Source organism: Aeromonas schubertii (genome assembly GCF_000820105.1).
GTDB lineage: Bacteria > Pseudomonadota > Gammaproteobacteria > Enterobacterales > Aeromonadaceae > Aeromonas > Aeromonas schubertii.
Genome location: NZ_CDDB01000047.1, coordinates 1 through 53,368, shown reverse-complemented (window position 1 = coordinate 53,368; position 53,368 = coordinate 1). Strand labels below are relative to the sequence as shown.

63 protein-coding genes (1 of these 63 cut by a window edge) are annotated in these 53,368 nt (G+C 61.5%); 44 read left to right on the top strand and 19 right to left on the bottom strand.

What is annotated here, in order from left to right; all coding sequences use genetic code 11:
- The 3 genes in view from modC to BN1133_RS09230 are tightly spaced (at most 22 nt apart) and all read left to right on the top strand, a layout consistent with a single transcriptional unit that may run on beyond the window.
- Positions 1 to 321: the end of a molybdenum ABC transporter ATP-binding protein gene (modC, locus tag BN1133_RS09240; protein ID WP_153006701.1), read on the top strand. The gene continues 732 nt to the left of window position 1, outside the view; 321 of the gene's 1,053 nt are visible here — the last part of the coding sequence; its start codon lies off the left edge, out of view; its stop codon occupies positions 319 to 321.
- Positions 321 to 1,109: an alpha/beta fold hydrolase gene (locus tag BN1133_RS09235; RefSeq protein WP_050666249.1), complete on the top strand. Its 789-nt coding sequence runs from the start codon at positions 321 to 323 to the stop codon at positions 1,107 to 1,109. Before modC ends, BN1133_RS09235 begins: the two co-directional genes overlap by 1 nt.
- Before the next feature lie 22 nt (positions 1,110 to 1,131).
- Entirely contained in the window at positions 1,132 to 1,386 is a 255-nt protein-coding gene (locus tag BN1133_RS09230; protein ID WP_050666248.1) for a hypothetical protein, read from the top strand.
- Between the two features lie 52 nt (positions 1,387 to 1,438).
- Here BN1133_RS09230 and BN1133_RS09225 read toward each other — a convergent pair whose 3' ends face one another.
- Both BN1133_RS09225 and moeA read right to left on the bottom strand, forming a co-directional pair.
- Positions 1,439 to 2,194, bottom strand: coding sequence for a molybdopterin-synthase adenylyltransferase MoeB (locus BN1133_RS09225; protein ID WP_050666247.1), 756 nt, complete (start codon positions 2,192 to 2,194; stop codon positions 1,439 to 1,441).
- Positions 2,191 to 3,429, bottom strand: a complete 1,239-nt coding sequence (gene moeA / locus BN1133_RS09220; RefSeq protein ID WP_050666246.1) for a molybdopterin molybdotransferase MoeA — start codon at positions 3,427 to 3,429, stop codon at positions 2,191 to 2,193. Before moeA ends, BN1133_RS09225 begins: the two co-directional genes overlap by 4 nt.
- A gap of 164 nt (positions 3,430 to 3,593) precedes the next feature.
- Here moeA and folE point away from each other — a divergent pair, with 164 nt between their 5' ends.
- The 3 genes from folE to BN1133_RS09205 all read left to right on the top strand — a co-directional run bounded on the left by folE (position 3,594) and on the right by BN1133_RS09205 (position 8,393).
- Positions 3,594 to 4,256, top strand: a complete 663-nt coding sequence (gene folE / locus BN1133_RS09215) for a GTP cyclohydrolase I FolE (protein WP_050666245.1) — start codon at positions 3,594 to 3,596, stop codon at positions 4,254 to 4,256.
- 201 nt (positions 4,257 to 4,457) lie between these two features.
- Entirely contained in the window at positions 4,458 to 6,545 is a 2,088-nt protein-coding gene (locus tag BN1133_RS09210; RefSeq protein WP_231686255.1) for a methyl-accepting chemotaxis protein, read from the top strand.
- A gap of 195 nt (positions 6,546 to 6,740) precedes the next feature.
- Positions 6,741 to 8,393, top strand: a complete 1,653-nt coding sequence (locus BN1133_RS09205; protein ID WP_050666243.1) for a methyl-accepting chemotaxis protein — start codon at positions 6,741 to 6,743, stop codon at positions 8,391 to 8,393.
- A 55-nt stretch (positions 8,394 to 8,448) separates the two neighbouring features.
- Here BN1133_RS09205 and BN1133_RS09200 read toward each other — a convergent pair whose 3' ends face one another.
- On the bottom strand, positions 8,449 to 10,170 hold the full coding sequence (locus BN1133_RS09200) for a formate--tetrahydrofolate ligase (RefSeq protein ID WP_050666242.1): 1,722 nt from the start codon (positions 10,168 to 10,170) through the stop codon (positions 8,449 to 8,451).
- A gap of 81 nt (positions 10,171 to 10,251) precedes the next feature.
- Here BN1133_RS09200 and BN1133_RS09195 point away from each other — a divergent pair, with 81 nt between their 5' ends.
- The 4 genes from BN1133_RS09195 to BN1133_RS09180 all read left to right on the top strand — a co-directional run bounded on the left by BN1133_RS09195 (position 10,252) and on the right by BN1133_RS09180 (position 12,984).
- Positions 10,252 to 10,659 carry a hypothetical protein gene (locus BN1133_RS09195; protein ID WP_050666241.1) on the top strand — a complete coding sequence of 136 codons (408 nt, stop codon included), beginning with the start codon at positions 10,252 to 10,254 and terminating at the stop codon, positions 10,657 to 10,659.
- Between the two features lie 202 nt (positions 10,660 to 10,861).
- Positions 10,862 to 11,983 (top strand): adenosylhomocysteinase, encoded by a 1,122-nt coding sequence (locus tag BN1133_RS09190; protein WP_050666240.1) that lies wholly within the window; start codon positions 10,862 to 10,864, stop codon positions 11,981 to 11,983.
- The gene (locus tag BN1133_RS09185) at positions 11,980 to 12,258 is read left to right on the top strand and encodes an Rdx family protein (RefSeq protein ID WP_050666239.1); all 279 of its coding nucleotides are present in this window, start codon (positions 11,980 to 11,982) and stop codon (positions 12,256 to 12,258) included. Before BN1133_RS09190 ends, BN1133_RS09185 begins: the two co-directional genes overlap by 4 nt.
- 183 nt (positions 12,259 to 12,441) lie before the next feature.
- The gene (locus BN1133_RS09180) at positions 12,442 to 12,984 is read left to right on the top strand and encodes a DUF3332 domain-containing protein (protein WP_224161176.1); all 543 of its coding nucleotides are present in this window, start codon (positions 12,442 to 12,444) and stop codon (positions 12,982 to 12,984) included.
- A 139-nt stretch (positions 12,985 to 13,123) separates the two neighbouring features.
- Here BN1133_RS09180 and BN1133_RS09175 read toward each other — a convergent pair whose 3' ends face one another.
- The 3 genes from BN1133_RS09175 to malI all read right to left on the bottom strand — a co-directional run bounded on the left by BN1133_RS09175 (position 13,124) and on the right by malI (position 15,045).
- Entirely contained in the window at positions 13,124 to 13,591 is a 468-nt protein-coding gene (locus tag BN1133_RS09175; RefSeq protein ID WP_050666238.1) for an ASCH domain-containing protein, read from the bottom strand.
- 38 nt (positions 13,592 to 13,629) lie between these two features.
- A complete protein-coding gene (locus BN1133_RS09170) occupies positions 13,630 to 13,893 on the bottom strand; it encodes a hypothetical protein (protein WP_050666237.1) in 264 nt (87 codons plus the stop codon).
- Between the two features lie 126 nt (positions 13,894 to 14,019).
- Positions 14,020 to 15,045 (bottom strand): Mal regulon transcriptional regulator MalI, encoded by a 1,026-nt coding sequence (gene malI, locus BN1133_RS09165; RefSeq protein WP_050666282.1) that lies wholly within the window; start codon positions 15,043 to 15,045, stop codon positions 14,020 to 14,022.
- A 248-nt stretch (positions 15,046 to 15,293) separates the two neighbouring features.
- Between malI and malX the strand changes: the two genes are divergently transcribed.
- On the top strand, positions 15,294 to 16,880 hold the full coding sequence (malX, locus tag BN1133_RS09160; RefSeq protein WP_050666236.1) for a maltose/glucose-specific PTS transporter subunit IIBC: 1,587 nt from the start codon (positions 15,294 to 15,296) through the stop codon (positions 16,878 to 16,880).
- Positions 16,881 to 16,942: 62 nt separating this feature from the next.
- Positions 16,943 to 18,163, top strand: a complete 1,221-nt coding sequence (locus BN1133_RS09155) for a MalY/PatB family protein (protein ID WP_050666235.1) — start codon at positions 16,943 to 16,945, stop codon at positions 18,161 to 18,163.
- On the opposite strand, the gene BN1133_RS09150 is transcribed toward BN1133_RS09155, so the two are convergent.
- The 10 genes from BN1133_RS09150 to sctN all read right to left on the bottom strand — a co-directional run bounded on the left by BN1133_RS09150 (position 18,160) and on the right by sctN (position 27,599).
- The gene (locus BN1133_RS09150; RefSeq protein ID WP_050666234.1) at positions 18,160 to 18,918 is read right to left on the bottom strand and encodes a DUF3142 domain-containing protein; all 759 of its coding nucleotides are present in this window, start codon (positions 18,916 to 18,918) and stop codon (positions 18,160 to 18,162) included. The genes BN1133_RS09155 and BN1133_RS09150 overlap by 4 nt on opposite strands.
- Positions 18,888 to 20,996, bottom strand: coding sequence for a PA5441 family protein (locus tag BN1133_RS09145; protein WP_153006702.1), 2,109 nt, complete (start codon positions 20,994 to 20,996; stop codon positions 18,888 to 18,890). The genes BN1133_RS09150 and BN1133_RS09145 overlap by 31 nt, the downstream gene beginning before the upstream one ends.
- 143 nt (positions 20,997 to 21,139) lie before the next feature.
- Positions 21,140 to 22,198, bottom strand: coding sequence for a type III secretion system export apparatus subunit SctU (gene sctU / locus BN1133_RS09140; RefSeq protein ID WP_050666232.1), 1,059 nt, complete (start codon positions 22,196 to 22,198; stop codon positions 21,140 to 21,142).
- Positions 22,195 to 22,983 carry a type III secretion system export apparatus subunit SctT gene (sctT, locus tag BN1133_RS09135; RefSeq protein WP_050666231.1) on the bottom strand — a complete coding sequence of 263 codons (789 nt, stop codon included), beginning with the start codon at positions 22,981 to 22,983 and terminating at the stop codon, positions 22,195 to 22,197. The genes sctU and sctT overlap by 4 nt, the downstream gene beginning before the upstream one ends.
- Positions 22,983 to 23,249: a type III secretion system export apparatus subunit SctS gene (sctS, locus tag BN1133_RS09130; RefSeq protein ID WP_050666230.1), complete on the bottom strand. Its 267-nt coding sequence runs from the start codon at positions 23,247 to 23,249 to the stop codon at positions 22,983 to 22,985. The genes sctT and sctS overlap by 1 nt, the downstream gene beginning before the upstream one ends.
- A 1-nt stretch (position 23,250) precedes the next feature.
- Entirely contained in the window at positions 23,251 to 23,907 is a 657-nt protein-coding gene (sctR, locus tag BN1133_RS09125; protein ID WP_050666229.1) for a type III secretion system export apparatus subunit SctR, read from the bottom strand.
- On the bottom strand, positions 23,904 to 24,818 hold the full coding sequence (sctQ, locus tag BN1133_RS09120) for a type III secretion system cytoplasmic ring protein SctQ (RefSeq protein WP_050666228.1): 915 nt from the start codon (positions 24,816 to 24,818) through the stop codon (positions 23,904 to 23,906). Before sctQ ends, sctR begins: the two co-directional genes overlap by 4 nt.
- Positions 24,818 to 25,816, bottom strand: a complete 999-nt coding sequence (locus tag BN1133_RS09115) for a type III secretion system needle length determinant (RefSeq protein ID WP_050666227.1) — start codon at positions 25,814 to 25,816, stop codon at positions 24,818 to 24,820. Before BN1133_RS09115 ends, sctQ begins: the two co-directional genes overlap by 1 nt.
- Positions 25,813 to 26,280 carry a type III secretion protein gene (locus BN1133_RS09110; protein WP_050666226.1) on the bottom strand — a complete coding sequence of 156 codons (468 nt, stop codon included), beginning with the start codon at positions 26,278 to 26,280 and terminating at the stop codon, positions 25,813 to 25,815. Before BN1133_RS09110 ends, BN1133_RS09115 begins: the two co-directional genes overlap by 4 nt.
- Positions 26,277 to 27,599, bottom strand: coding sequence for a type III secretion system ATPase SctN (sctN, locus tag BN1133_RS09105; protein WP_050666225.1), 1,323 nt, complete (start codon positions 27,597 to 27,599; stop codon positions 26,277 to 26,279). The genes BN1133_RS09110 and sctN overlap by 4 nt, the downstream gene beginning before the upstream one ends.
- 187 nt (positions 27,600 to 27,786) lie before the next feature.
- Here sctN and sctW point away from each other — a divergent pair, with 187 nt between their 5' ends.
- From sctW to BN1133_RS08955, 30 genes are all read left to right on the top strand, one after another.
- Positions 27,787 to 28,665, top strand: coding sequence for a type III secretion system gatekeeper subunit SctW (sctW, locus tag BN1133_RS09100; protein WP_050666224.1), 879 nt, complete (start codon positions 27,787 to 27,789; stop codon positions 28,663 to 28,665).
- A gap of 4 nt (positions 28,666 to 28,669) precedes the next feature.
- The gene (locus BN1133_RS09095; RefSeq protein ID WP_269429891.1) at positions 28,670 to 28,915 is read left to right on the top strand and encodes a TyeA family type III secretion system gatekeeper subunit; all 246 of its coding nucleotides are present in this window, start codon (positions 28,670 to 28,672) and stop codon (positions 28,913 to 28,915) included.
- Positions 28,912 to 29,283 carry a type III secretion chaperone SycN gene (gene sycN, locus BN1133_RS09090; RefSeq protein WP_050666222.1) on the top strand — a complete coding sequence of 124 codons (372 nt, stop codon included), beginning with the start codon at positions 28,912 to 28,914 and terminating at the stop codon, positions 29,281 to 29,283. Before BN1133_RS09095 ends, sycN begins: the two co-directional genes overlap by 4 nt.
- On the top strand, positions 29,280 to 29,645 hold the full coding sequence (gene sctX, locus BN1133_RS09085) for a type III secretion apparatus assembly protein SctX (protein WP_050666221.1): 366 nt from the start codon (positions 29,280 to 29,282) through the stop codon (positions 29,643 to 29,645). Before sycN ends, sctX begins: the two co-directional genes overlap by 4 nt.
- 4 nt (positions 29,646 to 29,649) lie before the next feature.
- The gene (sctY, locus tag BN1133_RS09080) at positions 29,650 to 29,994 is read left to right on the top strand and encodes a type III secretion apparatus assembly chaperone SctY (protein WP_050666220.1); all 345 of its coding nucleotides are present in this window, start codon (positions 29,650 to 29,652) and stop codon (positions 29,992 to 29,994) included.
- Positions 29,975 to 32,092 carry a type III secretion system export apparatus subunit SctV gene (gene sctV, locus BN1133_RS09075; protein ID WP_050666219.1) on the top strand — a complete coding sequence of 706 codons (2,118 nt, stop codon included), beginning with the start codon at positions 29,975 to 29,977 and terminating at the stop codon, positions 32,090 to 32,092. The genes sctY and sctV overlap by 20 nt, the downstream gene beginning before the upstream one ends.
- Positions 32,089 to 32,526, top strand: coding sequence for an LcrR family type III secretion system chaperone (locus BN1133_RS09070; RefSeq protein ID WP_050666218.1), 438 nt, complete (start codon positions 32,089 to 32,091; stop codon positions 32,524 to 32,526). Before sctV ends, BN1133_RS09070 begins: the two co-directional genes overlap by 4 nt.
- Positions 32,527 to 32,566: 40 nt before the next feature.
- Positions 32,567 to 32,854 (top strand): LcrG family type III secretion system chaperone, encoded by a 288-nt coding sequence (locus tag BN1133_RS09065; RefSeq protein WP_050666217.1) that lies wholly within the window; start codon positions 32,567 to 32,569, stop codon positions 32,852 to 32,854.
- A gap of 9 nt (positions 32,855 to 32,863) precedes the next feature.
- A complete protein-coding gene (locus BN1133_RS09060) occupies positions 32,864 to 33,985 on the top strand; it encodes a virulence-associated V antigen (RefSeq protein ID WP_050666216.1) in 1,122 nt (373 codons plus the stop codon).
- A gap of 24 nt (positions 33,986 to 34,009) precedes the next feature.
- A complete protein-coding gene (locus BN1133_RS09055) occupies positions 34,010 to 34,510 on the top strand; it encodes a SycD/LcrH family type III secretion system chaperone (protein WP_269429890.1) in 501 nt (166 codons plus the stop codon).
- The gene (gene sctE, locus BN1133_RS09050) at positions 34,491 to 35,684 is read left to right on the top strand and encodes a type III secretion system translocon subunit SseC family protein (RefSeq protein WP_050666215.1); all 1,194 of its coding nucleotides are present in this window, start codon (positions 34,491 to 34,493) and stop codon (positions 35,682 to 35,684) included. The genes BN1133_RS09055 and sctE overlap by 20 nt, the downstream gene beginning before the upstream one ends.
- Positions 35,685 to 35,696: 12 nt before the next feature.
- Positions 35,697 to 36,593, top strand: coding sequence for a YopD family type III secretion system translocon subunit (locus BN1133_RS09045; protein WP_082177971.1), 897 nt, complete (start codon positions 35,697 to 35,699; stop codon positions 36,591 to 36,593).
- Positions 36,594 to 36,656: 63 nt separating this feature from the next.
- Entirely contained in the window at positions 36,657 to 37,226 is a 570-nt protein-coding gene (locus BN1133_RS09040; RefSeq protein WP_197273663.1) for a nucleoside 2-deoxyribosyltransferase, read from the top strand.
- A 136-nt stretch (positions 37,227 to 37,362) separates the two neighbouring features.
- Positions 37,363 to 38,520, top strand: a complete 1,158-nt coding sequence (locus tag BN1133_RS09035) for an iron-containing alcohol dehydrogenase (protein ID WP_082177970.1) — start codon at positions 37,363 to 37,365, stop codon at positions 38,518 to 38,520.
- A 138-nt stretch (positions 38,521 to 38,658) separates the two neighbouring features.
- Positions 38,659 to 39,099 carry a type III secretion system chaperone gene (locus BN1133_RS09030; RefSeq protein WP_050666213.1) on the top strand — a complete coding sequence of 147 codons (441 nt, stop codon included), beginning with the start codon at positions 38,659 to 38,661 and terminating at the stop codon, positions 39,097 to 39,099.
- 2 nt (positions 39,100 to 39,101) lie between these two features.
- On the top strand, positions 39,102 to 39,326 hold the full coding sequence (locus tag BN1133_RS09025) for a T3SS regulon translocated regulator ExsE family protein (RefSeq protein ID WP_050666212.1): 225 nt from the start codon (positions 39,102 to 39,104) through the stop codon (positions 39,324 to 39,326).
- A complete protein-coding gene (locus BN1133_RS09020) occupies positions 39,323 to 39,706 on the top strand; it encodes a YscW family type III secretion system pilotin (RefSeq protein ID WP_082177969.1) in 384 nt (127 codons plus the stop codon). Before BN1133_RS09025 ends, BN1133_RS09020 begins: the two co-directional genes overlap by 4 nt.
- Before the next feature lie 331 nt (positions 39,707 to 40,037).
- Positions 40,038 to 40,850 carry a helix-turn-helix transcriptional regulator gene (locus BN1133_RS09015; protein ID WP_050666211.1) on the top strand — a complete coding sequence of 271 codons (813 nt, stop codon included), beginning with the start codon at positions 40,038 to 40,040 and terminating at the stop codon, positions 40,848 to 40,850.
- Between the two features lie 118 nt (positions 40,851 to 40,968).
- On the top strand, positions 40,969 to 41,766 hold the full coding sequence (locus tag BN1133_RS09010) for a T3SS regulon anti-activator ExsD domain-containing protein (protein WP_050666210.1): 798 nt from the start codon (positions 40,969 to 40,971) through the stop codon (positions 41,764 to 41,766).
- A gap of 14 nt (positions 41,767 to 41,780) precedes the next feature.
- The gene (locus BN1133_RS09005; RefSeq protein WP_050666209.1) at positions 41,781 to 42,206 is read left to right on the top strand and encodes a YscB family type III secretion system chaperone; all 426 of its coding nucleotides are present in this window, start codon (positions 41,781 to 41,783) and stop codon (positions 42,204 to 42,206) included.
- Positions 42,194 to 44,032, top strand: coding sequence for a type III secretion system outer membrane ring subunit SctC (sctC, locus tag BN1133_RS09000; RefSeq protein WP_050666208.1), 1,839 nt, complete (start codon positions 42,194 to 42,196; stop codon positions 44,030 to 44,032). Before BN1133_RS09005 ends, sctC begins: the two co-directional genes overlap by 13 nt.
- A complete protein-coding gene (gene sctD, locus BN1133_RS08995; RefSeq protein WP_050666207.1) occupies positions 44,029 to 45,312 on the top strand; it encodes a type III secretion system inner membrane ring subunit SctD in 1,284 nt (427 codons plus the stop codon). Before sctC ends, sctD begins: the two co-directional genes overlap by 4 nt.
- Positions 45,278 to 45,475 (top strand): EscE/YscE/SsaE family type III secretion system needle protein co-chaperone, encoded by a 198-nt coding sequence (locus BN1133_RS08990; protein ID WP_050666206.1) that lies wholly within the window; start codon positions 45,278 to 45,280, stop codon positions 45,473 to 45,475. The genes sctD and BN1133_RS08990 overlap by 35 nt, the downstream gene beginning before the upstream one ends.
- Positions 45,475 to 45,741 (top strand): type III secretion system needle filament subunit SctF, encoded by a 267-nt coding sequence (gene sctF, locus BN1133_RS08985; RefSeq protein WP_050666205.1) that lies wholly within the window; start codon positions 45,475 to 45,477, stop codon positions 45,739 to 45,741. Before BN1133_RS08990 ends, sctF begins: the two co-directional genes overlap by 1 nt.
- A complete protein-coding gene (locus tag BN1133_RS08980) occupies positions 45,741 to 46,085 on the top strand; it encodes a YscG family type III secretion system chaperone (protein WP_050666204.1) in 345 nt (114 codons plus the stop codon). Before sctF ends, BN1133_RS08980 begins: the two co-directional genes overlap by 1 nt.
- Positions 46,082 to 46,552, top strand: coding sequence for a YopR family T3SS polymerization control protein (locus BN1133_RS08975; RefSeq protein WP_050666203.1), 471 nt, complete (start codon positions 46,082 to 46,084; stop codon positions 46,550 to 46,552). The genes BN1133_RS08980 and BN1133_RS08975 overlap by 4 nt, the downstream gene beginning before the upstream one ends.
- Positions 46,553 to 46,891 carry a type III secretion system inner rod subunit SctI gene (gene sctI, locus BN1133_RS08970; RefSeq protein WP_050666202.1) on the top strand — a complete coding sequence of 113 codons (339 nt, stop codon included), beginning with the start codon at positions 46,553 to 46,555 and terminating at the stop codon, positions 46,889 to 46,891.
- Between the two features lie 6 nt (positions 46,892 to 46,897).
- Positions 46,898 to 47,635: a type III secretion system inner membrane ring lipoprotein SctJ gene (gene sctJ / locus BN1133_RS08965; protein WP_050666201.1), complete on the top strand. Its 738-nt coding sequence runs from the start codon at positions 46,898 to 46,900 to the stop codon at positions 47,633 to 47,635.
- Positions 47,635 to 48,261: a Yop proteins translocation protein K gene (locus tag BN1133_RS08960; protein ID WP_050666200.1), complete on the top strand. Its 627-nt coding sequence runs from the start codon at positions 47,635 to 47,637 to the stop codon at positions 48,259 to 48,261. Before sctJ ends, BN1133_RS08960 begins: the two co-directional genes overlap by 1 nt.
- The gene (locus BN1133_RS08955; RefSeq protein ID WP_050666199.1) at positions 48,240 to 48,866 is read left to right on the top strand and encodes an HrpE/YscL family type III secretion apparatus protein; all 627 of its coding nucleotides are present in this window, start codon (positions 48,240 to 48,242) and stop codon (positions 48,864 to 48,866) included. Before BN1133_RS08960 ends, BN1133_RS08955 begins: the two co-directional genes overlap by 22 nt.
- A 49-nt stretch (positions 48,867 to 48,915) precedes the next feature.
- Here the strand turns inward: BN1133_RS08955 and BN1133_RS08950 are convergent, their stop codons facing one another.
- Positions 48,916 to 49,980, bottom strand: coding sequence for a DUF3103 family protein (locus BN1133_RS08950; RefSeq protein WP_050666198.1), 1,065 nt, complete (start codon positions 49,978 to 49,980; stop codon positions 48,916 to 48,918).
- Positions 49,981 to 50,109: 129 nt separating this feature from the next.
- Positions 50,110 to 51,276: a benzoate/H(+) symporter BenE family transporter gene (locus tag BN1133_RS08945; protein ID WP_050666197.1), complete on the bottom strand. Its 1,167-nt coding sequence runs from the start codon at positions 51,274 to 51,276 to the stop codon at positions 50,110 to 50,112.
- 82 nt (positions 51,277 to 51,358) lie between these two features.
- Between BN1133_RS08945 and BN1133_RS08940 the strand changes: the two genes are divergently transcribed.
- Positions 51,359 to 51,925: a helix-turn-helix domain-containing protein gene (locus tag BN1133_RS08940; protein ID WP_050666196.1), complete on the top strand. Its 567-nt coding sequence runs from the start codon at positions 51,359 to 51,361 to the stop codon at positions 51,923 to 51,925.
- On the opposite strand, the gene BN1133_RS08935 is transcribed toward BN1133_RS08940, so the two are convergent.
- Positions 51,922 to 53,118 (bottom strand): NnrS family protein, encoded by a 1,197-nt coding sequence (locus tag BN1133_RS08935; RefSeq protein ID WP_050666195.1) that lies wholly within the window; start codon positions 53,116 to 53,118, stop codon positions 51,922 to 51,924. The genes BN1133_RS08940 and BN1133_RS08935 overlap by 4 nt on opposite strands.
- 20 nt (positions 53,119 to 53,138) lie before the next feature.
- On the opposite strand from BN1133_RS08935, the gene BN1133_RS20455 reads away from it, so the two are divergent.
- Positions 53,139 to 53,368 (top strand): hypothetical protein (locus BN1133_RS20455; RefSeq protein WP_231686254.1); only part of this gene is annotated, 230 nt, incomplete at its 3' end.

Genomic DNA, 53,368 nt, shown 5'->3' with positions numbered 1-53,368 from the left:
CTGCATCTGGCCGGCCAATCCCTGTTTGTGACCATGCCCCTGCCCCCGGATATGCCGGGCCCGGTGCGTATCAAGGTGGCGGCCAGGGACGTGGTGGTGGCGACGCGCCCCATCGAGGGCTCCAGCCTCTCCAACTGTCTGACGACACGGCTTCGGGAGCAGCAGTCACCGCTGCCGGGTCAGAGCCTGTTGCAGCTGGCACTCGGGGAGCAGCGGCTGCTCGCGCGCATCACTCGCCGCTCCAGCGAGCGTTTGGGACTGATGCAGGGGCAGGAGGTCTTTGCTTATATCAAGGCAGTCAGTCTGCTGGGGGAGGCGTGATGCGCCGAAAACGTAAAGAGAGTCGGGTCAAGGGGCTCTATCAACGCAGTGCAGGGGAGGGGCCCTTGCTGCTCTTTCTGCATGGACTGGGCTCGTCGAGCCTCGATTGGCAGGCCCAGATCGAGTACTTTTCACCCCACTATCGCTGTGTGGCACTGGATCTGCGCGGCCACGGCCTGAGCACCCTGGAGGGGCCCCTCAATCCGGGGCAACTGTGCGCCGACGTGGTGAACTGGCTCGACGAGCAGCCGGGTCAGGTGGTGCTGATAGGGTTGTCGCTCGGGGCCATGATAGCCCTCGAGGTGGCCCTGGCCCGTCCCGGGCGAGTGGACGGCATGATGCTGATCAACGGCTTTGCCGAGTTTTCTCTCGATAATGAGGCCGACCGTGCCCGCTTCGAGCAACGGCTCAAGTGGTTGCGCTGGATCGGGATGTGGCCGCTCGCCTGGTGGCTGGGGCTCAGCCTGTTTCCCGCCCCCGAGCAGCGAGCGCTGCGCCACACCTTCCGCCAGCGCTTCGTGCGTAACCACAAGCGAGTCTATCGCACCCTGCTCGAGGCGCTGCCCGGCTGGAGTGTGCGAGCCCGCCTGAGCACGCTACACCAGCCGGTGGCACTGGTATCGAGCAGTGACGATTATCTTCCCCTGGCGCAGCGGGTGGCCCAGTTTGCCTCCCTGCCCGATGGGCGTATCTTCACCCCGACCGGCCACCATGCCTGGCCGGCAGAGGATCCGGCGGCCTGTAACCGGCTGCTGGAGCGTTTCTTAACCGACATTCATTACTATTGAGCGAGAGGGAGTCACAACGGCGATGAACGATCATCTGATCATCGGTCTTCTGGTCATCACCCTGGGGGCCTGTGCCCAGCAGAGCGTCACCCTGCATCAGCAGGCGGGGACGAGCCAGCTGACCATGAATTCTGCCTCTTCGCAGGAGCTTGCCGGGCGCTGTGGTGAGGGGGAGACGCTGCATCTGACGAGTCGTCAGGGGCCGGTGGAGGGGGTGCTGACCCTGGCCAGCCTGGGCAGTTATCGGCCCGATGCACAGGTGCACTGCGAGCCCTGAGGATTTCTCTTCCCCTGGTAGCGATGAGCCCGGCGTTGCCGGGCTCATCGTTTTAGTCTTCGGCGCAGCCGGGGCAATCGGGGCGCCTCGGCAGGCGCAGGGGGCGAAACTGGCCGGTCAGACCGTCGATAAGCAGCATGCGGTGAGTCAGCGGCTCGCCGCAGCCACTCAGGATCTTGATCGCCTCAAGCGCCTGCAGGCTGCCGACGATCCCGACCACGGGAGCCATGATGCCCGCCTCGACACAGGTGAGAGCCTGCTCGCCGAACAGTTGACTCAGGCACTCGTAGCAGGGCTCCTCCGGGTGCCACTGAAAGCTGCACACCTGCCCCTCGAAGCGGATGGCGGCGCCGCTGACCAGCGGTACCCGATGGGCGCGGGCGCGGCGATTGAGCAGGTTGCGGGTCGGCAGATTGTCGCTGCAATCGAGCACCAGATGGTGCCTGGGCAGCTCCGCCTCGAGCAGTGCCTCATCCGCCTGGGCCTGGAGGGGGCGCACCTTGACATAGGGGTTGAGGCTCTCGAGGGTGGTGGCGGCAGAGGCCACCTTGCTCTGTCCGAGGCGAGCGTCGCAGTGGAGCACCTGGCGCTGCAGATTGGAGCGCTCGACCGTGTCGAAGTCGACCAGGGTGAGCTGGCCCACCCCGGCCACCGCCAGGTATTGGGCGGCGGCGCAGCCGAGGCCGCCGGCCCCGATCACCAGCACCCGGGCCTGCTTGAGCGCCTCTTGCCCCTCGAAGTCGAAGGATTTGAGGATGATCTGGCGGTTGTAGCGCAGCAGCTCCTCGTCGCTCAGGATCTCGCTCATTGCAGCAGGCTCCCGAAGGGCTCGACGGTGACCGACTCCCCGGCAGCCACCTGGCCACGCTCGCGCTCGAGCACTATGTAGCAGTTGGCCCGGGAGAGGGAGCTAAAGACCCCCGAATCCTGGGAGCCGGTGCTGCGCACCACCAGTCCGGTCGGGGTGCTCTCGAGGATGCCGCGTTGAAAATCGAGACGACCGGGCGCCTTCTTGAGCCCTTCGGCGGCGGTGGCGGTCAGACGCAGGGGCGGGCGCACTGTCTCGCCGGCGAGGCGGGCCAGGGCCGGGCGCACCAGCTGATCGAAGGTGACCATGGCCGAGACAGGATTGCCGGGCAGGCCGAAGAACCAGGTCTGCTCGAGACGACCGAAGGCGAAGGGCTTGCCGGGCTTGATAGCCAGCTTCCAAAAGCCGATCTCCCCGAGCTCCTCGAGCAGCTGTTTGGTGTAGTCCGCCTCACCCACAGAGACGCCGCCCGAGGTGATGAGGGCATCGGCCTCGCGCCGGGCACGCAGGAAGGCGGCGCGCAGCTGCTCGGGATCATCGGGGATGATGCCGAGATCGAGGATCTCCACCTGGAGGCGCTCGAGCATGGCACGCACCCCGTAGCGGTTGGAGTCATAGATCTCCCCATGAGCAAGGGGGGTGCCCACCGGCTTGAGCTCATCGCCGGTGCTGAGCAGGGCCACCCTGAGGGGGCGCAGCACCTGGACGCGGGCGATGCCAAGCGAGGCGAGCAGAGGCAGCTCGCGGGGGGTCAGGCGGGTGCCGGCGGCCAGTACCTCGGCTCCCCGGGCGATGTCTTCTCCCCAGCGGCGCACGTGTTGCCCGGTGGCTGGCTTGGTGGTGAAGGTGATGCGGTTACCGTCGGCCTGCGCCTCCTCCTGCATGATGACGCAGTCGGCCCCCTCGGGCAGGGCGGCACCCGTCATGATACGCACGCAGTGGCCCGCCTCGCAGACAGAGCCATAGGCCCCCTCGCACCCCAGGGGATGGCCCGCCAGGGCACGTCCCTGCAGCAGCAGGCTATCGCCGGCGACGAGATCGGCGCTGCGCAGGGCATAGCCATCCATCGCCGAGTTATCGAAGGGGGGAACATCCATCGGGGAGATGATCGGTACTGCCAGCACCCGGCCCAGTGCCTGCTCGATGGGCAGCGTGAGGGTGTCGGTAAGGGCTGGGAGCGTGGTGAGCATCTCGTGCAGGGCTTCGTCCAGGGGACGCAGTGCGGATTGACCCATGGGGCCTCCTTTGGGTGGCAGGCTGGCAAATGAGGCTCATTATTTCAAAAAAGCGGTCATATGGGCAGTTTCCCCATATGGGGTAGCGAGGTTTGACTTGCAATGTACTGTACTTACGCATCTACTAATGCGCTGCGTACGTCCCCGATTGAAGAGAGTGAAGCATGAGTGAGCTGAGCACACACGCCAAACTGGTCCGCGATGCCCTGATAGCCCAGGGGCTGGAGACCCCCATGGTGCCGAGCACCCTGGATCGTGCCGAGAAGCAGGCCCGCATCGAAGAGCATATGCGTGCCATCATGGGGCTGCTCTCCCTGGATCTCGAGGATGACAGCCTGGCCGAGACGCCCCACCGCATCGCCAAGATGTACGTCAATGAGATCTTCGCCGGCCTCGACTACAGCACCTTCCCCAAGGTGACGGTGATCGAGAACAAGATGCAGGTGGATGAGATGATAGTGGTGAAGGATATCTCCCTGACCAGCACCTGCGAGCATCATTTCGTCACCATAGACGGCATGGCTCACGTGGCCTATATCCCCCGTGGCAAGGTGATTGGGCTGTCGAAGATCAACCGCATCGTCCAGTTCTTCGCCCGTCGCCCCCAGGTGCAGGAGCGCCTCACCCAGCAGGTGCTGCTGGCGTTGCAGACCCTGCTCGGTACCCGGGATGTGGCCATCAGCATCACGGCCACCCACTACTGCGTCAAGGCGCGCGGGGTGATGGATGCCACCTCTGCCACCACCACCACCTCCCTCGGTGGGGTCTTCAAGACCCAGCCCGATACCCGCGCCGAGTTCCTCGGCATGCTGCGGGTTGGCCGCTAGCCGACATGTGCCGCCCCTCCGTCTATGCGTTCGGGGCGGCGAAAGCCTCTATATCGACCATTCCTGCTACTTTCGTTAACGAACATTTTATTTTCGTGATTGCCCTCCCAAGCTTCACTTAGTGGGTGAATTGTCACTTACTCTGCCGTTTTTCCCTCGGCTATGATGCGCTTTCGAATTCAAATCTGTTCGGGTGACATCATGTTTCGATCCATCAGGCATCAGGTAATGCTATGGGGTGGCTGTCTTTTGCTGGCGACCGTGCTCAGCGTGGTCGGTTATGGCTATCTCTCTCTTTCATCAACCCAGGAGCAGATCCAGCAGGCGATCCGGGAGCAGGCTCGCCATGAGACGGGACGCTGGCTCGAGGCGCTGGCCAGCCAACAGGCCGGAGAGGTAGGTCGTCGTTTTGAGCAGGCCCTGGATACAGCCGGGACCTTGGCGGCCCTGTTGGGTGGGAATACCCATCAGGCAGAGCCCATCACCCGGACACAGGCAACCGCCTTGCTCAAGGATGTGGTCGAACGCAATCCCGATTTTCTTAGCATTTACAGTGGCTGGGAGGCTGATACGTTCGATGGTCAGGACGCGGCCTTTACCAAAGATGGTCGCCACAGTCAGGCCAGCGGCAATTTTGCCCCCTATTGGAGCCGATCCCAGAACGGTTACAATCTTGCGCCACTGGGGGATTACTACAGCAAGACCCCTTCCGCCACCGGGATCCGCGCCTCCGAATGGTACCTCTGTCCGATGGAGAGCAAGGCTGCTTGCGCCGTCGACCCTTCTGTCTATACGGTCGATGGCAAGCCGACCCTGCTCACCTCCTTTGTGGTGCCGGTACTGGAGCAGGGGCGTTATCTCGGGCTGGTGGGGGTCGATTACTCCCTCAATTACCTGCAGCAACTCACCGAGCGCTTGAGTCAGGATCTCTATCAGGGCCAGGCCAGAGTGCGCATTCTAAGCCCCAAGGGAATAGTGGCGGCTGACTCGGCCCAGCCAGATCAGATCGGCAAGCGCCTTGAAGAGAGCGGCGTGATGGCGATGGTGAGCCAGGCCAGGGCGCAGCAATATGAGCGCGAAGGCTTGCTCGGTGTCTTTGCTCCCATCCCTATCAATCGGGTCTCCCAAGCCTGGGGCATTGCCATTGAAGTGCCGCTACAGGCGTTGTTGGCCAGCCATGTCAGTGCCGAAGAGGTGAGGGCCCAGCAGTTTGCCGATGGCCTCTGGATGCAGCTTCTGGTGGGGATCCTGATGGCTGTGCTGGGGCTGCTGGGTCTTGCCTGGGCGGCCGGATCCATCTCGCGACCGGTTGACCAGACGGCCCGCATGGTGGCGCGTTTGTCGGCAGCCGGTGGCGATCTGACCCAGCGTCTCGATGTGAAACGGCGTGATGAGACCGGTAAGCTGGCCGAGGGGATCAACCGCTTTGTTCACTCGGTTCATGAGATAGTCAGCGATACTGCCGTGACCGTGCAGACTCTGCAGTCGCGCGCCTCCTGTGCTGCAGATCAGGCGCAGCAGAGTCTGGACAATAGCCGGCGTCAACTGCAGGAGATCGAGATGGTGGCCACTGCGGTGAACCAGATGGCGTCCACTGCCGACTCGGTATCGAGCCATGCCCAGCAGACGGCCGGTGCCGTGGAAGATACCCGTAAGGCTGTGCATCGGGGTCAAGAGGTGGTGGGCGCGGCGGCGGGCGGGATCCGTCATCTGACCGAGCAGTTCGCCGAGGTGGCGAGTCAGATCGCCTCCTTGCAGCAGCAAGGGGTGCAGATCGGCAGCATCCTGGATGTGATCCGTACCATCTCGGAGCAGACCAACCTGCTGGCGCTCAACGCGGCTATCGAGGCAGCACGAGCCGGTGAGCATGGGCGCGGTTTTGCGGTGGTGGCTGATGAGGTTCGTGGGCTTGCTTCCAAGACCCAGGCATCGACCAAGGAGATCCAGGCCATGATTGATCGGCTCAGAGAGACCACGGTCGAGGCGGTTGGCACCATGGATGAAGGGCGCAGCCTGAGTCAGAGGGTATTGAAGGACGCCGAGCAGGCCGAGCACGAGCTGGCACAGATAGTGGTCGCCGCGGATCGTATCGGGGATATGGCGACCCAGATCGCCAGTGCATCGGAAGAGCAGTCACAGGTCACTGCCGAGATCAGCCGCAACGTGAGCAACATTCACGATGTAGCGGCGCGGTCGACCGCCTTGGCTCGCGAGCAGGATGAGCAGGGGCGTACCATGGACTCCTTGGCCGCCGATGTGATGAGCAAGATGGCTCGCTTCCGTTATTAAGCACCAGACCCCGTTCAAAGCGGGGTCTTTTTTATCCCGGGCGGCGTCAGCCGCTTTTCTTTTATTCGCCAATGATTATAAAATGTGCGCCCCTTATGAAGCCCGCCTCGTCTGCGGCCATAGGGCGTGACCAGGAGGGTCATGGCAGGGCCAGGATGGCGAACAGGCTTCCCCGTTCCATATTCAGGTAATTTCATGACTACCCACTCCATGACCATCGGCAAGAAGCTCACGGCTGCCTTCGCCGTGCTCGGCCTTATCGTTACCCTCATCGGTAGCTTCTCTCTCTACGAATTCTCCTACATGAACGGGGCGGCGCTGCGCTTTACCGACAGCATACTGCCGGCCGTGAACCGCACCAACGCCATCGGCGAGAGCATCCGGGATCTGCGTCGCTATCAGCTGGGACTCTTTCTGGTGCTGGACGACGCAGCAAAGACCCGTGAGTACGGCGCCGAGGCGGACAAGTATCGCCTGCAGATCGAGCGGCAACTGAGCGATCACGACAAGACCATCTGGGCCACGGATGTGGAGGAGCGGCGCGTCTTCGAGACGGTCAAGGCCGACTGGCAGCGCTATTCTGCCCTCTATGCCCGGGTGCAACAGTTGGTGGGTCAGCAGCCTCAGGTGGCAGAGGATCTCTTCCTGGACGAGGGGATCCCTTTGTTCAAGGCCCTGGCAAGCTCGGTGAGCGAACTGGTGCAGATCAACCATGGCTATGCCAAGGGAGCACGCAGCGAGGTGATCGATGCCTATGAGTCGGCGCGCTGGAGCGTGTCGGTGGCCCTGCTGGTGGCCCTGGCCCTGGTGGTGGTGCTCTCTTTGGTGCTGACCCGCCAGATCCGCGATCCTCTGATCATGCTGGCCCGTCATACCCAGCGTATCGCCGCCGGCGAGCTGGGGCGTGGCGAGCTGCAGCAGTGGCTCAAGGAGGGGCGCTTCCAGCGCGATGAACTGGGCCAACTCGGTCAGGGGGTTGACCGCATGCAGCACTCGCTCGCCGAGCTGGTGAATGAGATTGCGGGCTCGGTGGCCCAGCTTAGCAGCGCCGTGGAGGAGGTGAGCGCCATCTCCGAACAATCCGCCAAGGGGATGGCCCAGCAGCAGGGAGAGATCTCCCAGGTGGCCACCGCCATGAACGAGATGCAGTCCACCGTCAACGAGGTGGCTCGCAACACCGCCGATGCCATGTCCGCCGCCAAGGGCGCATCGCGGACCTCCCACAGCGGCAACCAGGTGGTGCGTAGCGCCATCGGGAGCATCGAGGCGGTATCGGATCGGATCGAGCAGGCCGGTGCCGTGGTACTGCAGCTGGAGCAAGAGAGCGGCAATATCACCATGGTGCTGGATGTGATCCGCGAGATCGCGGGGCAGACCAACCTGTTGGCTCTCAATGCAGCCATCGAGGCGGCCCGTGCCGGTGAGCAGGGGCGCGGTTTCGCGGTGGTGGCGGACGAGGTGCGCTCTTTGGCCCAGCGAACCCAGGACTCTACCGCCGAGATCAGCAAGATGATCGAGCTGTTGCAAAGTCGCGCCGCCGAGGCGGGCAGCGCCATGCAGGTCAGCCGTGAGCAGATGCAAGAGAGTGTGGCCCTGGCTCGGGATGCGGGTCAGAGCATCGACACGATCAACGGGGCCGTGGTGCAGATCACCGACATGAACACCCTGATCGCCACGGCCACCGAGGAGCAAAACGCGGTGACCGAGGATCTCAACCGCAGCATCGTCAGCATTCACAACGCCGCCGACGAGAATGCCCAGGGGGCGCAGCAGATAGCGGCGGCCTGTGGTGAACTGAGCCGCCTGGCCACCTCCTTGCATCATCTGGCCCAGCGCTTCACCCTCTAAACGCGCCGCGCCAATGCAGAGGCCCCGTCATGGACGGGGCCTCTTTCGTTGGGGGTCAGCTCAGGCCGATGATCTCGCCCTGCTCGTCGATATCCATCTGCCGATAGGCCGGCAGGCTGCCCAGACCCGGCATGGTCATCACGGGGCCGCACAGGGCATAGATGAAGCCCGCGCCGGTGCAGGGGGTGAGGGACTCCACCGGCAGGGTGAAGCCTTTGGGGGCCCCCTTGAGAGCAGGGTCATGGCTGATGGAGAGGGGGGTCTTGGCCATGCACAGGGGCAGGTGGTCGAGCCCCTCGGCCGAGAGGCGCTCGAGCTGGGCCCGTGCCATCTCGCTCAAGGCCACGCCGGCCGCCCCATAGCCACACTCGGCCAGGGTGGCGAGCTTCTCCACGAGGGGCATCTCGCTGGGGTAGAGCAGGGTGGGGTGGGACGGCCGGCTGCAGGCCTTCACCACGGCCTGCGCCAGATCGCAAGCACCGGCCCCCCCCTTGGCGAAGGCATCGCTCAGGGCGGCAGTGGCCCCGCACTCGGCGATGCGATCACTGAGCCAGTTCAACTCCTCCTCTCCATCCTGGGGGAAACGATTGATGGCCACCACCACAGGCACCCCGTAGCGGCGAGCGTTCTGGATATGCCAGGCGAGGTTGTCGAAACCTTGCCGGAGCAGGGGGAGGGAGGGCTCGGTGAGTGCTGCGGGCAGGGGCTGTCCCGGGGTGATCCGGCAGGCACCGCTGTTGGCTTTGATCCCCCGAAGGGTGGCGACCAGCACCACGCAGGCGGGGAAGAGCCCACTCTGGCGTCCCTTGATATTGAAGAACTTCTCGAGCCCCATGTCGGAGCCAAAACCGGCCTCGGTCACCCCGTAGTCGCAGTGGCGCAGGGCAATCTGATCGGCGATGACCGAGGAGTTGCCATGAGCGATATTGGCGAAGGGGCCGGCGTGGACCAAGACCGGGGTCTGCTCGGTCGTCTGCATCAGGGTCGGGGCCAGGGCCTCCTTGAGCAGCACCGTCATGGCGCCGGCGACCTCGAGATCCTCGGCGGTGATGGGGTGTCCCTCCTCGCTCTCGGCAAGACGGATGCGGCCAATTCGGGCACGCAGATCCTGCAAGCTTGAGGCCAGGGCCAGCACGGCCATCAGCTCGGAGGCGGCGGTGATGACAAAGCTTCCCTCCCGCTCCACCCCGTCGGCAGCGCCACCCTGGCCGAGGGTGATGTGGCGCAGTGCCCGATCGTTGATATCCATGGCCCGGGGCCAGAGGATCCTGGCGATATTGAGCCGGGTGAGCCCGGTTCGCTCGGTGAAGGCCTCGCCGAGCCGCCGCTCGTGAAAGAGGCGGGCATCGATGGCCGCCGCCGCCAGGTTGTGGGCCGCCGTGACCGCATGAAAGTCCCCGGTCAGGTGCAGGTTCATCTCCTCCATGGGGACGACCTGGGCATGGCCGCCGCCGGCAGCCCCTCCCTTGACCCCGAACACGGGCCCCAGGCTCGGCTGGCGGATGCAGGCGATGGCGGAGTGGCCGAGCCGGTTGAGCCCCATGGAGAGCCCCAGGGTGGTGACCGTCTTCCCCTCGCCGAAGGGGGTTGGCGTGATGGCGCTGACCAGCACCAGCTTGCCTCTCTGCGCTTCCGGTTGCCGCAGCAGGGCGGGATCGAGCTTGGCCTTGTAGCGACCGTGAGGGATAACGAAGTCGGTAGGGATGCCGAGACGGTCAGCCAATTGGTCGGCTGTGAGTCGGGAGGAGTGGCGGGAGATGAGGATATCGCTTAGCATCGGGCTCCTTAAGGGATCCATGATCCGGTGTGAAACGATTGCGAAGTGCGCGAAGAGTAGAGCGTAATGACTGAGAATGCTATGACAAAGAACATATTATCCCGTGATACCGGATCGCTGACCACTCCCGTCGAACTCAATCTCAACGAGCTCTATCACCCGCCCAAGGCAACACTGACGGCGGCGGGGATCTTCTCGGCCATGGCCCCCCTGTTTGGTTTTGGCTGGGCGGCCCTGACCCAGGATCCCGAGAGCCGGCTGCGGGCAGAGATCCGGCGCCGGATCCGCAAAGAGCGCACCGATCTGGCCAATCTCACCCTCATCTTGCAACTGGCCGCCCTGTGTGACTGTCATCATCTTCGCATTACCCTGCCCATGGAACCCGACGAGGCTCTCTGTCAGGGGCTCTCCACCCGTCTGCCCCAATGGCAGATCTCGGTGGAGGAGCGGGTGCTGGTCGCCCGAAACCAGCCCCCTGCCTCCCCCTAACCCCTCGCCATTACTCGGTGAAGGCTACAGCAAGTGTATGATTCATCATCAAATGGGGTCATTCTTGCCGCCTTTGTCATAATCCTGAATGATTGCGATTGAGTAAGAAAATTCTTTCAGTTAAAAAAGGGGTATTATCTGGAACCAACCCGGCGATGCCGGGTTTGTTGTTCCTGTCATAGTGCGCACAAGGAGGCTGACGTTGCGCAATCAAGGTGTCGAGCGCCATTTTTTCGACCATTTCACTGCCGAGGGGCAACTCAAGGGACTCTGCTTTCTTCTGGTGACTCACTTGCTGCCGGATCGTCCCCGTTTTATCGAGGCGCTCTCCCGCATCGGTCGCGTCGGGGCCATCTTTCCCAAACCAAAATCCATTCATGCGCCGACCCTGACCTGGGCCGAGGCTCACTACCCCGTGATGGGGCTGGATCGCCACTGGACCCAGGATGCCTGCGAGGTCGTCGCCCGTCTCGACACCCTGGTCGGGGCGGATGAGCGTCTCGTCATCCTCGACATCGGGGGCTATTTTGCCGGTGTGCTGGCTCCCCTCAAGGCCCACTTCGGCGCGCGTTTTCTCGGGGTGGTGGAGATGACCGAGAATGGGCATCAGCGCTACGAAGAGGGGCCGCTGCCGACCCCCGTGCTCTCGGTGGCGCGCAGCCCCCTCAAGCAGGCGGAAGATGTGCAGATTGGCCTGAGCGTCGTCTACTCTGCCGAGTCCCTGGCGCGCAGCCTCAACCGTACTTTCAACGCCTGTCAGGCCGCCCTGTTTGGCTATGGCAAGGTGGGACACAGCATCGCCTTCGAGCTGCGCAGTCGCAATCTCTGGCTCGATCTGGTGGAGACCTGTCCCCTGCGGCAGATGGAGGCGCTCTCCCACGGCTTCCATCTCACCGACAAGGAGACGGCCCTCGGCCGTGCCGAGCTCATCATCTGCTCTACGGGTAACGGGGTCTTGAGCCGTCAGGATCTGTTGACCCTGCGCGCGGGGGCCATGCTCGCCTCGGTCACCTCCGCCGATGACGAGTTTGCCTTTACCCTGGCCGAGCTGGGCTGGCCCTGCGAGGAGATCTGCCACCGGGTACTGCAACTGACACGGCCCGATGGCACCGTCATCTATCTGCTCAACCGGGGTGAGGCGGTGAACTTTGTCCATGGCGCCGTGATAGGCGAGTACGTCTACCTGGTGCTGGCAGAGATCATCGAGGGGGCCCGGCAACTGGCCCGGGCTCGCCTGAGAGAGGGATTGCACGAGCTTTCGCCTGCGGTGATGCGCGATATCGCCAAGCTGTGGCTGCGAGATTTTCACGGGGTGAACTCATGAAGCCGAGAATCGAGATCCGTTATTGCACCCTCTGCCGCTGGATGCTGCGGGCTGCCTGGCTGGCTCAGGAGCTGCTCTCCACCTTCGACGGTGAGCTGGGGGAGGTGGCCCTGGTGCCTGCCAGCAAGGGGGAGTTTCGTATTCTGGTCGACGGCGTTCAAGTGTGGGAGCGGGTTGCCGATGACGGCTTCCCCGAGGCCAAGGAGATCAAGCAGCGGGTTCGCGATGTGATCGCCCCGGAGCGGGATCTGGGGCACAGTGACAAGCCCCGATAGAATCTTTTCCTCCCATGAAAGAGCGACACATACTGTCGCTCTTTTCTTTAAAATGAATAAGTTACAATCAAACGGTTGTCAGCCTGAACCCAGGCTGTACCGTCTGCCCCCGCCCGCTTGTCTCCCTTCTCCCGAGTGCTCAGACTCGCCTCCCGTTACTGTTTATTGATTGGGAGAGAGTGCGTGTTTAAGGCAAGAAATGTAGCCGTGGGTCTGCTGGCCGTCATGGGCATGTCCGGTTGTATGGGGCAGATGGGGCTCTCGAAGATGTTGACCGAGGCGAACCTCAAGGCGGTCGATAACCGCTATGGCCGTGCCGGCGTCTATATGCTGTTAAGCCCTGTCTATGCCTTCACGGCGACCGCCGATCTCTTCGTCTTCAACACCATAGAGTTCTGGACCGGCAAGAACCCCATCACCCGGAAGGGGCCCGCCGTGGTGGACACCCCCATCAAGTCGGTGATCGAGGTCAATCCCCATCTGGACCCAAGCCTTAACAGAGTACCCCTGGCCAGCCGCAGCCATGTGGAGAAAGTCGATCTGAGCTACCCGCAGCCGGATCGGGCCCGCATGGAGGTGGAGTACCAGGATGGTCGCCGTGCCGTGATGGAGGGGGTGCGTCGTGACCACTATGTGGATCTCTATCTGGACGGGCGCAAGATGGCCTCCCTGACCCGGGAGGAGATGGCCCGCTACGCCAGCGACATCGCGGCGCGCCAGGCATAGGCGCCGGCGCGGATCCCCGCCTGGGGGAATCGCATTCCCGCCCCCGAGCCCCTGCATTCGCGGGGGCTTTTTGTGTCGGCTATCCCGGGGGGACAGCGCCACTCTCCCCGTGCCAGCCCTTGGCACAGGGGCTTAGCCCCTAGAGAGGAAAAACCTTGGTAAAGCGCTCCAGCACCAACAGGGAGTGCTCGTTAAATTCGGCTCCTATGGTGTTGGCATAGTGGCTAAAAAAGCGCAGATGAGCCGCCTTCCACCCGGCGTGGCTCAGATCCCCTTCTCCCTCCAGGGCCGCAAACTCGGGAGTCACTTCATTAAAGGGGCAGAGTGTGACCTCGGTGAGCCTGATGATACAGACCGGCTCCTGAGCCCAGTTGAGCACCACGGTGAGCCGTCCCGCCAGAGGGAGGGGCTCACACTCCATCTCGTAGCCTACCAGCAGGCTGCAAGAGGCCTGTTTCACGCCCCGGGCAATCAGACGTGCGCACTCGTTGGCATTGAACTCATCGGCGCAGAAGTGCTCGGCACCCCATTGTGGCACGCGCGCACGCTCTGTTTCCCCCAGGGTGGCGAGGTAGCGTTCGAGAAACTGCTGCTGTGTCTTATCCATCCTTGTCATTCTGAAAGAGGGTGGTACGGTCGGCGCACTCAATACTCGAGAAACGTCTTGCCACAGCGCTCGCAGATCAGGTGGCGCACATGGGTCGCCTGATAGGCCAGCGTCTCGCCAAAGGCCCAGTTGGTGATCGCGCTGGCGCGAAAGGCTTGCCAGAAGGCCTTGGCAGGATCCTTGGGCATGATGTCCTGGCTATGATCGCGCGCCACCAGCACGATGATATGACGGGTGCATTCGCCACACCGGTTGCAGTGATGGTGTTCACTCGATGGATTCTGATCCTGTCGATGGCTCATGGGAGGGTCCTTGAAGGTAGCGGGCGGCCATCATATACCTCTCCACTTGGCTCTCAACTTTTCCTTGTCGCGGCAGTGATCAGGCTCACGTGATTGCCCGGGTGCCTCTGGTTTATCCCGAATCCTTCAGGCCGACGCCCGCTTTTGCAGGCTGGGGGTGATGATATGACGGCCGGGGGGGAGCTCGGGGTGGTGCAGACGCTCAAGCAGCCGCCTTGCCGCCTGGCGACCTATCTCCCGCGCCGGGGAGGTGACAAAGGTGAGGGGCGGGGAGGTGAGCTCGGCCTCGGCCACATCATCGAAGCCGAGCAGGGCTACCTGCTGGTCAATGTAGTTATCCTTGCCCACGGTGCGCCCGCTTGCCGTGACACCATAAATGGCGCCGAGGGCCACCTCGGGGTAGTGGCACAGGATGGCCGTCACCTTGGGATGCTGGTGGAGCAGTGCGGCGATGGCATCGGCGGCGCCTCTTTGGGTGCGCTCGCACTCGACTACCCACTCGGGCTTAAAGGGGAGGCCATATTGCAGCAGGCTGGCGCAGTAGCCTCCGATCCGCTCGGCACGGGTCAGGGAGTCGGTCCGTCCCCCGACATAGGCGATATGGCGATGTCCCTGCTCGATAAGGTAGGTGGTTGCCTGCTGGGCGGCGTGGCCGTTGTCGGGGCCGATAAAGTCCACGTCGTCACGATAGTAGGAGCGGGCGGCGCAGATCAGGGGCAGCTCGGCCCCGGGTACCCCTTGCTCCGGACGGGTGACGGCACCCCGCACCGGGTTGAAGATGATGCCCGCCACCCCCTGGCGCGAGAGGGTCTGTATGCTCTGTTGCAGCCGCTCCTGACTGTGACCGCATTGGGTCAAAAAGAGCAGATAACCCTGTTGCTCAAGCACCTCGCTGACTCCGGCGGTCACCTCGGTGTAGAAGGGGTCTGTGATGTCGCGCAGGATCAGCCCCACCAGGTTGGAGTGCTGGCTGCGCAGGCTGGCGGCGGCGCCGTTGGGCACGTATCCCAGCGCCTTGATGGCTTGCTGGACTCGCTCGCTGGTGGCCGCAGAGATGCGCCCCTTGCCGCGCAGAACCAGGGAGACGGTGGTGACCGAGACCCCGGCCTGCCGGGCGACGTCGGTGATCTTGGGAGCTTTTGGAGCGGACATAGGGGCACGGGCAGAGAGGATGCAGGGGGTCAGCATAGCCCCGGGGAGAGGCAAGTGAAACGTTACATCATCCACAGGCCGATCTGCCTCACAGATTTGGTGCGCCATGGGGTGAGGAGGGCGGTTTTGTGATCCTGTTGGCAAGTGATGGTTGGTAAAACGTTTTATCATTCTACCAACCTAAGCACCACCCCATCGCGCTTGCCATGGGATGGTGGATATCCCCTCCACGCACAAGGAGCCACTCCATGGCCAAGCCCCACGCGAAAACGACTCTGTGGGAGTTTCTGCAGAGCCTGGGCAAGACCTTTATGTTGCCGGTCGCCCTGCTTGCTTTCTCCGGCATCCTGCTCGGTGTCGGCAGCTCTCTTACCAGCGATGCGGTCAAAGAGAGCCTGCCCTTACTCGATAACCGGGTATTGCAGCTGCTCTTTCTCTGGATGACCAAGGTGGGGCTGGTAGCCTTTATCTACCTGCCGGTGATGTTCGCGGTCGCCATTCCATTGGGGTTGGCCCGCGAGGAGAAGGGGGTGGCGGCCTTCGCCGGTTTCGTCGGTTACGCCGCGCTCAACCTCTCTATCAACTTCTATCTCACGGTGGCCAATGTCATCGGCGATGGTGCGGCAGAGAAGGCTTACGGGGTGAAGTCTGTCCTCGGCATCGGTTCAATCGATACCGGTATTCTGGGGGCCATCATCGTCGGGGTGATAGTGGCGAGGCTCCATGCCCGCTTCTACACCTGCAAGATGCCCGATGCGCTCGCCTTCTTCGGTGGTGCCCGCTTCGTGCCCATCATCACGGCCCTGGTGCTGGGGGTGACGGGTCTGGTGGTTCCCTTCGCCTGGCCCTGGTTTGCCGCCGGGATCAACGGGATAGGCGCGCTCATCTCCCATGCCGGCCCCTTTGGCCCCTTCCTGTTTGGTACCGGGGAGCGCCTGCTGCTGCCCCTTGGCCTGCACCATATTCTGGTGGCCCTCATTCGTTTCACCGAGGCCGGTGGCAGCCAGCTGGTGTGCGGCAACGAGGTGAGCGGTGCCCTTAATATCTTCTATGCCGAGCTCTCCTGCGCCGACACCACCCACTTCTCGGTGTCGGCCACCTCCTTCCTCTCCCAGGGCAAGATGCCGGCCTTCCTCGGCGGCCTGCCGGGGGCGGCGCTCGCCATGTATCAATGTGCCCGGCCGGAGAATCGCGGCAAGATCAAGGCGCTACTGGTCTCCGGCGTGGTGGCCTGCGTCATCGGCGGCATCACCGAGCCGCTGGAGTTTCTGTTCCTGTTCGTCGCGCCCGCACTCTATCTGGTACACGCCATCCTGACCGGCCTTGGCTTTATGACCATGGGGCTCTTGGGGGTCACCATCGGTAACACGGATGGCAATCTCATCGATTTCCTGGTGTTCGGCGTGCTGCAGGGCACCGCCACCAAGTGGTATCTGGTGCCCGTCGTGGCGGGGATCTGGTTCGCCGTCTACTACAGCGTGTTTCGTTTTGCCATCGTGCGATTCAACCTGACAACCCCGGGCCGTGAAACGGAGAGCCGCGAGCTCGAGGCCAGCGATGCCGCAGAGCCGACAGGCAAGAAGGCGGGGAGCAGTGGCTACAACGGCGAGGTGATCCTCAATGCCCTGGGGGGAGCCGACAACATACTGGCGCTCGATAACTGCATTACCCGCCTGCGCATGTCGGTGCAGGACATGAGCCGGGTCGATGAGAGGGTGCTCAAGGCCAACGGTGCCATCGGGGTGATCAAGCTCGACGAGCACAACTTGCAGGTGGTGATAGGGCCCCAGGTCCATCTGGTGAAGAACCAGCTACAGAGCCTGATGGCAACCTGACTACTCACAGAGGCAGGGGGCGTCATGCCCCCTCGTTACTTCACCACTTCAAGAGAGACGCCATGCCAGGCTCAACCCCGTTTGATTTCGATCGCCACATCGACCGTTACGGCACCTATTGCACCCAGTGGGACTATGTGGCCGACCGCTTTGGTCATGCCGACCTGCTCCCCTTCACCATCTCCGACATGGACTTTGAGACCGCTCCCTGTATTCGTGAGTGCCTGGCCAGGCGCCTCGAGCACGGAGTCTTTGGCTACAGCCGCTGGAGCCACGACGACTTCAAGGGGGCCGTCACCGGCTGGTTCGCCCGTCGCCACGGGACACGCCTCGACCCCGAGCGCCTCATCTATGGCCCCTCGGTCATCTACATCATCGCCCAACTGGTGAGCCTTTGGTCGGCCCCCGGAGAGGGGGTGTTGGTACACACCCCGGCCTATGATGCCTTTGGCAATATGCTGGGCGCCAACGACCGGCTCCTGCTTCCCTCTCCACTTATCAAGGGAGAGGGGAGCTATCACATCGACTGGGATGGCTTCGAGCGTCAGGCAGCCCGCCCCGATTGCCGCATCCTGCTGCTGTGCAGTCCCCACAACCCCACGGGGCGGGTCTGGCGCCGGGATGAGCTGGTCCGCATGGCCACTATCTGCCGGCGTCACGGGGTGAGGGTGATCTCGGATGACATCCATATGGACGTGAGCTTTACCCCCTATCTTCCCTGGAGCGAGGTGGCACAAGATGAGGGGTGGGCCCTGGTCAGCTCGGGGTCGAAATCTTTCAATATCCCGGCCCTGGGGGGGGCCTATGGATATATTCCCGAGAGGGCGAGCCGGGATGCGTATCTGCATCGTCTCAAGGCTGCCCACGGCCTCTCGTCTCCCCCTATCCTCGGGGTGTTGGCCCATATGAGCGCCTATCGGGAGGGCGATGCCTGGCTCGACGCCCTCAAGGCCTACCTGCACGGCAATCTGGCGCTGGTGGCGGTGCGGCTCAACGCCGCCTTCCCCGCCATTGACTATCGGGTACCGGAGGGGACCTATCTCGCCTGGATCGATCTGCGCAGCCTTGGCATCGACTCGGCCGAGCGGATGGATGCGCTGCAAACCTTGCTGATGGAGAAGTACCGGGTCGCCATCATGCGCGGTGACACCTATGGTCCCGAGGGGAAGGGGTTTATCCGTCTTAACATCGGTTGTCCGCGCCACAAGCTGGAGCAGGGGCTCGATGCCCTGATTGGCGCGCTGGGGGAGTGGCTGTCCATCGAAACGCCCGCACACCTCTAGGAAGATGGGCGCGGGGGGTTGAGCAGAAACACCACTTCCCCCCGGTAGTAGGGCGAGGCGGCGAGGCGTCGCTGCCAGCGTCGGTCCCATTGTCCTCCCTGTACCAGCCCGACCTTGAAAGGGAGGGTGAGGTGCGCCATGGCGGGCAAGTACGCCTCATAGCCATTGACCGTTTGGGTACCTTGATAGGTCTGGATCACCAGCTCGTCGACGGGCAGACGGTTAAGCTGCGCTATGTCCCCAGTCTTGGCCCAGTCGAGCAGGCCCGTCACGCTCAAACGACAGGCTTTAGGGAGCACCTGACGCAGCCGCGTCAGGGCATGTCCGTAGCGATCGAGCCTGTGGGTGGCCGCATCGAAGTCGATCTGAATGCCAATGACCTGGGCGCCCTGATTGAGCCATGCTCGGTAGAGGCGTTCCAGCATCTTCTCATGCTTGGCTGAGAGGGGCAGGGCGTTGACCCGTACCACCAGCCAGAGCCGTTTACCGAACAGTGGGGTGGGGGAGCGTCCCAGTTTGATAAAGCGTGCTCCCGAGGGTCTTGCCAGTATCTCACCTTGATGAAGATAAAGGATGTTGGCCCTGGAGAGCAGGGACTGCGAGCGGGTGCCCGACCATAGCCAGAAGGCGTCGTAGTCAGCGCCATCGACTCCGGCCAGGGCCTGTGGCGCCAACAACGAGAGCTGCAGAACAAGCAGGATGGCGGTGAGGCGAGCGCACATGGTTACCAGTAGTACTTGAGCGATTGGGCCCATACCGAGTTGCCATAGCGCTTTTTCAGGGTGTTAAACCACTGTTGACGGGTCTGTTTGGCGATCTCCTGATCGTCACAGCTATTGTAGCCTGACGGGGCATAGCAGTTGATGGCTCGATAGAGGGCATAGCTCTTGTCCTCAGGCTCTGCCTTGGGGTTGTCGATCACCTTCTGATAGAGCGCGAGCCGGCTTGGGGCTGTGGTGACCCGAGCTGCGGGCAGACCCCAGATCAGGCTGCTGTCATACCAAAGATCGATCTGCGGCTCCTTGTGTCGAATGTATTCCCCCAGGCAGTTGAGGGCATGGCCATCGTCCGGGCGGGTAATCAAGGTGCCGAGGGTGGTGGCGAGATCCCGACAGAAGTAACCGGCGGGTGTGCCGTCACCATGCCACTGAAATTGTGACAGAGGTATATCCTGGTTCGGAACCGGCTCCCAGGGAGCATCGGCTGGCGGTGATACCTCCTTGTAGTCGGTGGGAATGCGGGTGACGTCCTCCAGAAAAGCGGTGTAGTTCTGGCTGATAAGATCCCGAACCAGCAGGGTGTGCAGGGCCAGTTGCCGTTCTATCTGACTCATTCCCTGGCCGACCTGCTGGCGCAGCACTGTGGGTGGGGTTGCCTGCTTGAGCACGGTAGCCCGCAATCGCAACTGGGTGATGGGGCTCCCCTTGGCGAAGACGGCGGCCACGTTGCCGCTACGAACCCAGTGATCAGCCAACAGATTTTGTATGAAGGCCTGCTGGACCTCGGTCAGAGGCGCCGCGATCAACCGTTTTAGTTCACTCTCAACCTGGTTGTTGGCCTTCACTCCCTGCAGGGCCCAGACTCGCAGGATCTGGCGACTAAAATCCAGCGTGGTTGCGGGGGTCGCTGCTGCTGGCAGCAGTGCCAGGGCCGCTTCGAACTGTTTCTCAAGCAACAGGGCGTAGGCGCGCAAATAGTTGGCTTGCTCCGGTTTGCCCATGCTTTGCAGGTGTGTGATGGCGGTGGAAAGATCCTCATCGTTCCAGCTCTTCTTCTCATCGTATGTCAGGCGCAGATCGCGCAGGGTGTTGATAAAGAGGAGCTCGGGTTGCTGCATGTCCCTAAAGGGTGGTGTGGTATCGGCGCTGAGCAGCGTTTGATCGATCTCGTTAACCAGGGCCTCGAGCTCGGCCACGGGTCGAGGTATGGCCATGGCGTCCTGATAGGCATCGCGCAAGGCATCCCGATTGCCCGACATCCAGTGGATGCGTCTAAAGAGTCCCCGGGTCGAGGCGGCGTAATGACCCTGTGGGTAGGTATTCAAATAGGCCTCACCTTGAGCCAGAGCCTTGCCAAGCAGCGTCTTGTCACCCTTGGTGATATCAGTATCCCCATACTCATCCTTGGCACTCTCCATTCCCATGTTGAGGTAAGTGCGCATCACCATATAGGTGGCGCTCTCGGCAACCCAGGGCTCGTCGGCACGTTGCAATGGGCCAAAGATGCTCAGAGCCTGCTCGAAGGCGCCTGCGTAGAAGTGGCTGGCACCAGCCAGGTAGCTCCACCATGGCTTGGTGTGGTGAGGAGCCGCCGGGGGAGTGATTGGAGCATCGCCAAGAAGTTGCAGGCGAGCCTTGATGAGGCCGGCCCGCTCGTCTTGTGCCAACTCGCTCTGCTCCAGGCCATCAATAAATCGGGTGACGGAGGAGAGGGAATTGGAGATGGTGCGACCATAAAGGCTGTCATGACCCGCGTAGGGCTCGAGCAGCTTGGGCAGGGCCGGATCATAGGCGCTCAAACGTGCCTCCAGCTGTTGGCGCTCTGCGGAGGTCTCCTGCTCACCGGGCAGCGGCAGGCGTTGGAGGGAGAAGAGCGGCATGGCTCGTTCATTGATGGGATCTTTGGGAAGTTCGAAGGGGAGGAGAAGGTGCTGCTGATCGGCCAGCAGCAACATCAGATTACTGCGCGTGTCATTCTCGTTGAGAAAGAGGGGGTAGGTGGGGAGTGCACACTCGGTCAGCCAGAAACTGCAGCCATCGCCATCTCCAGAGGCGAACAGAGGGGAGGAGGCCAGCAGTAACACGGCTAGCGAGCCATAGTGAAATCGTGTCATCAAAAAAGGTCACCCAGTGCCTGTGGAGCGTCCAGGCCGCAGTGGCCTGGCGCACAATGTATAAGGTTGGCCATGGTACGGAAGCAGGCTGCGTTCGACAACCTCATGATGTGCTCACGGCCGACCTTGGCGGGGCCGGTTGGTTACCACCCGGCCTCCTCCTTTTGCCGCCACTGCTCGAGCCAACGCAGCACCTCGGCGGTGGCTTCTATCTGCTCGGCGGGGATGTAGTGATCGATCAGGGCATCCCGATGCAGGGCTCGGGCCAGGGGGATACGCTGCAGCACGGGGATCCCCTCCTCTTCGGCGATGCGACGCACCATCAGGGCCTGGGCATCCGTGTACTTGAGGGTGACCAGGGGGAGGGGGGTTTCTCCCTTCTCGTAGCGGATGCCGATGGCGATATGGGTCGGGTTGGCGACGATGACCGAAGAGCGCTTCACGTCGGCGCGCATGGTGCTCGATTGCAGCTCCTGATGGAACTGTCGCCGCTTGCTCTTGATCTCCGGGCTTCCCTCCATCTCCTTGTACTCCCGCTTCACCTCGTCCTTGCTCATCTTGAGCTGCTTGATGTGCTGATGGTGCTCGAAGGCGTAGTCGGCGATGGCGATCACCACAAACCCCAGGGCGCAGACGGCCATCAGTTGGCCCAGCATGTCACCGACTAAGGGCATGATACACAGGGCGCCGCAGCGGGGGAGTTGCAGCAGGGGTTTGAGGTTGCCCTCTATGGTGACCCATACCAGCAGGCTGAGCAGGCAGACCTTGAGCAGGGATTTGACAAACTCCATCAGGTTTTTGATGGAGAAGATCTTCTTGGCCCCCTCCACCGGGTTGATCTTCTTGATGTCCGGCTTGACGGACTCACCGCTTAGCAAAAATCCGTACTGGCCCACGTGAGAGAGGATGGTCATCAGGGCGGCGACCGAGAGCAGGGGCAGCAACAGATAGACCAGCTCCTGAAACAGGTTCTCTCCCATCACGTCCAGGGCCTGTTGAAAGGGAAGGGCGCTCGCCTGCTCCGGGATCAGCATCAGCTTGCCCAGGTGCTCCAGATAGTAATCCGAGAGCCCCATCAGCATCGCCATGATGGTGAGGATCAGGGCCGCCGAGACCACCTCCTTGCTCTTGGCCACCTGCCCCTTCTGGCGCGCATCGCGCAGCTTCTTGGGGGTGGGCTGTTCGGTCTTCTCACCGCTCATCGGCCCATCTCCAGCACGGGTTTTAAGATCAGCACGGGCTCCATGGCCTGCTGTACCGCCTCGTAGGCGTGGTCCATCATCAGGGCGCAGTAGATGACCAGCAGCAGGCTGGCGACGGCGCTCTTGATGGGCATGGCCAGCACGAAGACGTTAAGAGAGGGGGCAAAGCGGCTGATGAGCGCCAGCCCGAACTCGGCCAGGAACATGGCGATCAGCAGCGGGGCGGCCAGCAGTCCGGCCAGCAGCAACATTTGGCTGAATTGGCCGTAGAAGAAATCCACCCATTGGCTGCCGACCTCGGGAAAGAAGCTGGCCACAGGCCAGGTGGCATAGCTGTGAAACAGGGCCGCCAGGAGGGAGAGAAAGGCCCCGCCGGAGAAGAAGAGGGTGACCAGCGCCTGGGTCAGCAGCAGGCCGGTGGGGCTGCTCTGGCTGCCGAGGCTGGGGTTGATCAGAGAGGCCATGGCGGCCCCCCGTTGGTTGTCGATAAGAAAGCCCGCCGCCTCGATGGCCCAAAACGGTATGGTGGCCACAAAGCCGATGAGCAGCCCCAGCACCACCTCTTTGCCGATGAGCAGCATCAGGGTAACGGCATCGCTTTGCAGCTCGGGTTGCACCGTGACGGTGGGGTAGGCGTAGAGCGCCAGTGAGCAGATCACCCCGTTGCGAATGAGGGTCCCCCCCAGCATCTGTTTGCCCAGCACAGGCAGCATCACGAAGCAGGCCATGAAGCGAGGCAGCAGCAGGGTATAGGCGAGCAGAACCCCTTGCAACTCGTCGGCCATTATCGGATCTCCGGGATCTTGAGCAGCGTCATGTCGGCGAAACTGTAGAGCTCGTTACCGAGCCAGGCGGCGGTGGCAAACAGGGTGATGATGACCGCCACCAGCTTGACCACGAAGCCCAGGGTCTGCTCCTGGATCTGGGTGAGGGCCTGGATCAGGGAGACAAGGGTGCCCACCAGCGCCGCCACCAGCACGGGAGGGAGAGAGAGCACCAGCACCAGCCAGAGGCACTGGCTGGTGAAGTGGATGATATCGGCGTGGCTCATCTCAACCTCCCGCGTAGCTGATCACCAGACCATGGGTCAGCCGGGTCCACCCATCGAGCAACACGAACAGCAGCAGCTTGAAGGGGAGCGAGATGGTCATGGGGGAGACCATCATCATCCCCATCGCCAGCAAAATGTTGGAGATGATGAGATCGATGGCGATAAAGGGGAGATAGATGAGAAAGCCTATCTCGAAGGCGCGGGTCAGCTCGCTCACCGTGAAGGCGGGGAGCAGGATCAGCAGGCTGTCGGGCTCGAGCCGCTCTGCATACTGGCGTGGCCAGAGGCGCTGGGTGCTCTCGACGAAGAAGTCGTGCTCCCGCTGCTGGATCTGCTGCTTGAGGAAGGAGCGATAGGGTGAGAGGCCCTCATCGAGAAACTTCTCCACCGATTCGGCCTTGGCCAGGCTCACCTCGTTCTTGCGCAGATAGTCCTGGGTGGCGAAGCCGACCGGCGCCATCACATAGAGACTCAGAATGATCGCCAGACCATACATGGCCATGTTGGGGGGGATCTGTTGCACCCCCAGGGCGTTGCGCAGCAAGGAGAAGACCACCGCCATCTTCACAAACGAGGTGGCCATCACGGCGATAAAGGGGAGCAGGGCCAGCAGCGCCAGGGCGACGATGAGGCTGAGCTCGTCCGGCAACTGGATCATGGGGTCGGCACCTCGGTGAGGCGCTCGATGCGCACCCCGAGACGACCCTGGATCTCCACCAGGCGCCCGCTGGCGACCTGTCTGCCGTGCACCAGCAGCCTGACCTCCCCCTCGACGGGGGTGTCGAGGTCGATCACGGCGCCCGGCTCCAGGCTGGTCAGGGTATGCCACTCCAGGGTTTGGCGGCCCACTTCGACACTCACCGGCAGGGGCAGGGTGTCGAGGTCGTGGGCGGTGTCGTGGCCGATGTCGGCGTCAGTGTGATCCATGGTGAGGCACTCCAGTTGATTCCCATTGAGTTGAAACAGTCCAAAGGTGCGCCCGGCGGCGCAGCCCCGCAGGGGGGCCTGAGGGTTCATCCCCTCCGGGTAGAGCAGCACATCCCCCGGCACCAGGCTGGCCAGCTCGGCGACGCTTAAGGGGATATCCCCCCAGCAGAGGGAGAGGGGAAGGGCCAGGGGGAGGCGCTCGTGTTGACCACGGGCAGCCAGCAGGGGAAGCAGGGCCTCTCCCTCGTCCAGACAGAGGGTGAGGGCCGCATCCGGGCGCTGCAGGCGCACGGTGAGCCTGGCCCCCGGGGCCAGTGGCGTGGCCGGGGTGATCCCCTGGCAGGTCAGGCCGGGAAGCGGGGCCGCACTGCGCTCGAGCAGCGCCAGCGCGAGTTCGCCCGGCAGCGTGAAGAGGGCGGCGCCCTGCAATTCGGGGGCGAGCCAGTGGGCCAGATCGCTTCCGTTGCAGTAAGCGGTGAGGCTGACTCCCCGCCACTGCAGGGTGATCGCGCGATCCAGCGTCGTGGCAGGCTGGTCGACGGTAATATGGATCTCACCGCCGGGCCAGGTGTAGCGCTGGCGGTAATGACTCAGACGTTGGCGCAGGGCAAGCTCGCCCGGGGCTACCTTGGGCAGATGCATCACACCTCCTCCTGCCACTCTTCATAGACATGGCGGCGCTGGCGTGAACCCTGGCCGCTCTCCTGATGTTGCTCGAAACCCAGGCTCACCGGCCGGGCCGGATCGAGACGTTGCAGTCGCTCGAGCAGATCCCCCTGGCCGGCGCCGAGCTGGGTGAGGGCCTCCTTGCCGGCCAACAGGGTCACCTGCAGCCGGCCCGCCTCCTCGCTGACGCGAATGGTGACGGCCCCCAGGGTGGGAAGCTGTACCTGCAGCTGGGGCGGGCGAGTGGGGTCCTTGAGGTGGATCTCGAGCACCGCCTCGAGGCGCTCCATCACGCTGGCCAGCGCCTCCCTGTATTGGGTCGGGGCGTGGGGCAGGGTGGCGAGCAGGCGATCCCCCGGGGTCAGCGGCGGCAGTGGTGGTGGCAGCGGGGCCGCAGGCTCCTCGGCCACCTCGTTCAGGGCCGGCATATCGGCAGGCTCACTCTCATGGCGGGCGTCGGCAGTGATGAGGGCAGGGCTAAAGGCAGGGAGCGAAGCGCTCCCCTCTGCCTGAAGGTGCGCAGGCTCCGGGCTGAGCAGGGGCTCGCGCCCGTCGATACGATCGAACGGCTCGGGGTCTGCGGCCTGGGTGGCCGCCTGCCCGGAGGCAGTGCCGGGCTGCGCCGCCAGGGAGAGCGCGCAGGGCGGAAGGGAGGCGGCAGGCATCATGATCTGCGCAGCCTGGCTCGCCTCATCGTCGGCCTTGCCCTGTTTTCGGATGGCCTCCTCCTGCGCCTCCCCTTGTAGAGGGGGAGCCGGCTCCATGGCTGGCTCATCACCCTGGCGAGTCTGCGGGCGCCTTGCCGCGACCGGCCTTGGCGGGATGCGCGGCTCCCGGCTCTCCCGTTGGGGCTCGGGGGCGCTCTTTTTCTTCATCGCCTCGTCAAACTGGCGGCGCGTCTGCTCATCGGGCGACGGCACGGCGACAACGCTCTGTGGCCGCTGCGGCTCGAGGAGGGAGACTGGCTTGGTCATGATGCTTTCCTGTGATGCTGGCGGAACTCTTCTTGTTCCTGCTCTTCCTGATATTGGGCTTGAGCCCGCTCGTCTTCCTGCTCGCGACGAGCCAGCTCGCTAAACTTTTCGGCCTGGCGCCGAGCCTGATTGAGGCGCTCCTGACAGGCACTCAGGCGCTGGCGCTCCTGGGCCAACAGCTCTTGCATGCGGGCAGCCTCCTGCTCGAGGGCCGCCTCTTTCTCCCGCAGCAGTGCCACCTGCTGCTGCCAGGCCTCGAGCTCCTTGCGGTTAAGGGGGGTCCCCTGGCACAGGGCAAACAGGCGAGCCTCCTCGTCGAGGCGCCAGGCGTGGTAATCGAGCACCGCCTGGCGAGCCTGCTCGAGCCGTCGGTGGGCCGCCTGTACCCGCCCCTGCTGGGCGCTCAGGGCCTGCTCGGCGCGTTCGACGCGCAGCTGCTTGATGCGCTGCAGCCGGCGGATCATCGGGTGAGGCCCGAGAGGGTTGCGAGCGCCTCATCGAAGTGACAGGGATCGTGGGTCCCCTGGCATAACCAGGCTCGGATCGCCTCCATCCGCTCGATGGCGAGATCCGCATCCCGATCCTGCCCTTTTTGGTACTCCCCAATCTGCAGCAGCAGCTCCACCTCTTCGTATTTGGCCAGCCAGCGGCGCAAGGTGCCGGCCCACTGCCTGTGCTCGCCGCTCACTATCTGATTCATCACCCGGCTGGCCGAACGCAGTACGTCGATGGCCGGGTAGTGGTTGGCCGCCGCCAGCTTGCGCGAGAGGATGATGTGGCCATCGAGGATGGAGCGGGTTTCATCGGCCACCGGCTCTGTCATGTCATCCCCCTCCACCAGCACCGTATAGAGGGCGGTGATGGAGCCCTTGTCCGACTGGCCGGCCCGCTCCATCAGGCGTGGCAGGGCGGCGAAGACGGAGGGGGGATAGCCGCGTCGGGTGGGCGGCTCACCGGCCGCCAGACCGATCTCGCGCTGGGCACGGGCGAAGCGGGTGACCGAGTCCATCAGCAGCAGCACTCGCTTGCCCTGATCCCGGAAATACTCGGCGATGGAGGTGGCGACAAAGCCGGCCTTGGCGCGCTCCATGGCAGGGCGATCCGAGGTAGCCACCACCAGCACCGCCTTGCGCAGTCCCTCTTCCCCGAGATCCGACTCGATAAACTCGCGCACCTCCCGTCCCCGCTCACCGATAAGGGCGAGCACGGTGACATCCACCTCGGCGCTGCGGATGAGCGAGGCCAGCAGGGTACTCTTGCCGCCGCCGGCGGCGGCGAAGATCCCCATCCGCTGCCCCTCGCCACAGGTGAGCAGGCCGTCGATGGCGCGCACCCCGAGGGAGAGGGGTTGGCTTATCCGTTTGCGGCTCATGGGGGCCGGGGCATCCTGATAGACCGGGTACCAGGCGGCAGGCTCGGGCAGTTGACGCCCGTCGAAGGGGTTACCCAGACCATCGAGTACCTGACCCAGCAGATGGTCGCCGACCCCCACCTGGTGCATGGTCCCGGTGGGACTCACTTCGGTGTTGGAGGAGATGCCGTACATCTCCCCGAGGGGCGTGAGCAGCGCCTGATGCTGGGCGAAACCGATCACCTCGGCCTGCAGGGAGAGGCTGTTGTCGGGATTGCGCAGGTGGCAGAGTTCGCCAATGCGAACGCCGGGCACCACCGCCTTGAGCAGGGTGCCCGTCACCTGGGTGACGCGGCCGCGGATCTGGATCAGGCGGCTCTCGGCGACGCCCTGGGCGATCAGTTTGGGTAGCTTGTCGAGTGTGTGTGCCATGACATCGGGGGGTTGAAAGCGTGAGCGCCACTATAGGGAACAATGGCGAGCTGTGATTGCAGCGCGAGCCGAGAGTTTTTAGAAAAACGCCCGGCCCCCTAAAAATTCGCGGCCGATTTTGGCATCGGCGAGCAGGGGCGATTTCTATAATGGCACCCTCACACTTTTCTATCCGGATGGAGTCCCTATGGCGGTCATTCAGAGTCAGAGCTACGGCGCTCTCCCGCTGCCCGGCGAGGCGCGGACAATCGATAACACCCCGGCTCCCACCCAGGGCAGCGGACAGTTTCGCGGCGAGGCGGTGGTCATGGTCAGCGCGGCCCAGTCCCTGGCCGATGCAGCCGAAGAGCTCACCTTCGTCTTCTCCGAGCGTAAGGAGATGTCTCTGGACAAGCGCAAGCTCAGTGACAGCCACGCCCGGGTGAGCGAGGTGGAGGAGCTGGTCGGAGAGTATCTCGACAAGGTGCCCAACCTGGAGCGCCAGATGAAGATCAAGGAGATGATCGCTCACCTGGGTAGCGGTCGCCTCTCCAACCTGGCTCAGCTGCTCGCCTATCTGGGGAGCTTCTCCGACGAGCCGAGCGAGCAGTTCAAGGCCCTGTGCGAGCTGCGCGATGCTATCAAGGCGCGTCCCGAGCTGGCCCAATTCTCGACCTTGGTGGAGCGGGCGCTGGTCAAGCTGGCCGAGGAGCGGGGACAGGCTATCGTGCTGGGGGCCCGCATCACGCCCGAGGCGCACCAGGCGGCCAGTCAGGGGGTTGCTTCGGTTGAGGCCCTACGCGACACCTATCGGGATGCGGTGATGGACTATCGGGGCCTCTCCAGCGCCTGGCGCGATCTGCAGGGGCGTTTCGCCAGCAGCGACAAGCAGTCGGTGATCGCCTTTATGCAAAAGGCCCTGAGCGCCGATCTGCAGAGTCAGCAGCGCTGGCTCGATCCGGTCAAGCTCGAGCGGGTGGTCAGCGATATGCAGAAGTTGCGCCTGCTGTCGAGCATGAGCGCACAGGTCGAGACATTCTGGCAGCGTTTTGCAGAGGGCAAGGCCGATGGCATTCGGGCCTTCTGATCTGATGAGCGAGATGGTCGCTCTGGTGGAGAAGCGTTGGGCCGGTGTTCACGACATCGAGCGACTGGCCGAGCGCTTCGAGCTGCCCAATGCCACGGTCAGAGTTGCGTTCTATCAAGAGTTCAAGCGGTTGATCCGCCTCTTCCCGGTCGAGGTCTTTATCGATGAGGAGCAGCGTCAAAACCTGCTGCTGATGAGCCAAAACGCCCTGGATCGGGCGGTTGAGGATGAGGAAGAGGAGCAATCATGAGCTGGATGGAACCCGTTATTACCCGTTTCTGCCAGGACCTGGGGCTGGCGGTGGGGGAGACGCTCCCCACCTTGGTGCAATTGGAGCTGGCCCAATCGGGGACACTGCAACTCGAGCAACACGATGGCCAGTTGACCCTCTGGCTTGCCCGGGCACTGCCCTGGCATCAGAGTGGCGATGCCATGGTGCGCGCCATGACGTTGACCGCCGCTCACAACAGTGGTGCGCTTCCCCTGCGCTGCGCCTGGCTGGGGGATGATCGCCTGCTGCTGTTGGTGACCCTGGAGGAGAGTGCCATCACGCAACCCCTGCTGCATCAGGCCTTTGAGTCCCTGCTTCGACTCCAGCAGGAGGTGCTCGCCTCATGAGCCGGATCAGCGCGGCCCACATCGGTATCGAGCAACTCTCGGCCATCACCCTGGAGGAGCTCTCCCTCGGCCTGCCCGGGCGTTATGCCCTGCCTCCGGATGGTCACTCAATCGAGCCCCACCTGGAGCGCCTCTATCCCGGGGCCCCCAGCGAACGCACCCTGTGGGCCTTTGCCACCCCCGAGGGGGTCTTTCACGAGCTCCATCGCGCTCGGGATTTTCAACGGGAGCTCGACGCCCTCTTGCCGGTATTGGCCGGCAGCGAGTCGCCACTGCTGCGCGACGCCGCCAGCGTGCTGGAGAGCCAGCAACAGGAGCTGCGTCTCCTGCAGATGACCCTGAATCTGTTACACAAGGTATGACCCTATGACCCTGACCGAGCGGCAGCAGGCCTTTCTGCTGCTCAATGGCTGGCTGCAACTGCAATACGGACAGGCCGAGCGGGCCTGCATCCTGCTCGATGCTCTGCTGCATCTTTCTCCCGATCATCTGGCGGCCCGGCGCTGCCGTTTGGTGGCCCTGCTCAAGAGCGGGCAAGGGGTGCGTGCCCAGCAGGAGGCGACCTGGCTGGTGCTCAACGACGACCCCCAGCCGGGAAGCTGGCTCTGTCTGAGCCGGGCCCATCAACTCAGTGGCGAGCTGGAGCTGGCCCGCCACGCCTATCAACGTTATCTGGAGCTGGAAGAGCAGTATGAATCCGCGCAACCTTGAGTGGCTGGCTCGCATCGGCGAGCGCAAGGACATCATGCTGGCGGTCCTGCTGCTGGCGGTCGTCTTTATGATGGTGCTGCCCCTGCCGCCCATCGCACTGGATATCCTTATCGCCATCAACATGACCATCTCTGTGGTGTTGTTGATGATGGCGGTCTATATCAACTCCCCCCTGCAGTTTTCCGCCTTCCCGGCGGTGCTGTTGGTGACCACCCTGTTTCGTCTGGCCCTCTCGGTCAGTACCACCCGGATGATCCTGCTGCAGGCCGACGCCGGCCAGATCGTCTACACCTTCGGTAACTTCGTGGTAGGGGGCAATCTGGTGGTGGGGATCGTCATCTTCCTCATCATCACCATCGTGCAGTTTCTGGTGATCACCAAGGGCTCTGAGCGGGTGGCCGAGGTGAGCGCGCGATTCTCCCTCGATGCCATGCCCGGCAAGCAGATGAGTATCGACGGTGACATGCGTGCCGGGGTGATCGATGTCAACGAGGCCCGCGAGCGCCGCTCCACCATAGAGAAAGAGAGCCAGATGTTTGGCTCCATGGACGGGGCGATGAAGTTTGTGAAGGGGGACGCCATCGCCGGCCTCATCATCATCTTCGTCAACATTCTGGGCGGGGTCACCATAGGGGTGACCCAGAAGGGATTGCCGGCGGCCGAGGCCCTGCAACTCTACTCCATCCTGACCGTGGGGGATGGCATGGTCTCCCAGGTGCCGGCGCTGCTGATCGCCATCACGGCCGGGATCATCGTTACCCGGGTGTCGTCGGAAGACTCCTCGGATCTGGGCAGCGACATTGGTGAGCAGGTGGTGGCCCAGCCCAAGGCGATGCTGGTGGGCGGCGTGCTGTTGGTACTGTTTGGCCTTATTCCCGGTTTCCCGACCATCACCTTCCTCATTCTGGCCGCCATCGTCGGCAGCGGTGGTTACATGATCAGCCGCCGTCAGCAGCAGACCAAGAGCGAGGCGAGTCAGGATCTGCCGACCATGCTGGCCCAGGGGGCCGGTGCCCCGGCGGCGCGCCCCAAGGCCAAGCCCGGTGCCAAGCCCAAGGGACGGCTCGGGGAGCAGGAGGAGTTCGCCATGACGGTGCCCCTGCTGATCGATGTGGATGCGGGGATGCAAGAGGCCCTCGAGGCGGTCGCCCTCAACGACGAGCTGGTGCGGGTGCGCCGTGCCCTCTATCTCGATCTCGGGGTCCCCTTCCCGGGCATCCATCTGCGCTTTAACGAGTCGATGGGTGAGGGGGAGTATCTCATCTCCCTGCAGGAGGTACCGGTAGCCCGCGGCTCGCTTAAGGGGGGGCATCTGCTGGTGCGTGAGCAGCCTGCCCAGCTCGAGCTCATGAGCATCCCCTATCAGCAGGGGGAGGCCTTGCTGCCGGATCAGGTGACCCTGTGGGTCGCGGCCGAGCATGAGGAGCGCCTCGAGAAGTCCCGTCTTGCCTATCTCTCCCATGGCCAGGTGCTGACCTGGCACCTCTCCCACGTGCTGCGCGAATTTGCCGAGGACTTTATCGGCATTCAGGAGACCCGCTATCTGCTCGAGCAGATGGAGGGGAGTTATGCCGAGTTGGTCAAAGAGGCCCAGCGCATCATTCCCCTGCAGCGGATGACCGAGATCCTGCAGCGTCTGGTGGGGGAGGATATCTCCATTCGAAATATGCGCGCCATCCTCGAGGCCATGGTGGAGTGGGGCCAGAAAGAGAAGGATGTGGTGCAGCTCACCGAATATATCCGCAGCAGCCTCAAGCGCTACATCTGTTACAAGTACGCCAACGGCAACAATATTTTGCCTGCCTACCTGCTCGATCAGGAGGTGGAGGAGAAGATCCGCGGTGGGGTGCGCCAGACCAGTGCCGGCAGTTACCTGGCCCTCGATCCGGCCGTGACCCAGGGCTTTTTGGAGCAGGTGCGCCGCACCGTGGGCGATCTGGCCCAGATGCAGAGCCGCCCCGTGCTGATCGTCTCCATGGATATCCGCCGCTATGTGCGAAAGCTCATTGAGGCGGACTACTACGGCTTGCCGGTGCTCTCTTATCAGGAGCTGACTCAGCAGATCAATATTCAGCCCCTGGGGAGGGTGGTGTTGTGACCGATGACCCCCTGCTTGCCTGGTTTGCCAAACAAGGGGTGGTGACCGTGCGTCATACCCTGTGCAACACCCCCATCCCCCTTGGCCACGAGTTTGTCCACGGGGGACTCAAGGTCGCCTGGCGGGTTGAGCCTGCCGAGCGGCGTGTCTGGATCGTGCTGATCGAACGCCGTGAGGGGGGGGGCCTTGCCAACCCCTTCTCGGCGCTCTATCTGCTGGCCGAGGCGGCCCTGGCGGTGCTCGGCCCCGGTTATCACCTCTATGGCAACGTGAGCGTGATGGCGGGCAGTACCTTAAGCGGTGAGCGACTGGGGCGCTTCTACCGGCGCTGGACCGGTGCCAGCGAGCCCGAGCCCGGTTGGTTTTCACTCGATGTGGCGAAGGTTATCTCCTTGTCGGCCATGAGAAAACGACAAAACGGCGACCTTGCGTGACAGCCGTGGTCCCGATCCCCTCATTACAATAGGAGCCAATATGAAACAGCCCCGCTTTGCCGAACATGAAGAGGTGATTGCCAGAGCCGAGCTGGCTATCAAGGACAGCGATCACCGCGCCGCCCTGCTTGAGGAGATGTGGAGCTCGCTGGGTGTCAGCGATGAGGTGGCCCATCTCCTCTTTGGCGAGGGGAGTGGTAGCGAACAGCAGGTCGCCGAACAGGAGCTGCTCGATGAGCTCAAGCGTCAGCGCGAGCGGCATCCCAAGCAGGAAGAGGAGGGGCGCCGTCCCCGTCGTCCGGCCATGATGCGTGGCCTGGTTATTTAGGGCAAGACTATGCAAATCCGATCTTACAACGATAATCCCCAAGGCTTCCTCGATGATCTGGGCAGGGTCAATCTGGATCAATTGACCGGCAGTCACTCATCAGAGTTGGACCCCCTGCTGAGATTTATCAGGGAGAAGGGAATCCAAATTAGTGCATCAGGAAGTTCGCCATTTATTAATGAAGAGCTGCTAAAAAAGATGCTTGCCTATTTTATGCCGGAAGATGCCATCGTTAAGGGGGGCCACCTCGATAGGCAGATTAGGGGCGGGATCGAGCACCTCAAAGAATTGCTCACCAGCGCTGTAGCAGGTAGTCCTACCGCTGCGGCCAAAACAACCTGGTCGCTGCAAGAGTTTATGGCCATGGCTCACTTCTCATTGACCGGCGATCGGGTCGATGATGATGTTATTGGAGTGATTCGTGATACGATGACGAGTCATAATGACAAGCGAAATGATTTAAAAGTTCAAGTAACTAAACTAACAGCGGAACTAAAAATATATTCTCTTATTCAATCATCTATTAGCTCTGCCCAATCCCATAGTAGTGATAATAGCCTCTCAACATCAGATCCTAATTGGTCTAGATTTTTAAATCTTAATGATCATAGGAATTACGGTGTTAGTACTTATGATAAATTTATGGAAAGTGCTGAGTTTTCTCTAATCGCACCTATGTTGGTTGCAAATATGGATGCGAGTACTGCGGCTCAAGCGAGGCCCATTCTGGAGTCTATCAATCAGCTCGACAATGCGCTGAAAGGTGACAAATATACCGATGCTGAATCTCGTCAGCGCGATAAAAATTTACTGAGCGAACAGAGAGCGCAATTTAAATCATTGGTAAGTGGAAGACCTTTATCAATGAAGCAATTTCTTGAGTCACCGCTTAAAGATACCGGTGCTCTTACCGGGGTCAGTGATAGTTATTCATATAACAAAGATAATAATAAGCTTGGTAATTTTGCTACAACAGTAAGTGATAAATCAAAACCGCTAAATGACAAGCTGAGTCAAAAGACAACAGAGTTAAATGATATTAGCTCTCGCTATAACTCGGCGATCGAAGCGTTAAATAAATTTATTCAAAAATACGAAAGTATGATGCAACAAATTCTTCAGGCTATTTAAGACAGGCTATTTAAAGGTGACGTAATGGAAATGATCCCTGATCAGGCGATGACCGAGCAGGCCCTGGAGGCCTTTATGCAAGATGGCGGCACCCTGGCCATGCTCAACGAGGTATCGAGCGATACCCTGGAGCAGCTCTATGCCCTGGGTTTCAATCACTACGATGCGGGCAAATACGAGGATGCCCACAAGATCTTCCAGGCCCTCTGTGTGCTGGATCACTACGATCCCCGCTTCTTCCTGGGCCTGGGTGCCTGCCGTCAGGCGTTGGGGCAACACCAGCTGGCCATCGACAGCTATAGCTACGGGGCCATGATGGATCTTAATGAACCCCGCTTTCCGTTTCATGCCGCCGAGTGTCTCCTGCAGATGGACGATCTCGATGGGGCCGAGAGTGGCTTCCACTCGGCCCAGTTAATTGCGGCAGCCAGGCCGGAGCTGGCAGAGCTTGCCAGCCGTGCCGGCACTATGTTGGAAGCAGTCAAAGCGAAAAAGGATATGGAGCATGAATCCAATCATCAATGATCGCTCTCTTCTGGTCGGGGGGATGCACATTCCCCTGATCGACAGTGAGGGCAAGAGTGTCGCCCAAGCCACCCTGGTGGCGGCCGGTGATGTCGTTGGCAAAGGGGAGGGGCGCGCCAAGGGAGTCGAGTTGCCGCAGCCCAAGCCCGGCGTCAGCCAGCAGGTGACCGCGCAGCAGCAGCAAGAGCTGGGGCAGCTGATGAAAACGGTGCAGCAGGGAGCGGCCAACAGCGCCAAGCTGATCGCCAATACCTCGCTGCTGGCCAATCTGGCCTTCACCTCGCCTGATGAGTTCGAGATCGAGCTGGGCAAGATGACCAGCGAGCTGGAGAAGACCCAGAAGAAGTTGAAGCTGGCCGACATCGAGCGCGCGCGGGCTGAAAACCTCAAAAAGATCGATGAGAACCAGGCCAAGATGAAAGAGGCCGAAGAGGCCGCCGAGAAGGCCAAGAAGTCGGGTCTCGCCTCCAAGATCTTCGGCTGGATCAGCGCCATCGCCTCCATCGTGATCGGTGCCATCATGGTCGCCACCGGTGTGGGTGCCGCCGCCGGCGCCCTGATGATCGCAGCCGGTACGGTTGGTGTGGTCAATATGGCGGTGCAGCAGGCCGCCGAAGATGGCCTTATCTCCAAGGAGGTGATGGAGAAGCTGGGGCCGGTTTTGATGGCGGTCGAGATTGCTCTGGCCATTGCCTCGGCGGTAGTGACATTTGGTGCCGGAGCTGTCAAAGGGATTGCGAAACTGGGTGTCAAGATTGGTTTCAAAATGGCAGGAAAAGGGGCGAGCGAGGCAGGTCTGAAGCTCATTCAAAACTCCGCCAAGCTCTATATGAAAGCTGCCGATGTCTCGGCCAAGCTGGGGAGCAATGCAGCCAGCACCACTGCCAAGGCGGTTAAATTTGGCACTGGGGCTGCCGATCTGGTGCTTGATGTCAGCAATGGTGTGACCAAGACGGTAGATAGCGCCAACCAGGCCAGCTTGCAAAACAAGCAGGCCGATCTGGTGGAGAATCGCCAGGCCATGACCGCCCTCCAGGGGGCTCTGGACAAGCTGAAGGAAGCGCTCTCCCAGATGACGGAAGCATTCCAGCAAGTGATGGAGATGATCTTCCAGATGATCACGGCCAAGGGCGCCATGCTCAATAACCTCGCCAGCAGACCGGCAGCCATTTAAGGAGAGGACCCTATGAACGGTATTAATAACGACTATTCAGTCAACACCGGTTATGTTCCCGCCGCCGGTAACGATGGCGTGGACGGCAGCCAGGGTGCGGCCCGCGCCAACACCACCCACGAGGCCGGCAATAGCCAGGGGGCGAATACGCCGGCTCCGCAGAGCCGACCCGAGCTGATCCGCCCGAACCAGGGGCTCGATGTGAGTTTGCTGACCAAGGGAAGCAAGGAGCTCGACAGCACCCTGAGTATCATGAGCCTGCTCTTCGAGATGGCCCGCCGCGCCCGTGAGATGGGGCTCTTGCAGCGGGATATGGAGAATCAGGCCGTGATCTCGGCGCAAAAAGATCAGGTCAATGAGATGCGCAGCGGCGCCAAGTTGATGATTGCCATGGCGGTGGTATCCGGTGTGATGACCGGTATCTCGGCCATCATGGGGGGCTTCTCCATGAGCAAGTCGGCCAAGGCCATCAAGCAGGACAAGGCCCTCAACGCCAACATGGCCGGCCGGCAGAAAGAGCTCAATCAGATCGGCGAGATCAAGAAGGCTGCAGGTCTCGAGATGGGGGATGCCGGTAACGATCTGATGGGGCGGATCAAGAGTGACAAGGCTGCACTCAAGACCCTCAACAAGAAGTTTGAGGCCAACAACGGTCGCCAGCAGCTCTTCAATACGGTGATCCAGGGCGGTACCCAGATGGCCAACAGTGCCGTTCAGCTTCACCAGGGTTACTCTCAGGCCGATGCCAAGGAAGATGAAGTGCGCTCAAGTGTGGCTCAGACCCAGAAGCAGAAGGTGGAAGATCAGATGAACTTCCAAAACAGCTTCATGAAGGATGTGCTGCAGATGATGCAGCAGTATGCCCAGAGCCATAATCAGGCCATGCGAGCCGCCTTTGGTGTCGCGTGATTTTTACGAGTTATACATTGATGGGGCCTATTTAGGGCCCCATTTTTTATCTTGAGGATAACTATGTTGAAAAAAATTTATCTCGCAGGTCCTGAGGTGTTTCTGCAAAATGTGCATGAAGTTGCTGCTCAGAAAAAAGAGCTGTGTCGTCTCTATGGATTTATTGGCTTGTTTCCCCTTGACAACAAATTGGAGCTCAATGAGTTCAGTCCGGCAGATAATGGACTTAAAATTGCCAAGGCTAATGAAGAACTGATTGCCGAAGCCGACCTGGTGATTGCCAATATGACCCCTTTTCGCGGGGCAAGCTGTGATGTGGGGACAGCCTATGAGATAGGGTTGGCAAAGGGTTTGGGCAAGCCTGTCTTTGCCTACACCAACGATGCTCGCCTTTTCCTGGAGAGAAATATTGACTCATGCGGCAGTCACACGGTGCAAGATGGAATCTTCTACGACCAGCATCATATGGTGATGGAAGACTTCGGTCTGGTTGACAATCTTATGCTGGATGGGGCGACAAGTGCGCCAATCGTGGCCACTAAACCGATTATTTATGAGCATCGTTTTGAAGAGCTGTTGGGGTTCGAATGCTGCCTTAAACAGGCCAGGTTTTTTTTCGATAAGAAAAAATGACAGGCATTGTGTGTGTGATGTTTTTATCACTAGGTTTCAGATTGATTTGACGCAATAAAATAATGGGTAAAACGTTTATCCTCATAAAACAAAAATTAAGTCGCTCGTGTTAAACAACAATCTGGTAGGAGTCATTATGGCTGACAATTTTATTGTTCCTGGCAAGGTATTCCATGGCCTTGGCACATTTAATAAGCTTTCCGAGATTAGAGGTGAAAGGGCGCTGATCGTTACCGGTCAGGGGTCGATGAAGCGCAGCGGTTATATCGACAAAGCCGTTGACCTGTTGACCGCCTCAGGTTTTGCGGTGGAAGTGTTTGATGGTGTCGAGGCTGATCCTTCTATCGAGACTGTGATGGCCGGTTTTGCGGTTATGCAACGTTTCCAGCCGGATTGGATCATTGGCCTGGGTGGTTGCTCCGCGATCGATGCGGCGAAGGCCATGTGGGTCTTTTATGAATATCCTGACACCCAGTTCGAGGAGATTATTCCTCCCTTTACCATCAAGCCGCTGCGTAACAAGGCTCGCTTTGTCGCCATCCCGTCGACTTCCGGTACCGGTACCGAAGCCACTTGCGTCTCTGTGATCACCGACCGCGCCCGCGGTACCAAGTACCCGCTGGTTTCCTACGAGCTCTGCCCGGATGTGGCTATCGTCGATGGCGAAGTGTGTCAATCCATGCCAGCTCACGTCACCGCCAACACAGGTTTGGATGCGCTGACCCACGCTCTGGAAGCCTATGTCACCCCTTTGGCCGATGCTTATACCGACTGTATGGCAGAACGTGCCGTTGTCGATATCTTCAAGGCGCTGCCTGTTGCGGTGGCGGATGGCAGCAATTTGGCAGCACGTCAGGCCATGCATGATGCTTCCTGCCTGGCCGGTATGTCGTTTACCAATGCCCTGCTCGGTATTGTCCACTCCATGGCACATCAGGTCGGCGGTATGTTCGGGGTGCCCCATGGCCGTGCCAACGCCATCCTGCTGCCGAACGTGATTCGTTTCAATGCCACCGTTGCGGCTGACAAATATGCTCAACTGGCTCGTTTTGTCGGTGCCGATAGTGCCGAAGCGCTGGCTTGCGCCATTGAAGCACTGCGCGCCAGCGTCGGTGTCGAAGACGGATTCGAAGCTTACGGCGTCTCAGCCGAACAGTGGCAAGAGAAAGTGGCCATCATGGCACAGCATGCAATGGAGGATGCCTGCACAGGCTGCAACCCCCGCCAGCCAACCGCAGAAGAGCTGGAGATGCTGCTGAACCTCTGCTTCAAGGGAGCCAAGTTGGTCGCTTGATAGCATTAGTTTTCGTCATCGCCATGGGGAGCTTATGCTCCCCTTTTTCACGACGAAAAGTGCAAAAAAAACCTCATGTAGTGACATACGGCCAGGGTGTTGAGTGAGTAGGATCACAGAGATAACAGGGGAGTGAACATGGATATATCAGCCGCAATCAATGGTTTACTGGATGCCTTTGGCAGTCGTCACGGCTTGACCGGACTCTCTCTCAACGCAGAGGGAGTGGCGGCGCTGTGTTTCGACGATACCCTGCGCCTCTCCCTCATTCTTATGCCCCAGTGGGATCAGCTGGTGCTGCAACTCGACATCGCCCCCCTGCATCAGGTCGGGGAGGGGATATTTCGCCAGCTTGCTACCTTTAACAGGCACTGGTATCAGTTTGATCTCCACTTCGGTTTCGATGAGGAGCTGAACATGATCCAGATGTATCGCCGTCTGACGGCGAGCTCTCTCACGCTGGAAACGTTTGAGGCACGGGTGGCCAGCTTGCTCGATCATGCCGAGTTTTGGCGCTCCTTGCTGGAGGAAGAGGAGAGCAACCCCCTCGATGCTCCGGCCATGGCGGTAAGGGTTTAACCATGAAGATTGAATCACGCCCCTTGGGCGCTCTGCATGCCACGGAGGTGGCCCCGCCCACCTTTGCCGGCCGACGAGTGAGCCTGGCACCCCGTGATGGGGCTGGGGATCTGCGTGCACTCCTGGCCCGTTTCCATGGGCTGAGCCCTGCCCAGGAGAGTGCCCTGCAGCGACTCCATAATGGGGAACATACGCCCCTGACCATGCGCAGGGTGGCCCTCGGATGAGGGGGCTGCTTGGGCTTCTCGCCCTGATACTGGGTGGCTGTGCGGTGACGCCACCGCCGGTCGCTCACAGGGTGGAAGGGGAGGTGCGCATGGCACAGCCCTTGCCCCGGCTCGCCCGCATCGAGGTGACCGTGCTCAGTCGGGTTGACGGTCAACCCCGTGAGGTGCAGCGTCTGCGTTATGAGACGGGGGCCCTGCCGCTTTCGTTTTCCACGCGCTTGAGTCCGGTTCAATGGGGAAGTGGAGACCTGTTTTTGCGCGCCTATCTCTATTTTGTGGGTATGCCAGCGGTACAGGCCGGCGCCAGAGAGAAAATTATGGGTGAAAATAAAGTCATGCTGACGATGTTACCGAGACGTTGCTTTCCTAATTGTCAATAAAGGGTCGGGTTACATAGCTGTATGAAAACAGGCTGTTAGGTCGACTGTTATTTCCCTTCAACGTATCTGAATGTAACAAGCTCTATTATTTGTCTTTTTTGTTATTAACAAAAAAAGCTCACCCTAGCCCTGGGTTAGTGTATTGACTCTAAATTAATTGTGGCGTTGTTTTATCCTGCGGGGATATCATGCCCACTCTTCGGCAAACGATTAAATAACTCGGCACCACGGGATAATAAACAGAGCTAACGCCGAAGAGATAACAAAAACGTAACAGCATGGCGCCCTATGGGCGACCCTGTTAACACGCAGATTCAGGACGCATCACACTATGAATGGCATAACCAGGCCCGAGGCTGGCGATATCGTCAGGCTCCAATGGAACATGCCTGTCTTTACCCCCATGGAGCATCCCCAGGATGGTCTCTATATCCTTTTGGAAGGACAGGCAATCTGGCAGGACTGCAGCGAAACCCATCTGTTGCACAGAGGGGATCTGTTGTTTGTTCGCCGTGGTAGCTACGCCATCAGCACAGAAATGCCCAGTCAATTGCTCTGGATCCCTCTGTCGAGCGCGTTTCTCGGTACCTTTTTGCAGCGTTTCGGTGCACTCCTCAGCGAGATGGATCGTGTCGAGGTGGTGCCCTCGCCGCTGCTGCGCTTCTCCACTTCCCCACTGCTAAACCAGAGTGTCGATGGCTTGTGTGCCATGCTCGGCCATGGTCTTCCTGCCGCCTTGATGCCCCTTCGCATCGAAGAGTTGCTGCTGCTGCTGGCCTTTAGCGATCAGGGTTCCCACTTTCTGGCCATGCTTCGTCAACTGGGTAACCGTCAGGTTGAGCGTCTGCAGGCCTTTATGGAGAGCCACTACCTGAAAGAGTGGAAGCTCAGCGAATTCGCACGAGAATTTGGCATGGGGCTCACCACCTTCAAGGAATTATTTGGCTCCGTCTATGGGGTCTCTCCCCGCGCCTGGATCAGCGAACGGCGTATCCTCTATGCCCATCAGCTGCTACTTAATAGCGAAATGAGCATCGTCGATATCGCCATGGAGGCCGGTTTTTCCAGCCAGTCCTATTTTACCCAGAGTTATCGACGTCGCTTTGGTTGCACTCCCAGCCGGGCGCGTCACGGCAAAGAGTAACCGCTGGCTAAAATTATCTGACGTTTTTTATAAGTCAGTGGCGTGGTGGCAGCGGTAGAATGGTCTCATCAAAAGGACCATCGCCGATGACACCCATTAAGAAAGAGCAAGATGCATCATGAGTCACAATGAGCATAATCCCGCCGATGGTGGGCCCCTGGCAGGACGCCGGGTGACCCTCATCCCTCCCGATAGCCTCAGCCGTGATGTGCTGGTGGGAGTGTTGCACCCGAGCGGGGAGGCACGCCTCCTGACCCATGAGCAGCACGCCTTGCTGCAACGCCTGTTGCCACGGGCCCGACTCGAGTCTCTGTTGGCCTCACGTTGGTATCGGCGTCGCCTGCCTCTGGGGCGCGCCGTAAGCCGCAGCGAGCTGGTCTGGCTGGCTCGCTGTGGCCGTGGCGAGTCTCCCTGGGACCAGGTGCTGGGGGAGCGGATCCATATCGGTCAGCCCTGTGACTGTTGGCCCCTGCTGTTGCAGCCTCTGTACGCTTGGTGGATGACGCAACTGGAGCCTGACTATGAGGCCTGGTTGCAAGAGCGAGAGCAGTTAAGTGTCATGGTACGCCAATGGCAGGCACAGCGAGCCTTCTGGCAGCAGGTGCAGGCCGAGCCCGGTCAGCAGGCATCTCTGCTGGCGCGTATCGCCAGCCAGCAGGCCGATGGAGAGGCTCGCATGGCTCAGCTTGAGCGCCGGCTCGATGAGCTGGCCCTGCGTGCCAAACAACTGTGGCCTGCGTGGGAGCCTGCCCGCGCCGGGCAGGCAGAGTTGGCGGCGCTGCAGCCTGTGCCGGCGCAACTGGCGCCACTGTGGGACTGGCTACTCTCGCCGCTCACCGAGCCGCTTGAGCAGGCCCATGCCTGGTTGCTGGCTCGTGGCATCTGCCTGATGCAGGACCGAATCGTCCGAACCTGATTATTCGAGGAATCATGCAAACCGTGTTGAATCGATTGGCCGCACGCCTTGGCCAAGGGCCTTTTATTGCCGACAAGCAGGGGCGCTTTCGTCTCACTGTCGATGGTCAGCTGGTCATGCTGACCCCCCAGGGGAGAGAGCTGGTACTCAGTACGCCTCTGGATGCGCCGACCCTGCGTGAGGGAAATCACTACAACGACAACCTGCTGCGCAAACTGTTGCAACAGGTGCCCGGTTGGGCGCGTCAGGCTCCCCAGGCGCTGGTACTGGATGAAACCGGGGAGCTGGCCATTGAGGCAAGGCTCTCCCTGGCCGGGATGGATGAACTTCGTTTGCAACAGGCTATCGATCAGCAACTGGCGCTGGTTGAGCACCTGCAACCCCAGCTGGCGACGGCCACTGTGGCGCCCCAATGGAAACAGATGATATGGCACCCCTGATCTTACCCTCTGCCGTCAGGCGTACTCTTTGCGCCGCCATGCTGCTGCTCGGGGCATCTGCTCAGGCCCAGGAGCTGGATTGGCTACCCATGCCTTACAGCTATCTGGCTGAAGGGGAGAGCCTGCGTGACATGCTGATCGATTTCGGTGCCAACTATGAGGCTTCCGTCGTGGTCAGCGACAAGATCAATGACAAGGTCTCCGGTCAGTTCGACCATGAAGAGCCCAAGGCATTCCTGCAACAGTTGGCCAATCTCTATAACCTGGTTTGGTATTACGACGGCAGCGTGCTCTATGTCTTCAAGAACAGCGAAGTCGAGTCGCGCCTCATTCGTCTGCAACAGAGCGGGGCAACCGAGCTGCGGCAGGCCCTGGTGCGAGCCGGGATCTGGGAGTCCCGCTTCGGTTGGCGTCCCGATCCGGGTAACGGGTTGGTCTATGTTTCCGGTCCCCCCCGCTATCTCGAGCTGGTGGAGCAGACGGCGGCGGCGCTGGAGCAGCAAAGCCAGTTGCGCAGCGAGAAGACCGGGGCGCTGGCGCTGGAGATTTTCCCGCTTAAGTATGCCTCGGCCACCGATCGCACCATCCAGTATCGCAATGACGAGGTTGCCGCCCCAGGGGTCGCGACCATCTTGCAGCGACTGCTCAGCGATGCCGGTATTCAGAGTGTCACGGCCGATAACCAGGAGACCACCCAGGTGGCCAGCCGTGCCCCGGCGCTGGCCATGGTCCAGGCGGACCCTTCCCTCAATGCGGTGATCGTGCGCGATGCCCCGGAGCGAATGGCCATGTATCAGCGCCTTATTCAGGCTCTCGACAAGCCCAGTGCCCGGATCGAGGTGGCCCTCTCCATCGTGGATATCAATGCCGATCAGCTCAACGAGCTGGGGGTGGATTGGCGTGTCGGGATCCGCACAGGCAATAACCAACAGGTGATCATCAAGACCACGGGTGATCGCAATGTCACCTCTTCGGCAGCCGGTGCCACCGGTGCGCTGGGTAGCCTGGTTGATTCCCGTGGTCTCGACTATCTGCTGGCGCGGGTCAATCTGCTCGAGAGCGAGGGCTCGGCCCAGGTGGTCTCACGCCCGACCCTGCTGACCCAGGAAAACACCCAGGCGGTGATCGATCACAGCGAGACTTATTACGTCAAGGTCGCCGGTAAAGAGGTGGCCGAGCTTCGCGACATCACTTACGGCACCATGCTGCGCATGACTCCCCGGGTGATCCCGGCTGCAGAGAGTCCCGAGATCAGCCTCAGCCTGCATATCGAGGATGGTAACCAGAAGCCCAACAGCTCGGGGGTGGATGGCATTCCCACCATCAGCCGTACCGTGGTGGACACCATAGCCCGGGTGGGTCACGGCCAGAGCCTGCTCATCGGCGGTATCTATCGCGATGAATTGAATGTCACCCTGAGCAAGGTTCCCTTCCTGGGCGACATTCCCTATCTGGGCGCCCTGTTTCGCAGCAAGAGCGAGCTGACCCGCCGCACCGTGCGCCTCTTTATCATAGAGCCGCGCATCATCGACGAGGGGGTCGGTCAGCGCCTGGCGCTGGGTAACGGCATCGACCTGCGACAGCGGGTGTTGGGCGTCGACGAGATCTCCAACCAGAGCCTCTCCCTGGCCAAGACCCTGGAGGGGGCCCAGTGCCAGCCGCTGGCACAGGCGCGCGAGGTGCAGCAGTGGCTGAGCAAGGCTGGCAAGAGCTCAAGGCTGACCGAATGTCGCCTGAACAAGGGAGAGGGGTGGCGCGTGCAGGAAGGGGCTTGCATCCTGGGCGATAGCTGGTGTGTCAAACCCGCCAAGGAGAGCGCCCGTTGAACTGGCTGTGTCGTTTCTATCGTGGCGTCCACAGCGGCGTCGAGGTGACCCTGCCCCAGGGGCGCTGTGTCATCGGCTCGGATCCTCTGCAGGCCGACATGGTACTGGTAGACGAGGGGATTGCCCCCTCTCATCTGGTACTGCAGGTTGACGAGCAAGGGGTACGCCTGCTTGAGGCCAGCACAGAGTTGCTGCAAGAGGGGAAGGGGGTCGCCATCGGCGATTATCTGCAGGCAGGTCTTCGTCTGGAGGCGGGCAGCCTGCTCTGGAGCTTCTGTGCCGAGGGACAGACCCTGCCCGCCGTATTGAACGAGCCCACCCGGGTGGTGGCGCCGGTCACGACTCCTCGACGCTCACGCGCAGGGCTGCTGCTGGGGATTGCCTCGCTGGCCGTGCTGGCCCTGCTCGTGGGACTGCTCGGTATGGGGTGGTGGCAGGAAAACGAGGGGCGCGAACAGTTGGCCGAGCAGGAGGTTCGTCGTCTGCTCAAGCAGCCGGCCTATGAGGGAGTCAGCCTGACCCGCACCGAGGGCGGCTCATGGCTGCTCAGTGGTTACATCAAGGACAATCGTCAGCGTCTCGCGCTGCAGGAGATGGTAGAGCGCCACGCGCTGGTGGCCCGACTCGAGCTTCGTAGCATGGAGGAGATCCGCCAGGGGGCCGAGTTTATCCTGCAGCGCCAGGGGCTGGGCGCCATCAAGGTGACGGCTGGCAAAGAGGGAGGCTGGCTCAGGCTCACCGGGGCATTGGCCCAGGAGAGTGACGCCTTCACCGGGGTGGAGGAGCTGCTGCGCCGTGAGGTGCCGGGTCTGCTTGGCATCGAGAACCGGGTCAATGTGGCCGGCAGCCATCGCAAGCGACTCGATACCCTGCTCGAGGAGCATGGGCTCAAGCAACTGGCGGTGCGCGAGCGTGGGGATCGTATCGAGCTTCGCGGCGATCTGGACGAAGCCCAGCTCATCCTCTTCACCCAGTTGCAGCAGGCGTTTCGTCGGGAGTTTGGTGCCCGTCCCCAGCTTGAGCTGGTCGGCATCGGCAGCAAGAGTCGCCAGGATGATCTGACCTTCGAGGTCAAGGCCATCTCCCTTGGCAAGGTGCCCTACGTGGTGCTTGCCAACAATCAGCGTTATCCGGTTGGCGCCGCCACCGGAGACGGTATCCGGATTCTGGCCATTCGCCGCGACGCGGTGGTGGTGAGAAAGGGGCAACAAGAGTTTGTGATCAGAGTTGGTGGAGGGTTAGCCCATGACTCATTTGGAGGAGCGACTGCACAGCGCTGAGGCGGTGCGGTCTATCAGGATGCAGTTGGAGATGGCGCTGGCGAGCGTCAAGGTCTGCATGATGCGGGGTGGCACCCCCGAGCAGTTTCAGTGCTGGCAAAAAGAGGTCACCGCCCTGGAGGCAGGGATGACCATTATCAATACCCTGACAGGAGATAAGTAATGGCCAACAATGCATTTGACGGTTTTAGCAAGGCTACGGATATCACCAGCCTGGATGCGATCGCCGCGACCCTGAAGACGCAGGCAGACAATGCCAACACTAAGGTTAATGATGCTATCAAGGCATTGAAAGATAACCCGGACAACCCGGCGGTACTGGCGGATCTGCAGCACTCCATCAACAAATGGTCTGTCATCTATAACATCAACTCCACCGTGACCCGCAGCTTCAAGGATTTGATGCAGGGCATCTTGCAGAAGATCTGATGATGGAGCCGACCCTCAAGGGGCTACTGGCAGAGATAGCCCTGGCCGGTACCGGCCATCACTGCCACGAGGAGGCGGCGCATATCGCCGACTGGCTGCAACTGGTGGATGCCAAAGAGGCGGCGACGCTGGTGCGCGTCTCTTCCCTGATGAACCGGGGCAAGTATCAAGATGCATCGCAGCTTGCGGCCGGCTCCCCCGAGCTCGAGCCCTGGCAGGCCTTGTGTGAATACCGCCTTGGCCACTCTGCGGCGCTGGCGCAGCGTCTCGAGCGGATGGAGCTGGAGAACAACCCGGCACTGCGGGAGTTTGTGCGCGGCATGAAGGAGCAGATGCGCTCATGATGATCCCCCCTCTGACCCCTCCCTCCGCGCCTCTTGGGGAGCAGGCGCGAGCCGGCAAGGCGCCGCCTGCACCTCCGGTTGCACCTGTACGCAGCGACGAGGTGAGCGAGGATGTGCGAGAGGCCAAGTGGCAGCGTTACCGTGCCTCCGACCCGCCCGACAAAGCGTTGTTGGCCGAGTTGGTGGCACCGGTGAAGGAGGCGATCCAGGCGCGCTTTGGTCAGCGCACCGGACCCGTGATCCCGGCCATCGATCTTCCCGAGTTGCGCGGTTTGCTGCGTGAGTTTGATCCCTTGGGCAAACGTCGGGAGACGGTACTGCTGGAGGTATTGGCTACAACCCCTAAAGGGGGGGAGGGAAAGCATGTCGCCGATTTGCTCAGACGGGAACTGATGACCCTGCTGCCACGTAACGCCATGGTCGATAACTTGCTTCGCAACTCCCACGCCATCGATTTGGAGGGCTAAATGGAAATTACGCAAAGTGGCCAGGCCCTGGTCACCAGTTTGGATGAACTCAAGCAGGCCGAGCCTGCGGTCGACCAGGTGGCCCGTTTCGATGCAGCCATGAGCGATGATGGCCGTGGGCTGGGGGACTCCTTGCTCAGCGGCCTGAGCGATCTCAAGCGCGACTTTACTACCGCCAAGGAAGAGCTTAAGGCCCAAATGGCGACGCCCGGTGACGATCCCGCCAGCCTGATGCAGATGCAGTGGTCGCTGATGCGCATCACCATGCAAGAGGAACTGATTGCCAAAACGGTGGGCAAGATGAGCCAAAACGTTGAAACCCTGATGAAGACCCAGTGAGGCCCTGTGAAGATCAAGAGTGTGTTGCCAGCCGTGCTGGCCGCCCTGCTGTTGGCAGGCTGCAAGGTTGAACTCTACAGCGGGATCAGCCAGAAGGAGGGCAACGAGATGTTGGCCCTGCTCAGGCAAGAGGGTATCTCGGCCGGCAAGGAGCCGGACAAGGACGGCCGGGTCAAGCTGATGGTCGAGGAGTCGGATGTCGCCGAGGCGGTCGAGGCGCTCAAGCGCAAGGGCTATCCGCGCGAGAGCTTCTCCTCGTTGCAGGATGTTTTCCCCAAAGATGGTCTCATCTCGTCGCCGGTTGAGGAGCAGGCCAGGCTCAATTATGCCAAGTCGCAGGAGATCTCTCGCACCCTCTCCGAGATCGATGGTGTGCTGGTGGCCCGGGTGCATGTGGTGCTGCCCGAGGAGAAGGGCAGTGGCGGCAAGAAGGGCTCTCCGGCCTCCGCCTCGGTCTTTATCAAGCATGCGGCCGATGTGCAGCTCGATGGTTATATCCCCCAGATCAAGCAGCTGGTCAACAACAGCATCGAGGGGCTGGCCTACGATCGCATCAGTGTGGTGCTGGTTCCCTCCGCCGATGTGCGGCAAAACCAGCTGATGCCCCGTAATACCAGCGTACTCTCCATCGAGGTGAGCGAGTCATCCAGAGGGCGTCTCATCGGACTGCTGGCCCTGCTGTTTCTGCTCTTGCCCCTGACCAATCTGGCCCAGTACTTCTGGCTGCGGCGCAAGGGGGGGTGATGGGTACACCTGTCACCGCCTATCAGTACCGTTTCTGTCCGGCCTCCTATCTTCATCCGGAGCAGTTACCCTCAAGCTGGCGTCCTGTGATCGCACTGCTGCCCGACTGGCGCAGCAGCGGCCATATCAATGGCGCCCTGCTCGAGGCGCTGGCCCTCGAGACCGACTATCAGGCGCCGGTGGGTCTCGGCGCCATCGCCCTGCTGGCACAGCCCGCCCTGGAGTCACTGCTCTGCCGCCTGGGACTGGTACTGCACGCAGAGGCCATTCGCCACTGTTTGCAGGCCGAGCCGCTGCGCCAGCTGATGGCCCTGCTCGAGCACGATGCCTTGCGCCAGTTGATGGCCCGGCATGAGCTGCTGATCGGTCCCTGGCCGGCTGGGTGGCAGTCGCCCCTGCCGGCACAGATCGATGCCTCCGGGATGATCCGGCACGGGCTGCAGTTTTGGCTGGCGGCCATGGAGACGGTGCCCGCGCCCTGGCGTCAGCGACTCGAGCTGAGATTTGCGCCAACCCGGCAGCTGACTCCTTTTTCCCTCGAGCCATCCCTTCGTCCACTGGCCCAGGTGTTGTGCCAGAAACTCGTCAAACAGGTGCTTCCTTCATGCTCCCATTTGTTCAAATAACCCAGGGAGAGCTCTCCCTTGCCCCCGAGCTGAGAATTCTGCGCGCGGCGGACTATCGTGCCAGTCTCGGTGCCGATGAACTGGTGTCGGCGGCCCGCGAGGAGGCGGCCGCGATTCTCGCCGAGGCCAGAGAGATCTATGAGCAACAGAAGCAGCTGGGTTGGGAAGCGGGCATGGATGAGGCCCGCTCCCGGCAGGCAGCCCTTATCCACGAGACCCAGTTGCAGTGCCAGCAGTTTTATCGCCGGGTCGAGCAGCAGATGAGCGAGGTGGTGCTGGAGTCGGTGCGCAAGATCCTCAAGGAGTATGATCAGGTCACCCTGACCCTCCAGGTGGTGCGCGAGGCGCTGGCCCTGGTGAGCAACCAAAAGCAGGTGGTGGTCCGGGTTCACCCGGATCAGGCGGCGGCGGTGCGGGAGCAGATAGCCCGGGTTCACAAGGATTTCCCCGAGATAAGCTATCTCGAGGTGGCGGCCGATGCGCGGCTGGATCAGGGGGGCTCTATCCTCGAGACCGAGGTGGGGATCATCGATGCCAGCCTCGATGGCCAGCTCGATGCCCTCTCCAGAGCCATCGCAGCCAGCTTCGAGCGAGCGGCGCAATAAGCAAGACGAAAAGAGGGCCCGATGGGCCCTCTCTTGTCAGCATCCCCCGTCACTGACGCGTCGGGGCAATCTCCTTGGGCTCCAGCGTGATCATGGCGTTGGCGGCTGCACCTGTGTAGTCGCGGTAGACCTGATCCTGCTCCAGGGTGTAGAAGGTATCCACATAGTCATCGTTGTTGGTCATCCAGGAGTCGGGCAACGCCTTGACGATACGGCCACCCAGATCCAGGAAGGGTAAGGCCTCGGGCACACCCCCGGCGGTAAAGCCCAGCTTGAGCGCCTCGATCAGCAGACCAGAGAGCTCCTTGTAGTTGACGTTGTCATCTTGCTCCATCATCACCATGTCCACCGCACCCCAACGGTAACGATCCCAGTAGACCAGGATCTGGTTCGGGGTGTAGTCGGTCTTGTCGTGATCGAGATAGGGCATGTCGACGATGTCCACCACCGGCTCGTCACGGCTCGGGTTGACCCCGGCGACGATGGCGTAGATCTCGGCACCACCCAGCAGCCAGGGCTCCTTGTCATCTTGCAGGCGGATCTTCTTGAGGATGCTGGTCTTGAGGGGCTTGACCGGCTCGCTGGCGAGCGGGGCCGCCTGCAGATCGGCCTTGGCCAGAGCCGAGCGCATGACACGAAGACCAGCCGTCTTCGCCTTGTCGGGATCGGCTTCCACGACCAGTACCGGGCGATCCGGCGCCTGCTCTACATCGAGATAGACGGGGTTACCGGCGTTGTCGAACGCCTCGATGGCGCTCCAGCTTTGCTCGTCACCGCTTGGCACATAGGCCACCAGTGGCTCCACCCCGGCCTCGAGGGCCTTGATCTGATCCGGGGTTGCCAGTCTCACTCGCATCAGCTGCTTGAGCTCACCGTCGAGCCCCTGACGACGGATTGCCGCCGCATCGGCGGCCGCCGCCTGACGCTTGAGCCGTGTCGGAGCCTTCTTGACTACCTGAGGCAGGGGGGCCTGATATCCCTGATTGCTCAGGGTGGGGAGCAGGGTGCCGGTCTGCAGCGCCAGCTGGCGCGCCAGATCCCGATCTGCATCTGCGGCGTAAGCCGCGCCGCCGGTCAGAGCCAGCAGCAGTACGTATGCCTGAACGTGTTTCATTTTGTTGTTCTCCGTTATTCGAACGCTGACGAGGGCGCAAATTTGGGAAGAAGAGCCCTCGGTTTCATCACAAATCAAATCGGGTTGAGAAACCAAACAAAATGTTGGGATGTGTGGTGCCGATCACACTCATCTGACCTGTTTGGGGGGCACGTTTTGCCAACAGGTCCATACGAGTGTGCCGAGCAGGATCCCCCAGAAAGCGGAGCCAATGCCGAGCCAGCTCACCCCTGAGGCGGTCACCAGAAAGGTGATGAGGGCGCTCTCGCGACTGTGCTCTTCGGCCAGTGCACCGTGCAGACTGTTGCCTATGGTGCCGAGCAGGGCCAGCCCGGCGATGGCGGCCATCAGGGCCGTTGGCAGGGCGCTGAACAGGCTCACGACGCTGGCGGCAAACAGGCCGCTCAAGAGATAAAAGAGCCCGGCCCAGATGGTGGCCGGCCAACGGCGAGCGGGATCCTCGTCGACCTCCTTGCCCATGCAGATGGCCGCAGTGATGGCGGCCAGGTTGTAGGCAAATCCGCCAAACGGGGCGAGCAGCAGCCCGATAAGACCGGTCCAACCGATGAGAGGAGAGGCCTTGGGGTGGTAACCGTGGGCGTGCAGCACCGCCATGCCCGGCAGGTTTTGAGAGGCCATGGTGACCACAAAGAGCGGGATCCCCACCCCGACAAGGCTGTGCCAGGAGAAGCTCGGACTCATCCACACCGGGGTGGTGAGCGAGAGCGTCACCTCTTCGAGTGGCAGTGGCATCAGTGAGCCGGCAAGCAGGGTGCCGCCAACCAGTACCAGCACCATGACCAGGCGCGGCGCAAAACGCCTGCCGAGCAAAAACAGGCCCAGCATGCCGAGGATCAGGAGCGGCGCCTCGGGTAGCGGGGTAAACAGGTTGATGCCAAAGCGCAGCAGCACGCCGGCCAGCATGGCTGCCGCCAGAGGCCTGGGCAGTACCCGCAGCACCCTGTCGACACCACCACTCAGCGCCAGCAAAAGCATCAGTGCCGAGCTCAGGATGAAGGCGCCGATGGCCTCGCCAAGGCTCGACCCCGACAGGCTGGTGACCAGCAAGGCCGCGCCCGGGGTAGACCAGGCGGTGAGCAGTGGCATGCGGTAATAGAGGGAGAGCCCTATACTGCTTATCCCCATACCCAGACCCAGGGCCCACAACCAGGAGGCCGTCTGCGCCGAGGTTGCCCCGGCTGCGGCGGCAGCCTGAAAGATGATGGCCACCGAGCTGGTGTAACCGACCAGCACCGCCATCAGGCCGGCACTGAGATGAGAGAAGGAAAAGGGCATGGGTACTCCGTGCGTTATAACGTACAATGGTTCCAACTATATCGATGTGCGCTATAGCGCACAATCCCGTGGAGGGGAATCAATGAACGAAATACAGGCTGCCCCGACGGAGCGTATCGCTACCCGTCTGAAGGAGTTGCGGCAGGCTTTGGGCTGGAGTCTCGATCGCAGTGCCAGTGAGACCGGGGTGAGCAAGGCGATGCTGGGTCAGATAGAGCGGGGCGAGTCGAGTCCCACAGTAGCGACCCTCTGGAAGATTGCCACCGGTTTCAAGGTCTCTTTTTCGAGCTTTCTCGATGTGACCGCTCCCGCTACGGCCACCCTGTTTCGCTCGGCCGATGCCTTGCGCAGTCAACCTGGGGAGGCCGGCATGTGGGTGGCGCCACTCTTTCCATTTGAGCCGAGCCTCGGTTTCGAGCTGTTCGAGATGACGCTGTTACCCGGCTATGAGCGTGAGTCAGAGCCCCATGAGCGCGGGGTCAGTGAGCATGTTCTGGTGATTGACGGGGAGATGGAGATCTTGCTTGAAGGGGTGTGGCATCGGCTTGGGTACGGCGAAGCGGTGCGGTTTGCGGCCGACGCCCCCCACGGTTATCGCAACTTGGGAGAGGCGCCGGCCCGTTTTCATAACCTGATCCGCTATCCCTAACCCGGGCGCCCGTCGGCGCGGGGGGCGCTGAGAATAGGCAGATAGACCCAGGCGAAGAGGCCATAAGCCAGGATCCAGCCCCAGGCCCCACCGTGCCAGGCGACCAGGATCTGGACCGGGAGCAGCAGAGGCAGCGCTGCGCGCAGCAGGACGGCGGCAAACAGCAGGACAAAAGCCAGGATCATGGCTCTACCGACTGTCAGCATGCGCCCCGTGTGGCCAAGGGAGACTCGCGCCATCATGGCGAGGATCATGCCGCCCATGACGCCGACACTCAGGAAGTGGCTGGCTGTCGACAGGCTCAGCGGGCCGCCCAGTGACCACCATCCCATGGCGGCCAGGCCAAGAGGAATAAAGAGATAGGAGAGGTGGAGCGACCAGAGCAAGGGATGCGCACCGGTAGCACGCCACTGCCAGCGGGAGAGGCGCAGGAGGTGAGTGATGGTGGCAACCCCGTAGAGGAGAGCCCAGGCCGGTTGCTGCAAGAGCGACATCGGCAAGACTATCCAGCTTGCCAGCAGTAGCCAGAGACTGCCAAGGGCCAGACGCTCGAGTCGGGGGAGGGGCTCGGCCTTGGGGGTCTGGGTGGCGCGGGAAGTAAAGAAGGGGATCACCCGTCCCCCCATCACGGCAATCAGGGTAGTAAAGAGCAGTACGGTGGCGATGAGAAGCTTTTCGGTCAGCAGCCAGTCACTGCCAAGCCACCAACTGCTGGCATTGAGGCCGGTCAGCACCAGAAGCAGAGGCACGAAGAAGAGATTACGCCACTGGCGTACCCGCACGATCGGGCGCGCAAGATAAAAGGCCGTCAGTGGCAGCCACAGCAGATCGCATGCCATCAATAGCCAATGGTGGTTACCAAGCAGCGGTAACAGCAGGCGTGGCACCAGCCAGAGGGCGACGATCACTCCCAGTCGATAGCCTCGCAAGCCGGGGAAGCCGGTCCAGTTCTGTACTGCCGTCAGCAGGAAGCCGGCAACGATGGCACTGCCAAAACCAAACAACATCTCGTGAGCATGCCACCAGATGGGGTTGGACAGAGCTGGCAGTGCCAGATGCCCGGTCAGTTGCAACCACCAGAGCGTCATGGCGATCACCGAGAAGAGGGCCCCCAGCAGGAAGAAGGGGCGGAACCCCAGGCGCAGCAGGGGAGGGATCGCCTCTTCTTTCTGGCTATCGAGGATCTGATGCATGAGGGCTCCTGAGTCATTAAATGAGGATTTCAGATGCTAATTATAAAGTGTCATTTCAAATGTTCAATTGTGGGTGTGCTGAAGTGACACCCGTTGGATGGGTTTTCGACAAAAAGAGAGGGTTTGGTTGTTTTGTGAGCGAACGGTTTGCCGAAGTAAGAAAAGTACTTGTCAGCGTGTTCGCCATCCCTATAATGCGCCCTCACCAGCACGGCACGCTGCGCTGGACGCCGACAAGGCAACGTTCTTT

Coding starts and splice junctions, on each gene's coding strand:
- sctS (WP_050666230.1), bottom strand. CDS start 23,249: ATGAGCCACGCCGATATCATCCACTTCACCAGCCAGTGCCTCTGGCTG.
- malX (WP_050666236.1), top strand. CDS start 15,294: ATGGCCAAGCCCCACGCGAAAACGACTCTGTGGGAGTTTCTGCAGAGC.
- malI (WP_050666282.1), bottom strand. CDS start 15,045: ATGTCCGCTCCAAAAGCTCCCAAGATCACCGACGTCGCCCGGCAGGCC.
- sycN (WP_050666222.1), top strand. CDS start 28,912: ATGAGCTGGATGGAACCCGTTATTACCCGTTTCTGCCAGGACCTGGGG.
- sctC (WP_050666208.1), top strand. CDS start 42,194: ATGGCACCCCTGATCTTACCCTCTGCCGTCAGGCGTACTCTTTGCGCC.
- sctU (WP_050666232.1), bottom strand. CDS start 22,198: ATGAGCGGTGAGAAGACCGAACAGCCCACCCCCAAGAAGCTGCGCGAT.
- BN1133_RS09235 (WP_050666249.1), top strand. CDS start 321: ATGCGCCGAAAACGTAAAGAGAGTCGGGTCAAGGGGCTCTATCAACGC.
- BN1133_RS08940 (WP_050666196.1), top strand. CDS start 51,359: ATGAACGAAATACAGGCTGCCCCGACGGAGCGTATCGCTACCCGTCTG.
- BN1133_RS09095 (WP_269429891.1), top strand. CDS start 28,670: ATGAGCGAGATGGTCGCTCTGGTGGAGAAGCGTTGGGCCGGTGTTCAC.
- sctI (WP_050666202.1), top strand. CDS start 46,553: ATGGAAATTACGCAAAGTGGCCAGGCCCTGGTCACCAGTTTGGATGAA.
- BN1133_RS09145 (WP_153006702.1), bottom strand. CDS start 20,996: ATGACACGATTTCACTATGGCTCGCTAGCCGTGTTACTGCTGGCCTCC.
- BN1133_RS09015 (WP_050666211.1), top strand. CDS start 40,038: ATGAATGGCATAACCAGGCCCGAGGCTGGCGATATCGTCAGGCTCCAA.
- BN1133_RS09025 (WP_050666212.1), top strand. CDS start 39,102: ATGAAGATTGAATCACGCCCCTTGGGCGCTCTGCATGCCACGGAGGTG.
- BN1133_RS09030 (WP_050666213.1), top strand. CDS start 38,659: ATGGATATATCAGCCGCAATCAATGGTTTACTGGATGCCTTTGGCAGT.
- sctT (WP_050666231.1), bottom strand. CDS start 22,983: ATGGCCGACGAGTTGCAAGGGGTTCTGCTCGCCTATACCCTGCTGCTG.
- sctN (WP_050666225.1), bottom strand. CDS start 27,599: ATGGCACACACACTCGACAAGCTACCCAAACTGATCGCCCAGGGCGTC.
- BN1133_RS08960 (WP_050666200.1), top strand. CDS start 47,635: ATGGGTACACCTGTCACCGCCTATCAGTACCGTTTCTGTCCGGCCTCC.
- sctX (WP_050666221.1), top strand. CDS start 29,280: ATGAGCCGGATCAGCGCGGCCCACATCGGTATCGAGCAACTCTCGGCC.
- BN1133_RS09020 (WP_082177969.1), top strand. CDS start 39,323: ATGAGGGGGCTGCTTGGGCTTCTCGCCCTGATACTGGGTGGCTGTGCG.
- BN1133_RS09155 (WP_050666235.1), top strand. CDS start 16,943: ATGCCAGGCTCAACCCCGTTTGATTTCGATCGCCACATCGACCGTTAC.
- sctY (WP_050666220.1), top strand. CDS start 29,650: ATGACCCTGACCGAGCGGCAGCAGGCCTTTCTGCTGCTCAATGGCTGG.
- BN1133_RS09230 (WP_050666248.1), top strand. CDS start 1,132: ATGAACGATCATCTGATCATCGGTCTTCTGGTCATCACCCTGGGGGCC.
- BN1133_RS09035 (WP_082177970.1), top strand. CDS start 37,363: ATGGCTGACAATTTTATTGTTCCTGGCAAGGTATTCCATGGCCTTGGC.
- BN1133_RS09170 (WP_050666237.1), bottom strand. CDS start 13,893: ATGAGCCATCGACAGGATCAGAATCCATCGAGTGAACACCATCACTGC.
- BN1133_RS09045 (WP_082177971.1), top strand. CDS start 35,697: ATGAACGGTATTAATAACGACTATTCAGTCAACACCGGTTATGTTCCC.
- BN1133_RS09195 (WP_050666241.1), top strand. CDS start 10,252: ATGACAAAGAACATATTATCCCGTGATACCGGATCGCTGACCACTCCC.
- BN1133_RS08955 (WP_050666199.1), top strand. CDS start 48,240: ATGCTCCCATTTGTTCAAATAACCCAGGGAGAGCTCTCCCTTGCCCCC.
- BN1133_RS09115 (WP_050666227.1), bottom strand. CDS start 25,816: ATGACCAAGCCAGTCTCCCTCCTCGAGCCGCAGCGGCCACAGAGCGTT.
- BN1133_RS09200 (WP_050666242.1), bottom strand. CDS start 10,170: ATGCTAAGCGATATCCTCATCTCCCGCCACTCCTCCCGACTCACAGCC.
- BN1133_RS08975 (WP_050666203.1), top strand. CDS start 46,082: ATGATGATCCCCCCTCTGACCCCTCCCTCCGCGCCTCTTGGGGAGCAG.
- BN1133_RS09055 (WP_269429890.1), top strand. CDS start 34,010: ATGGAAATGATCCCTGATCAGGCGATGACCGAGCAGGCCCTGGAGGCC.
- sctV (WP_050666219.1), top strand. CDS start 29,975: ATGAATCCGCGCAACCTTGAGTGGCTGGCTCGCATCGGCGAGCGCAAG.
- BN1133_RS09175 (WP_050666238.1), bottom strand. CDS start 13,591: ATGGATAAGACACAGCAGCAGTTTCTCGAACGCTACCTCGCCACCCTG.
- sctQ (WP_050666228.1), bottom strand. CDS start 24,818: ATGCATCTGCCCAAGGTAGCCCCGGGCGAGCTTGCCCTGCGCCAACGT.
- sctE (WP_050666215.1), top strand. CDS start 34,491: ATGAATCCAATCATCAATGATCGCTCTCTTCTGGTCGGGGGGATGCAC.
- BN1133_RS09210 (WP_231686255.1), top strand. CDS start 4,458: ATGTTTCGATCCATCAGGCATCAGGTAATGCTATGGGGTGGCTGTCTT.
- folE (WP_050666245.1), top strand. CDS start 3,594: ATGAGTGAGCTGAGCACACACGCCAAACTGGTCCGCGATGCCCTGATA.
- BN1133_RS09010 (WP_050666210.1), top strand. CDS start 40,969: ATGAGTCACAATGAGCATAATCCCGCCGATGGTGGGCCCCTGGCAGGA.
- BN1133_RS09185 (WP_050666239.1), top strand. CDS start 11,980: ATGAAGCCGAGAATCGAGATCCGTTATTGCACCCTCTGCCGCTGGATG.
- BN1133_RS09205 (WP_050666243.1), top strand. CDS start 6,741: ATGACTACCCACTCCATGACCATCGGCAAGAAGCTCACGGCTGCCTTC.
- BN1133_RS09065 (WP_050666217.1), top strand. CDS start 32,567: ATGAAACAGCCCCGCTTTGCCGAACATGAAGAGGTGATTGCCAGAGCC.
- BN1133_RS09040 (WP_197273663.1), top strand. CDS start 36,657: ATGTTGAAAAAAATTTATCTCGCAGGTCCTGAGGTGTTTCTGCAAAAT.
- BN1133_RS08950 (WP_050666198.1), bottom strand. CDS start 49,980: ATGAAACACGTTCAGGCATACGTACTGCTGCTGGCTCTGACCGGCGGC.
- BN1133_RS08945 (WP_050666197.1), bottom strand. CDS start 51,276: ATGCCCTTTTCCTTCTCTCATCTCAGTGCCGGCCTGATGGCGGTGCTG.
- sctW (WP_050666224.1), top strand. CDS start 27,787: ATGGCGGTCATTCAGAGTCAGAGCTACGGCGCTCTCCCGCTGCCCGGC.
- BN1133_RS08935 (WP_050666195.1), bottom strand. CDS start 53,118: ATGCATCAGATCCTCGATAGCCAGAAAGAAGAGGCGATCCCTCCCCTG.
- BN1133_RS09005 (WP_050666209.1), top strand. CDS start 41,781: ATGCAAACCGTGTTGAATCGATTGGCCGCACGCCTTGGCCAAGGGCCT.
- BN1133_RS09060 (WP_050666216.1), top strand. CDS start 32,864: ATGCAAATCCGATCTTACAACGATAATCCCCAAGGCTTCCTCGATGAT.
- BN1133_RS08990 (WP_050666206.1), top strand. CDS start 45,278: ATGACTCATTTGGAGGAGCGACTGCACAGCGCTGAGGCGGTGCGGTCT.
- BN1133_RS09150 (WP_050666234.1), bottom strand. CDS start 18,918: ATGGGCCCAATCGCTCAAGTACTACTGGTAACCATGTGCGCTCGCCTC.
- BN1133_RS08980 (WP_050666204.1), top strand. CDS start 45,741: ATGATGGAGCCGACCCTCAAGGGGCTACTGGCAGAGATAGCCCTGGCC.
- BN1133_RS09110 (WP_050666226.1), bottom strand. CDS start 26,280: ATGATCCGCCGGCTGCAGCGCATCAAGCAGCTGCGCGTCGAACGCGCC.
- BN1133_RS09225 (WP_050666247.1), bottom strand. CDS start 2,194: ATGAGCGAGATCCTGAGCGACGAGGAGCTGCTGCGCTACAACCGCCAG.
- sctR (WP_050666229.1), bottom strand. CDS start 23,907: ATGATCCAGTTGCCGGACGAGCTCAGCCTCATCGTCGCCCTGGCGCTG.
- moeA (WP_050666246.1), bottom strand. CDS start 3,429: ATGGGTCAATCCGCACTGCGTCCCCTGGACGAAGCCCTGCACGAGATG.
- sctF (WP_050666205.1), top strand. CDS start 45,475: ATGGCCAACAATGCATTTGACGGTTTTAGCAAGGCTACGGATATCACC.